This window comes from Thermus sp. LT1-2-5 (assembly GCF_040363165.1).
Taxonomy (GTDB): domain Bacteria; phylum Deinococcota; class Deinococci; order Deinococcales; family Thermaceae; genus Thermus.
In genome coordinates this window covers 1-51,310 of record NZ_BSRG01000013.1, presented here as the reverse complement: position 1 = coordinate 51,310, position 51,310 = coordinate 1, and the positions used below count along the sequence as shown (strand labels likewise).

The window sequence follows — 51,310 nt, the reverse complement described above, 5'->3', positions numbered from 1 at the left end:
CGTCTCCCGCACCGCTTCCCTCAGCAAGATTCGCAAGGTATCCTGGTCCACGGGGCACCTCCTCGTGCTAAGGTGTGCCCCCCTATTAAACACGGACCCTTACACATAAATCCTTACACGACCCCCTGACCCTGGTGCGGCTGATGAAGCGGCACTTCCGCTCGCTGTACATCATCACCAACTCGGTGCCCATCGCCAGCGAGCTGGTGGATACCCGTTTTGAGCTGTTGCTCACCGGCGGCCAGGTGCGCCACCACAGCATGGCCCTGATTGGCCCGGCGGCGGTGCGGACGCTCGAGGTCTACCACGCCGACAAAGCCTTCATGTGCGCCACCGGGGTCTCGCTGCGGAGGGGCTACACCACCCAACCCCTACGAGGCCGAGACCAAGCAGGCCATGCCGAGGGCCGCCGACACCGCCTTTGCCCTGGTGGACTCCAGCAAGCTGGGCCGGGCCACCTCGGCCAGCTTTGCCGGCCTAGGCCAGATCGGCCTGCTCATCACCGATACCGGGGCGCCGGAGGCCTTCCTGGCCGAGCTGGAACGCCAGGGGTACCCCTACCGGTTGGCCCGGCCGGAGGGGGCCCATGGGGTGGTGAGGGCGGGCTAAGTATATATCTGCTGACCTGGGGTATCTTGGGGTAGCCTTGAGCCCGGTAACAGAAAGAGCTTCCCACCGTTGTTCTCAAAGAGATCGTTTACTTGCTCACCATTTCTTGGTATCGGGAAACAAGGCTTCCAGGGCCTCGGCGTCGCTGGTAGGGGTGGCATGGCTGATAGGTGTAGCTTGGCCTGGTCAACTCAGTCTTCTTGGAATCAGGGGTCAGCCAAGTACTGCTCCTCGCTTACTGGCTCGAGCCACTCCGCCGTCTGGCCGTCCAAGGCTTCCTGGATGGCCAAGTGGACCATGGGGCTTTGGGCGGTGGCCCCGTGCCAGTGCTTGACCTCCGGGGGGATCCAGACCACGTCCCCTTCCCGGATGGTCTCCTTGGGTCGGCCCTCCTCCTGTACCCAGCCCACCCCCTCCAGGACGATGAGGGTTTGTCCCAGGGGGTGGGTGTGCCAGTGGGTGCGGGCCCCAGGGGCAAAACACACCCGGGCCACCCGGACCCTGGCTGGGGGCGGGGCTTCGTTGAGGGTCTCTACCTCCACCTGACCAGTAAAGTAGGCGGGGTTGCCCGGAACCTTGGGATGGGTGCTCCTTGGGTAGACCCGAATCATCCTTACCTCCTCCTTAGCGTACTCGCTCTACCCGCACGGGCCCCACCTCTAAGTCGGAAAGCAGCTCAAAGCCGCGCTCTACCCGGCCGATGAGGATGAGGCGGTCGTCAAAGCTTGGGTCCCGCCGGGCAACGTCGTAAAAGAAGCCGATGTTTCCCCAGGGGACGAAGTAGATAAGGTCCCCGTTCTTGGGAGTGTGGCTCGGGGAGCCTTGGGTGGGAAGCCTCCTGGGCAGATAAGCGATCTTCTCCATGCGGTTAAAGTCGCGAAATTCCAGGGTTAAGGGTAAGAGCGCGAGGAAGCCCTGGGCAGTGGGGTTTTGCGCCAATCGGACCACCACCTCTCCCCCTTTTGCGGTGAGGAAGCGGACCCTCACGGCATCTTCGCGGGGCGGGGTCTGGGCCAAGGCCAGGGCCAAGGCCAAGGCAAGAAGGGTCAGGCTCATAGGTATTCTCCGGCTCATGGGCTATTCCTCCTCCCGGGGCAAGATGCGTACGGTGGCTGCGCGGGCCCTGGGGCTAAGCATAGCCTCGAGGTAGGGGCTTCCCCGGTACTTCTCCCGGTAGGCGGCATCAATGGCCTCCTGCACAGGGTCTTCCTGGGGCACCGGTAAAAAAACCGCCTCGCGCACCATCCCGGCTACCCGCACCCGCCCGGCCCTTTGCTTGAGGGCGGCCTGGTACCAGCTCGAGCCTTCGCCGTGGTACGCTCGGGCGTAAAGAGCCTCCCCCACCACCACGCACCAGACCCAGGTGGGGGTGCCGTAGGTAAGGCCATCTTCCCGGAAAGGGGAGACGTGCAGGTCATCGGCTTGAGCGATGCGGGTAAGTTCTTCCTTTGTCCAATGGCCAGCTTCTGCGACGTTGGCTTTCCCGCCTTTCATGCATACCTCCTCCAGGTAAGTTCAGCGCTGTGGTGGGGCCTCTACGTAGCTCATGCGCTCCAACTCCTCGGGGTACCGCTCGCCCACGACTTGGGCGGAGGCCTCCAAACCTTGCAAATCCTCAGGGAAGAGCTCCAGGCCCACTGCTCCAAGGTTTTCTTGAAGACGGTGAAGTTTGGTTGTCCCCGGAATGGGCACAATCCAGGGCTTCTGCGCCAGCAACCACGCGAGGGCAATTCGTGCCGGGGTGGCCCCCTTCCGCTTAGAACGATCGAGCAGCAGGTTCACCAGCGCCTTATTGACGCGGCGGGCCTCTGGGCTAAAGCGAGGAATTCGCCCCCTGAGGTCAGAGGGGGCAAAAGAGGTGTTGTCGTCAATCGCTCCGGTCAGAAAGCCTTTGCCCAAGGGGCTGTAGGGGACGAAACCGATGCCCAGTTCCTCGCAGATGGGGAGGATTTCCTGCTCCGGCTTGCGCCACCAAAGGGAGTACTCGTACTGCACCGCGGTCACCGGACAAACCGCATGGGCTCGACGAAGCGTTTCTGGTCCCGCTTCGGATAGGCCCCAGTGTCGCACGTGGGCTACCGCTCGCTCGCAGGCCTCCAGGTCTGTTATTTGGAAGGTCCCGAAGCCTAGGAGGGGCATCGCCACGCCGTTGTTCAGGACTACTCCTTGCACCTCGCCTCCTTCTCCTTCTAGGGTTCTAGGAGAACCTTGATGGCCCGGCGCTCATCCATGGCCCGGTAACCCTCGGCTACCTGATCTAAGGGCAGCCTCAGGTCAAACACCCGGCCTGGCTCCATCCGGCCCTCCAGCACGTCGGGCAAAAGTTCCGGCATGTAGGCCCGGGTGGGTGCTGGTCCGCCAGCTACCAAGAGGTTTTTGAAAAAGGTGGCGCTGGCGGGAACGCCCGCATGGTGCGGCACGCCCACGCGTCCGATGGCCCCACCCGGCCGGGCGATCCGCACGGCCAGTTCCACCGCTTCCTCGGTGCCCACGCACTCCAGCACGGAATGGACCCCGTGGCCACCCGTGAGGGCCAAGACCCGTTCTATGGCTGCCTCCCCTCGCTCCGTCACCAAATCGGTAGCGCCAAACTCCCTACCCAGCTCCAGGCGGTCTGGGTGGTGCCCAAGCAGGATGATCCGCTCTGCACCCAAGCGCCGCGCCGCCAGCACACCACAAAGCCCTACCGCGCCGTCGCCGATCACCGCCACCACCTTGCCGGGGCCAACCCGAGCGGTCACCGCGGCGTGATGACCGGTGCCCATCACATCCGTGAGGGTGAGGAGGTGGGGGAGGAGGGCCCGGTCCTTCTCCTTCACCGGGACCTTGTAGAGGGTCCCCTCGGCGAAGGGCACGCGCAGCGCTTCCGCTTGGGCCCCGCCTATTTCCGGTGCACCGAAGAAGTGCACATGCGCACAAGCGGTGGTCAACCCTTCTCGGCAAAATTCGCACGTCCCGTCGGAAATGGCAAAGGGCACGAGCACCACATCCCCAGGCTTGAGGGTATGCACTTCGGAGCCAACCTCCTCCACCACACCCACGGCCTCGTGTCCCATGGGTCGCCCGCCCTCGGGGATGGGGTCAAACCCTCGGTAGGGCCAAAGGTCCGAGCCGCAAATGCAGGAGACCAAAACTCGGACAATGGCATCCGTAGGCTCCGCGATTACCGGGTCGGGTACTCGCTCCAGCCGCACCTTCTGGGGTCCGTACATTATTGTGGCCCGCATGCCTAACCCTCCTGTTTCAGGATGGCGCTTCTCCGCTCAGGGATGTTGCCTAATCCTCCGGGGTGCATGCCTAATTTTCCAGGCGTGACCAGGACGTTTAAGATGGGGTTATGGCGCATCGCCAAGGCGCTGAGTTCAACGGCTTATTAGGTGGCTTAGCGGAACGGCTCCTCCGCTATGCGCCGGAGGATGGCAGTTTTCCCCTGCCCGTTCCTGGGGCCTACGTGTACCGGAATTCCAAGCGCGAGTCCGAGGTCCGGCCAGCGCTGTACGAGCCCGCGGTCTGTCTGGTGGCTCAAGGAGCCAAGGCGGTCTTTTATGGGCGGGAGGTGGTGCGCTACGATCCCGCTCGCGTGCTCATCACCACGTTGGACCTGCCTCTCAGGGCCCAGGTCCTCGAGGCGTCCCCCGAGCGCCCCTTCCTGTGTCTAAAGCTCGTTTTGGACCCGGTGGAGCTGGCGGAGCTTGCGGCCAAGGTCTACCCCGAGGGGCTCCTACCTGGAGAGGCCCGCCCGGTTTTTGCCGGGACCACCTCTTCTGAGTTGTTGGAGGCTGCCTCACGCTTCTTGAAAGCGCTGGGAGACCCCAAGGACCAAAAGCTCCTTGCCCCCCTCTATCGGCAGGAGATGCTCCTCCGCCTCCTCCAGGCAAACCCCATTCTGGCCCAGCTCAGCCTATTGGACCCCCACCTACGCCGCATTGCCCGGGCTATAGATCACATTCGAGCCCACTTCCGCGAGCCCTTGGATGTGGGAGTTTTAGTCCGGCTCACCCACTTGGGCAAGAGCGCTTTTTATCACCACTTCAAACGCCTGACCTCCCTTACCCCGCTGCAGTACCAGAAAGCCTTGCGTCTCCAGGAAGCCAGAAAGCTTCTCCTGGAAGGCCTAGCCGTGGCCCAGGTGGCCCGTGAGGTGGGTTACGCCAGTCCCTCCCAGTTTGTGCGGGAGTACCGCCACTTCTTTGGCACTGCGCCCTCTAGGGACGTTGCCCGTCTGCGTACTCAGCGCGGGCTAGCGCTTTCAGAAGCCGGGTAGAGGCACCTCAGACTCGAGCCCGAGGTCCGAGGAAGTCCTCACGAGCGGAGCACTTCCACACGCACGCCTAGGTCGAGCTCCGCCCATGAGCGGTCCGCGGTGAGGGCACAAAGCCCTAGCCGCCTTGCCAAGGCCAAGCAGGCCCGGTCGCCAAAGGAAAGCCCCGCGAAACGGGTCAAGGGCCTCAAACGGGCCACTTCCAGGGCGTCCTCCTCCCCAAAGGGGACCACCTCCACCAAAGCCCCCAAAAGCCCTTCCCGCTCCATCTCCGCCCGGGCGGAAACGGGATCCACCCCGCGCTCGGCCAGCTTGGAGAGGACCTCGGCCAAGTTCACGGCGCTCAGGTACGCCCCTTCCTCCAGGGCCTCCTCCACCCGCTCGGCCCCGGGCTCGTCCCCGAGTAGGGCCAGGAGGGCGGAGGCGTCCAGCACCACCCTCATCCTTCCTCCCGTCGGGCCTCTTCCCGGCGCTCCGCCAGAAGCTCCTCCACGAGGCTCTGACCCTGGAGGAGGTGGGCGAACCTGCCCCGGGCCCTCCGGGCCACCTGGCGAGCGGGTAGGAGCTCCAGGGTTCCGTCCTCGCGCACCCGGAGGAGGATCCGGTCCCCTTCCTTCAGGCCCAGGGCCTTACGCACCTCTTTGGGCAGGACGAGGCGCCCCTTAGCCCCCAGGTGGGTGGTATACGCCCCAGGAGTCGGGTGGTCCATGCCTTTAGCGTACCACAATGTGAGTTTGTTCCACTAGTAGAGTTCGTAACACCAGAATGAGCTTGCCTGGTAAATCACCTTGCGCCCCGGCGGGGGAGGGGGAAGGAAAATCTGCAAGTAGAGCCCGTATCTTGGGGGCATAGGCCCCAAGCTCCAGAACGCGCGCACCTTCGCTGTTTTCGTCTTCCCTTCGCCTAATATCCATCTTCCATCCCCGTCTTCATCCCTTTCAACACCCAGACTTGGCCGTTATACCCCCTTTGGAGTAGACATCGCCCCATGACCCTAGGCGAGGCGTTGGCCCAAGTTCCGCACCCCCATCCTCACCCTTCTTCTCCACCGCCTAGACCCCTACAGGACCCAGGAGGCTCCCCTGGTGGTCTTCCCCAAGGCAGGGATAGGGGAGGTCCTGGGGGTGGACGGGAAGGGGCTAAGGGGAAGCGCAAGGGGAGGGGCCCCCAGGTCAGGCTTGTGGAGGTCCTGGCCCTGCACCTGCGGACCGCCCTGGCCCAGGCCCAGGCGGAGGGGAGGGTGGAACGGGACGGGGAGGTGTGGACCTATTGGGTCTGGGCTTCTCCCTATCTGCCCGAGGCGCTTCTGGCCTTTCCCGGGTACCGACAGGCGGTGTGGCTGGAGCGGGAGGTGTGCCCAAGGCGAGGAGGGAGTTGCTGGTTGGGGGGTGGGGATAGAGAACGGTTCCTTCTGGGTGCGGGATGCGCTTTTCCGGGAGGACGGGTGTCAGGTGCCGAGGGTAGGGGCTTGGGCGGTGGCGGTGCTGCGGGGTTACGTGGTTTCGTTACCTACGGGGTCCGCAAAACATCGTCCGCAAAGACCCCCAAGGCTGGGGGGTCGGCCCAAGGACAGGCTTCAGGCGCTCTTAGCCCGGAGAAGGGCGGGGCCCTTAAGGGGAGCCACCTCCTCCTCGGAAAGGTCCAGGAGGGCTAGGGTATTCCCCTCGTGGTCCACGAACTCCACCAAGTACCCGCCTTCCGGGTAGACCAGGACGATGGTCCCTACGTCCCCCGCCTCGAGGCCCCACGCCTCCTTGTCCCGCTTTAAGACCACCAAGTCGTGCTCCCGCATCCCTTCCCCTTCCAAGGGTACGCCGTCACCAGTCGCGCCGCTTCCCTTTCCTCCTCAAGATACCAGACGCTCTGCACGCACGCCTCCCGCTTGGGGCCCCGTAGAAGCCCTCTCAGGACCACCAGCACCCCTTGGCCCTGGAAACCGGGCCGGCGCTCCACCTCCTCGTGGCGCAGGAGGGCCGCCTCTAGGGCCTCGGGACGCTCGGGGGTAAAGCCCAGGCTGGCGAAGAAGCGGGCCTTGCTTCCTCCCGCCGGGTGCTTGGGGTTGAGGAGGTACTCGGTGAGCTTGGCTCGGGGCACCTGAAAGTGCACGGGGCCAGTATATGGGCTTGCCTTGCAAACTCCACTCCGAGTCATTCATCCTAGAGCCCTGGGCAAGCGCGGCTTTCCCCGACGAGAGCCAAGCCCCAAGGAGGTCCTCACCCACTGCCTTCGCCTGGCCCAGGAGGTCGCCCCTCCCACCCCCAAGGGCCGAAGGGGCAGACCCTGGCGCTACGCCCACGCCCTCTACCTCGCCCTCCTCCATGACTTGATATGGAGGAACCCTTCCCCTCCCCTCCATCCCTCGCCCGCTACGCCCTCCACCACCTAGACCCGAGCCTCCTGGAGGACCTCCTCCACCGCCTGGCCCAGGAGGTGGAGGCCCACCTCCCGCCCCAAGACCCTGACCTCCCTTTTGCCTCATGGACACCACCGGCCTGAGCTACCGGAGCAAGGACCAAACTAGGGTGTACCAGTTTCGTGGGGTGGTGGAGGGGGTGTTTGGGGGGGGAGGAAGACGCGGCTAGGGGGTGGGTATCTCCTTGAGCGCGAGCCCAAGACGGCGAGGGTGTGGGCGCTTTTGGAGCTTGCGGTCTATGCACTAAGAGTTCTCCTTTCCCTTCTCCCTCCCCCGCCGGGGTACAAGGCGATTTCGATTTACTAGGCAAGCCCAGGTGGCGGTTCTCCTGCCTTCCCCCGATTTCCCCCCAAACGCAACGGTCCCTGTGGGAGGAGGTCAAGCGCCGCCTTCCCCCTGACGTCTACCAGGACCTCCTGACCCTGGAACTCCTGCCCAAGCTGGTCTACGTAGCCCTGCTGTACGAGAACGACGACTACGAGGTGCTGGGCTTCCCCGTTCTGGCGGAGGACAAGCTGAACGCTTAGAGAAAAAGGGGTGGGGAGAAGCTATGTTACGGGGAAGGACGTGGTTTCGGCCACGACCTGAAGCGAGGTCAGGCGAAGCCTAGCTTGCAGCCCCGTTCTTCAGAACGGGGAGTATAGAAGCTCGTCCGGCACACCCTAATTGGCCGCCAGTTCCGCCCCGACCTAACCCCTGGGCGGTTCCTAGAGATTTTGCGCCGGGCAGCTCTTCACCCGGAGGCCGCCGTGGTGGTTCACGCTCCACCCCAGGGTCCGGTGGCGCTGGTCATAGCCCCAAGCGAGGTGGCGAGGGAGGACTTGGAGCCGGAAGCTGCTCCCTGGCTCGAGGTGGTCTACGACCTCACGCGCGGTACACTAGTGGCGGGATACCTCGCTTCCTCCTTGGAGGCGATTACCCTATGGCCCAATCGCGTCTGGCTCAGGAAGAACCCGCAGCTCGGCTCCTAGAGCGGGCCGAGAGCCGCTGGGCCCTCATCCGTGACGCCCTGCGCAACCCGGACGACTGGGACGACCTGGATTGGCAGGGCGAGGTGGCCGAGCTCGGGGCGCTGTACACCCTCCTCGGACGGGTTCGCCCCGCCACGCTCGAGGAGGAGGAGCGGATAGGGCGCCTTTTGCGGGAGATCCGCGAAGCGGCCCGCGAGTTCGGCTTTAGCCCGCCTCCGCTGTAGCTAGCGGCGCCGCGGCTAGATCTAACCGGGGGCGGCAGTGCGGGGTCAAGGACAAACCCCGTCTCAAGGGAAAAAGCCTGGGGGAGGTTCTTATCGCAACCCAGCGCTGGGCAGGGTAGACGCCCCCTTCGACGCTGGGAAGGGCCCTGTACCGGTCGACGCAGTCCACGGGTGTGGTTCTTTTTCGCAGCGGGGTGTAGCCCGCGGAAGGATCCCTTGACGGGCTCCAGTTGCTTTGCGGGGGAAAAGCGCACCGTGTAGGGTGAAGGGGCCAAAGGGTGGAAAGGGGTGTGCCGCGCGCTTGTGGGCTTGGGCGTTGGTGGCGTTGGGCCTGGCCTTGGGCCAGGGGGTGGTGAAGGGCCTCTTCGCCAGGGAAACACCTCCCCGCCTTGCGGGCCTTTGCTTCTGAGGGCTAGCGGAGGAGGGTGAGGAGGGCGAGGGCGGCGGCCAGGGTGGTGAAGTAGAGCATGAGGCGGTTGAGGGCGGTGTTGACCTCGGCCTATCCGGTCGGGGAGGGTGGCCATGACCCTTTCCAAGATCCCCTCCAGCTTGTAGAGCCGCTCCTCCGTGGTCATTGCCTTTAGGGTAGCGCGGGTAGGATGTCAGGGGAGGCCGGAGATCCATTGGCACAGCCGCGCCTGGATGCGGCGAAGGCGCTCGGGGCTTATGGCGCCCAGCTTGCCCAATAGCAGGCTCTTGTCCACCACGGCCAGCCGGCTTAGGCGCACCACGCTGGCCCGCTTCAGGCTGGTTTCTGGGAAGTCTGGGTCGGTTTCTAGGAGGGTTTCGTCCAGCCCGGGGACCGCCTGGTCCAGTTGGCTGGACACCATGGCCACCAGCCAATCGGGGTAAGGGCCAGGGGTAGGGGTAAGGAGCAGGACGGGCCTGGGTTTGCCGAGGGAAAGGTCGGTGTGGGGGAAGCGGAGCAGGGCGAGGGCTCCGGGGCTCACCAGCGCTCCTTAAGGTCGGCCTCGGTGTAGTCTTCCTCCGGCAGGTCCCTTACCGCTTGGATGAGGCTAAGGGTTTCCCACGAGCGTTCTTCCCCGAGCTTTTTCTCTAAGAGGAAGCGGGCGAAGTCCGCCACCTCTTTCTGGAGCGCCTCGGGCATCCTTTCCAGGAGGAGCAAAACCTCTTCCTTCACCGCCATGGCTCCTCCAGTTCACCGCTAGCACAGAAGTTTTCACCTCATCCCTCGTTTCCTTTCTTCAATCTCATTCGCTTTCTGTGGGGGTGAGGTGTTTCTTAGCTCGGTCAGTATCGCATTCCCCGCCAACCGATGCACCTTCCGCCGAGGCGTCCCTGGACGCGCCGCCGGTGCCGCAGGGCTTCATACCTGGTCCTTTCCCCGTTCCACCCAGGAGGGAACGCCTGGCGCCGAAATCATGCCGACCGGCCTCCTCACGAGGGTGCTGGTCACGGTATCCGTTGGGCGGGGAGTGTATAGGGGGGGTGAAAACCCCTTTCCCCTTTCTGGCGGAGCAGTTCACCTGACGGGCCCCTGACACCGGCCAACTACTATTTTCACCGGAGGTAGGAATGCACGTTGGTGTGCGGGGTCTCTGGGTGCGGTTTGGCGACCAGATGGTTCTCAAGGGGCTGGATCTGGATCTCTTCGGGGACAACGCTCGGGTGGTGGCCCTGATAGGTCCCTCGGGTTCAGGGAAGAGCACCTTCATCCGGACGTTGAAAGGCTTGGTCACGCCCGCTAAGGGTGAGGTAGTTTTGGACGGTAAGCCGCTTAGCTATAAAAGCGGCGAGGCGTTAAGGAAGGCCCAGAGGGCCATTGGGATGGTCTTCCAGCAATTCCAACTGGTGGGCCGCCTCAATGCCTTAGAGAACGTCCTGCTTGGGCGGATACCCCACTTGAGCCCCTTGCGGGCTCTCCTTCGCAGCTTCGGCAAGCGGGATCTGGAGCTGGCATGGGAGCTCTTAGCCCGGGTAAACCTCACCGAGCACGCCTGGAAACGGGCAGACGCCCTCTCAGGGGGTCAGCAGCAGAGGGTGGGGATTGCCCGAGCCCTGGCCCAGGAGCCCTACCTCCTCCTGGCGGATGAACCTATCTCTGCCCTGGATCCTAAGAACGCCAAGGACGTGTTGGCCCTTCTCTTGGAATTGGTGCGAGAACGCGATATCCCCCTCCTGCTCACCCTCCACCACCTCGATGTGGTTAGGGCATATGCCGATCGGGTGGTGGCTTTCAAGAACGGACAGGTCTACTTTGATGGCCCTCCCGCCCTCCTTACCCCCGAGCGGGAGGCCGAGCTCTACTTTGACGAGGGCCTCGAGGTGGAGGAGTCCTCCTCCAACCTGAGCGCATAAGGAGGTAGTCATGGATCGCGGTATCAAGTGGCAAGGAGTGTTGTTGGTCTTTGGGCTTTTGCTTCTGGGCACGGCCTGGGGGCAGCGTCCCGGCTGGCCAAAGGAGCTGGTGATCGCCGAGGTGCCGGTGGAGAGCGCTGCCGATTACGCCTCCCGTTACCAACCCTTCTTGGATTACCTCAAGGGGCGCCTCGGCATTCCAGTAAGGCTCTTCTTGGCCAACGACTACACAGCGGTCCAGGTGGCCCAGGCCCAGGGGCAAGTGCACGTGGCCTTCTACGGGCCGGCATCCTACGTGGATGCCATCAAGAAGCTCAAGGCGCCCATCGAAGCCTTCGCCAAGGAGGACAGCCTCCGCTCCGGTACGGTGTACCACTCCCTCATCATCGCCAGGAAGGGGAGCGGGATCCGCACCCTAGAGGATGCCCGTGGGAAGGACTTCGCCTTCGTGGACCCTAAGAGCACTTCTGGCTACAAGGTGCCCATGGCTTACTTCTGTTTGGAAGCGCGCATCAAACCCCGCGAGTTCTTCCGCCGGGTTACCTTTGCCGGGTCCCATGAGGCGGTGATCCTCGGGGTAGCCCAGGGCACCATCCCCGTTGGGGTCACCTGGGATACGGGGATCTCCATCGCCGAGCAGAAGGGCCAGATCCGGGGGCTCCAAGACTTTGAGGTTCTCTGGAAGTCCGATCCCATCCCGGGCTCCCCTTGGGCTTACCGCAAGGATCTGCCGGCGGATCTCAAGATCCTCCTACAACGCGCTTTTCTCGAGTTCCACGAGACCCCAATGGGCAAGGCCTGGCTAGAGGCTCGGGGCCTCCGCCGTTTCGCCCCGGCAACCGACCGGGACTACGACGCTTTCCGCAAGGTGGACGATGCCCTTGAACGTCCGGAGTGCCAGCTCTAAGCACTTCCCCCCCCCGCCGGAGGAGCTTTGGCGTAGGCGGCGCACCGCCCTCCTCCTTTACGGGGGGGTTCTCCTTGCCCTGGCCGTCACGGCGGGATGGGCGGAGATTAGCCCGGGCAAGCTCCTCGGCAGTCTCGGCCAAAGTGTCGCCTTTTCCCTCCGCTTCTTCCCCCCGAGTGTTGACCACCTCCCCCGATTCCTGACAGCCCTCTTCGAAACCGTGGTCATGGCCCTGTGGGGAAGCTTTCTCGCTACCTTCCTGGCCGTGCCCTTGGCCCTACTGGGGGCCAGGAACGTGGCGGGTGGGGCTATTTACCTCTTCGCCCGAGGAGTGATGGACGTGCTTCGGGGCCTGCCGGAGCTGGTTTTGGCCCTCGTCTTCGTGGCTGCTATTGGCCTTGGTCCCCTGCCGGGGATCCTGGCCCTCGCCCTGCACACCTCCGGGGTGGTGGGCAAGCTTCTTTCCGAATCTATAGAAACCGTGGATCCTGCCCAGGTAGAGGCGGTGCGGGCCACAGGGGCCCACCCCCTTCTGGTGGTGGCCTACGGGATCTGGCCCCAGGTGGCCCCCATATTTTCCTCTGTGACCCTCTACCACTTCGAGGTGAACGTCCGTTCGGCCACGGTGCTGGGCTTGGTGGGGGCGGGGGGCATCGGCTTTGAGCTGGTGCAGACCGTGCGGGCTTTCCGCTTTGGGGACGCCGCCACAGTGATTCTCCTCATTCTGGCGGCTGTCTTCGTCATCGATAAGATCTCGGCCCGGCTGCGTCGGGCCTTGGTGTGAGGAGGTGCTGTTGAAAGCGCTGGATGCGTTAAGCGAGCTTGTCTATGCGGAAGAGAAAGTCTTAACAAACCTCGTTGGAAGGGTGGCGCAAGGCCTAGGGCCCGCCCAGCCCCTGCGCGAGGGGCCTGGTCTCATCCTTATCCCCTTTGAGGACGGGAGGGAAGGAGGGGCCTTCTACCTGGGAGAAGCTCTGGTCTACGAAGCCTGGATCCGCTTTCCCATGGCTGGTGTGGAGGGGTATGGGGCGGCGCTAGGCTTTGAAGCCAAACGGGCCCGTGCCCTGGCCTATCTGGACGCCGCCCTCCAGGCGGGGTTGGAGGTAGAGGCCATCATGGCGCTGGCGGAAATGGCACGGTCAGAAAGAGAACGTCGGGAGGAGGAGTTTTGGCGAAAGGTGGAGCGAACCCGGCTGGAGGTGGAAACCCTATGATGGTGCCATTCCGCGGCAGGGAAAGGCGTACGCAGGAAGCCTTTCGGAGCCTTCTCCTGGCCCTGAGCTACCCCGGCAGGGCCTTTCCCTTTCCAGCCTCTGGGCCCCGGGAAGCCCTGCGCCTCATCGGGGAAACCCTTTTGGACGAAGAGGCGACGGTGTTGGGCCCCGACTGGCTCCTGGACGCCCTAGCGGAGGCCCCGCCCCGGCGGGCCCTAGGGCCCGAGGAGGTCGACTTTGCCTTTGTGGAAGGGTTTGGCCTCGAACTCCTCTCTCTCCTCCCCCGCCTCCCTCGGGGCACCCCTCTGGAGCCCGAAGGGGGGGCCACCCTGGTTCTGGCGCTTCCCCTGGAGGGCGGCCAAAGGGTGCGGCTTCGGGGCCCAGGCATACCGGGGGAGGCTGAGCTCAGGCTTCCCCTGCCAGCGAGATTTTGGGAGGTTCGGGCTGCCAGCCTGGACTATCCCTTGGGCGTGGACATGTTCTTCACAGACGGGAGGCGTGTGGTGGGTTTGCCCCGAACCACGGAGGTGCAGCCATGGGCTACGTGACCGTGCGGGGTGGGGAAGAGGCCATCCAGGCTGCGGAAGCCCTCTTTCGCGAGCTGGTGCCCAGCCCCCCTGACCGGTTCCTCAAGGCTTTGGAAAGGCATCTGCCTTTCCTCTTGGATCGGGTCATGGCTGAAGGAGGCCTTTGGGCCCCTGCATTGGCCGCAGAGGCCCTGGCCCAGGCGGGCGGGGATTTATACGAGGCCGTTCTCCTTCTCCGGGCCTACCGCACCACCCTGCCTCGCTTGGGGGAGGCAGTTCGGGCCGGGCGGGAGGATCTCCTTCTGCTGCGGCGGATATCTGCCGCCTTCAAGGGGATCCCCGGGGGGCAAGTTCTAGGGCCAACCTTGGATTACAGCCTCCGCCTGTTGGGCCTGCGGGCTTCGGCAACCTTAACCCCAGCGGAAGCGCCGGCTCCCAAGACCTACCCCTCTGTGGCGGGCTGGCTTCGGGGCCGCGGGCTCCTGGAGGAGGCCCTGGGAGAGGGGAAAGGTTCCATCCCCGACCTTACCCGGCAACCTCTCCGCTTCCCTGCCCCCCGGGCCCACCGCCTCCAAGCTTTGGCCCGGGGGGATACGGGAGGGCTCCTGGCTCTGGCCTACAGCGGGATGCGGGCGTACAACGCTCATCGCCACCCTACAGTGGCAGAGCTGGGGGTGGGTTATCTTCCCGTCCGCCTCCACCACCCTGTGCGAGGGGGATCGGTGGAGGTGGGCCGGGTGCGCTTGGCCTTCGCCGAGATTGTGGATCGGGGGGAAAGGGGCTACCGCCTGGGCTTCGGAGCGAGCCTGGGATGGAACGAGGTGCGGCCCATTGCGGCGGCCATGCTGGACCTGGAGATGGATCGTTCCTCCCACCCTGCCCGCCAGGAGGAGTTTGTTCTACTCCACACCGACCCGGTGGAGGCTTCGGGCTTCGCCCTCCACTATAAGCTTCCCCACTACGTCACCTTTCTGAGCAACCTTAAGGCGGCAGAGGAGGTAGAGGATGCCCCGGTGGAAGTATAGCTATGCCTTCTTGGATCCGTGGGCCAAGCGGGAGATCCGCCGCCGCCTCCTGAAGGCCGTGGCCATACCCGGTCACCAGGTGCCCTTCGCCAGCCGGGAGATGCCTGTGGCCCGGGGTTGGGGCACGGGGGCCCTCCAGATCACCCTTTCCTTGGTGGGGCCGCTGGATGTGGTGAAGGTGATAGACCAGGGGGCGGACGACTCAATGAACGCCGCCAACTTGAGACGGTTCATCCATGCGGTGAGCGGGGCAAGGACCACCCAGGACGCCCTCGAGGCCACCCTCATCCAAAGCCGGCACCGCATCCCTGAGGAGCGTCTTCGGGAGGGGCAGATCCTCGTCCTCCAGGTCCCTATTCCCGAGCCCCTCCGCTACGTGGAACCCTCGGATCAAAGGGCGCGGGAGCTTCACGCTTTTGGGGACTACAGCGCCCTTTGGGTGGACATCTTTGAGGAACACGCTTTCCTGGGCCGAACCCAAAAGGGGGCGGCCTACCCGGTTCTGGTCCATGGACGCTACGTCATGGATCCCAGCCCCATTCCCCGGTGGGACATCCCTAAGCTTCACCAAGCTCGCCACATCACCCTTTTGGGGGCGGGCCGGGAGAAGCGGCTTTATGCTGTCCCCCCCTTTACTCAGGTGGAACCCCTCGCCTTCTTCGACAAGCCCTTCCAGCCTGAGGTCATCCGGGGGCATTGCCGGCGTTCAGGGGTGAATCACGTTTTCCTAAACGCACTGCCCCAGGAAGACGGCACCTTGGTCTACGAGGTATCCGACCAGGGCTACTTGGAGAAGCTTCTTGCCGGCAGGGAGACTGGGGAGCTTTTCGTGGAGACTCGGCATGGTGACTGAGAAGCCGCTTTTGGAGATCCGCAACCTGAGGAAGCGCTACGGGAGCCGGGAGGTGCTCAAGGGGGTCCATCTCCGCCTTTATCCAGGGGAGGTACTGGGGGTGGTAGGGGCTTCGGGCTCGGGGAAGTCCACCCTCCTGCGGGTGCTCTACCTTGAAGAGGAGGCGGAAGGCGAGTACTTTTTGCACATCCCGGGCTTGGAGGGAAGGAATCTCCTAACCCTCTCCCCTTACGAACGCGCCCGGATCCGCCCCTACTTGGCCATGGTTTACCAGGAGGCTGCCCTGGGCCTACGCATGGCTTTTTCCGCCCTTGCCAACGCCGCCGAGCCCCTCCTCGTTAAGGGTGAGCGGGTCTTTGCCCAAGCGGCGGCGGGAGCCCTCGAGGCCCTGAAGATGGCGGAGTTTCCCCTGGGACGGGTTCAGGATCCACCCAAGAGCCTTTCCGGGGGGCAGAGGCAGCGGGTACAGGTGGCCCGCGCTCTGGCCAAGGAGCCGCTCGTAGTTCTCCTGGATGAGCCCACCACCGGGTTGGATCTTCTGGTTCAGGCGGGCCTGCTGGACACCCTGAGGCGGCTCAAGGGGGAGTTGGGCACGGCCATGGTTCTGGTGAGCCACGACTTGGGGGTGGTGAGGGCGGTGGCGGACCGGATCCAGGTGCTCTTGGAGGGGGAGGTGGTGGAGGAGGGCTTGGCGGATCAGGTGCTAGAGGATCCGCAGCATCCCTACACTCAGGACCTGGTTCAGGCCCGCCTTTAGTAGGGGAGAGCATGCTGCTGGAAGTCGTGGATCTGGAAAAGCGGTTCTTTCTGCACCGACTAGGGCGGGAGGTGTTGGCCTTCCAAGGAGTTTCCTTCACCCTGGCGGCGGGGGAGTTCCTGCTTTTGCAAGGCCCCAATGGGGTGGGGAAGTCGTCCCTCCTCAAGGTTCTTTACCGCACCTACCGCCCCACCGCCGGGGCTATCCATCTGCGCACGCCGCAGGCCCTCGTGGATCTGGCTAGGGCTGAGGAGCGGGAGGTGCTTTGGGCGCGGAGGGAGTGGGTGGGGTATGTGAGCCAGTTCCTTTACCCTAGGCCCCGCACCCCAGCGTTGGAAGTGGCCGCTGAACCCCTTCTCTGGGCCGGGGTACCCAGGGACGAGGCCTTGGAGCGGGCACGCGAGCTCCTCCTAGATCTCGGTCTGAGGCGGGAACTCCTGGAAGCTTTTCCCACCGCCTTCTCCGGGGGGGAGAGGCAGAAGGTGAACCTAGCCCGGGCCTTCCTCCGGCCCCTGCCCCTCCTTCTTCTGGACGAGCCCAATGCCAGCCTGGACCCCGCCGCCCGCAAGGCGGTTTCGGCGAGGCTTCGGGATCTGAAGGAAAGGGGGGTGACCATGGTGGGGGTCTTCCACCACCTCGAGGACGTGGCTGGCCTAGTGGACCAGACCCTCCTGTTAGAGGTGCCGGATGTGGCTTAGTGGGGCAAAGGTTGTGCTCCCCGAGGGCGTTTTGTCGCAGGCCTCCCTACGCTTGGAGGAAGGTAGGGTGGCGGAAGTGCGCATGGGTAGGGTCGCCGGGGGGCTCCCCTTGGAGGGGTTTACGGTGGTGCCCGGGGTGGTAGATCTCCACGGGGACACCCTGGAGCGGGAGTTGGAGCCCCGCCCAGGGGTTTACCTGCCCTTGGAGATGGCCCTGGAGGCTTGGGAGGCAAGGTTGCTGGGCGCCGGGATCACCACCGCTTATGTAGCAATGTCCTTCTGGGAGGGAGCTGCCGGGGTACGGGCTGTGGAGAAGAGTTTGGAGATCGTTCGTGGGCTGAGGTTCCTTCGGGGGGCCCTCTCCTTAGACCTGCGGATCCACGTCCGGTACGAAGTTTCCCGGCCTCAAGGGGAGTGGGCTGTGAGGGCAGCGCTGGAAGAGGGCCTCGTCCACCTCCTCTCCCTAATGGATCACACCCCTGGCCAGGGGCAATTCCGTGACTTTGAAACGTATGTGGCCTACATGAGCCGTTGGTTGGGGCGGTCTCCGGAGGAGGTGGCCCAGGATCTGGTCCCCACCCGGGTGGCCTGGGCGGCCCTAGAGGAACTTGTCCGCGAGGCCCGGGCTCGAGGGGTGGTTCTCGCCTCTCACGACGACGACACCCCGGAGCGCGTGGCCCTGATGGCTAGGCTGGGCGTGGAGATAAGCGAGTTCCCCCTCACCCTCGCTGCCGCTCGGGCTGCCTGGAGTAGTGGACTATGGTTGGTGATGGGAGCCCCCAACGCCCTGAGGGGTGGCTCCCACAACGGCAACCTTTCCGCCCTGGAGGCCCTGCAACACGGCTTCCTTCACGCCCTGGCCACTGACTACCACCCTGGCTCGGCTCTCCGGGCGGCCTTCGCCCTGGCCGAGAGGGGCCTGCTACCTTTGGAAAAAGGGGTGGCCCTGGTCAGCCTCTTTCCGGCCCGGGCAGTGGGCCTGAAAGATCGGGGGGCCCTCCTCCCCGGTTTACGGGGGGATCTGGTGGTGCTAGAGGAGAAGCCCTTCGCCGTGGTGGGGGTGTTTGTGGGCGGAAAACCAGTCCTGCTTCGGGGCAGGTTTGCGGAGGTTTGGGGTGGTTGAGATCCGTCCCCTATCCCAGGAAGACCTACCCCAAGTGGCCGAACTTCTGACGCTCCTCGACCCCCTAGGGGGAAGCGTGGAGGCTTTGCTCCAGGCTTGGCGAGACCTGGCGGCTTGTCCCTGGGGGCAAGCCTACGTGGCGGTGCAGGAGGGAAGGGTGGTGGGCACTTACACCTTTTACATCCTGCCCAACCTGGGCCATGGAGGCAGGTCCTTCGCCGTGATGGAGTCCGTGGCCGTGGCCCAAGAAGTTCAGGGACAGGGGATCGGCACCCAAATGGTACGCCACGCTATGGAGGAAGCCCGGCGTGCGGGAGCGTACAAGTTGGTCTTGTCCAGTGCCCTTCATCGGGAGCGAGCGCATTGGTTCTACCAGAAGCTAGGCTTCCGGGTGTACGGGCTGGCCCTGAGTACGGGCCTCTAGCCCAAGCCACTATTCCGGCCTTCGGAGGACACCCTGGAGAGGTTTCGTCAAGGCCGCATTTGGCTCCGGTGCTGGCTTGAGAGCTCTTTCTTGCCTCCCTATACGACCCTGGAGGTAGGGGACCGCCTGCTTTAGCCGGTAGCGGAATGGGTCTTATATGGATGTGACGACTCTTCGGACTGAAGTCCGAGGCTACAAGATAGGCTTCGCCTGACCTCGGTTCAGGTCACGGTTGAAACCGTGTCCATCCCCGAAGGCCCAGCCCAGGCCCTGGCCAGGATGTTCCGTGCGGCGGCCACGTCCCGGTGGAGAGGTGTCCCACACCCGGAACAGGTGAACTCCCTGACCCACAGGGGTCTCTTCTCCCTGGGTCCGCACACCGGACAATCCTGGCTCGTGTGTTTGGGGTCTACCCCGATGACCCGCCTACCAGCTTCCGCCGCTTTGTAGGCGAGGATCCGCAGAAACTGAGCCCAGCCTGCATCCAGTACTCCCTTCGCCGTGTAGCTACGGGCTAGACCCTGAACGTTCAGGTCCTCGTGAACAACGGGCTCCCACCGCTCAGGACCCCCAAAACGTTCAATCCGTCGGCGCAGGACTTCCTTGCCGTTGAACACCATGCGGTAGGCTCGGTGTCGCTTGTACTGCCGCACCTGGATTTGGACGATCGTTTCTTCGTCCATGCTCCTCCTTCCCTTGAAGGCTTAGCGGGCATCTTGTATGTCGCTCCCTTTTTTCAAGCTTGCGCCCCCTCCTCCCTACACTTCACCCAGGATGGACCCCATTTACCTCCCCCTATCTAACGAACGGAAGGGTTTGTGCATGATCCTCGCCGCCCTGGACGAGTGGGTGCCCCTGAGCATCCTTGTCAAACCGGAAATGGTGCTGTGGGGCTTATCCCACCCCTTCGCTAGCTTCCTCCACGCCGTCATCGTGACCCACGAGCGGGACACCCTCGAGGTGGACGAGCCCATCATGGACCACGAGGCGGTCTACCTCATGCGGGAGGTGGAGGAAGAGTGGAAGAGGAGGGGTGAGAAGATCTTGCCCACCCGCAAGAAGACCATCGTCCTCCTGGCCGACGTGGGTTACCTGAGCATCTACTTCCGCTTCTCCGACGCGTTTGGGGGCGAGGGGAAACCCTTCGGGATCCTCGACGACCTGTTTGGAGACCCGGACATCGAGGGTCACCTGAGCAGGTGGGCGGTGGGGCTGGAGGAGATCCCGGGCTGGCCCCTCATGCCCCCGGGGCTCATCCGCATCCACTTCCTCCTGGGACCCATACTCCGGCATTGGTCTAGGCGAAACATCCTCTACTTCGGCCGGGACTTCACCTACTTTCAGGTGTCCCCCGAGCCCGATATAGACCTGATGAGCCTCTGTAGCACCCTCATCCGCAAGGAGGAAGTCCCCCATGCGCACAAGAAGGCGCTCATGGACATCGCCATGACGGCGGCTTCGGGGAACAAGGCGAGGCTATCAAAACAGGTGGGAAAGACCCACTTCTACCTCCTTTCCAGCTACATGCGGGGGGTGTGGAACGACGATCTGAAAGCCCGGTGGGGGGCGTGGTGGGCGAGGCCCGACGCTCCCAACAACCGCAAGCAAATGGCGGAATATGCGGAAAGGCTACGCAAGGAAACCCTGGAGTACTACGGGTGCAAAGACCTCTTCCCGGAGTTGTGGGAGTGGAAAAGGATCCTGGAGGAGGAGTGGAGAAAAAGCGCTAGCCGCCAGGTGTGAACACTACACTTGGGGCGTGAGAGGTGGGATGCGCCACCAGGGGAGGGTCCGGGATTGCCACCCGGGGACCACGCTCTTCCATGAGGGCTTGGTGAGAAAACCCACCCTCACTTCTCACGACAAAACCCCCCAGATTCAAAATCGCACCTACCCAATCCGCCCTGAGAGCTTGGTGAGAAAACCCACCCTCGCTTCTCACGACAAAACCCCCGGGATTCAAAATCACACCCGCCTAATCCATTGTGAGGGCTTGGTGAGAAAAACCACCCCTTCTCTCATCTATCCCCCTCTTCTCTTCTATGGAACCTTTGCAATCAAACTCCACCGCGCCCCTCCCTCGTTTTTTGGGCGAAGGACGCCCCCACCCCCCTCGTAGGGAAGCATTTTTGCTCTTTCCCCCCTCGAGGCCACGCACATTTGCCCCCGGGAAGAGTCCCGGGGGATCGCTTTTTGGGAGAGGGATAAACGGACACTTAGCCTGACGGGGACAAGTAAGAACCTCCTTGTCCTGCCCAAGGAGGCGCTCCTTGTACCAGGGCCCCCCGTCCTAGCTAACGGGGGAGGGTAGGAGCGGGCTCGCCTCGAGGCCGGGAAGGAGAGGTGGGGAGAAGGAGGGCGACGCTTCCCTCCTGAACCTGGTGGGGAGGACTCCATACCTCCTCGCCCCTTTGGGCTAACGGGGAAGCGTAGGCGTCCGGGCTTCCAGCGGGGGTCATCCTCGAGGCCCCCCTAACGGGGGGTGAGGTGTGGAGGAAGGGGAGGAAGGGAGAGAGCCATGCCTCTCGCTCCTGCTGACGAGCAGGGAGGCGTACTGCTCCTGACAGGGGAGGACTAGCTTACCCCCTCACGCCTGACGGGGGAGGACTAGCTCACCCTCTTCCTCCTGACGGGGGAGGGATGACAAGCCCGCCCGCTCACGCCTGACGGGGGAAGGCTAGATGGACTCAGCCTCTTACTCCTAACGGGGAAGGGCTACGACGGACCCACCCTCTTCCTCCTGACGGGGGAAGGCGACATAGGCTCACCCTCTTCCTCCTGACGGAGGAGGGCTAACAAGCTCAGCCTTCCCCCTTTCTGTTCCGCTCCTCTTCCGTACCGGGACTCCTATGGCCCCAAACCTGAAGCTCCCGTTTTGGAGGGTGAGGGTGGCCTCGAGGGCACCCAAAACAGGGGGTTGGAGGGCGGAACACGCGCAAATCCGTGGGGTGGTGGGGGTTGGGGGGTGAGCTTCGCCCAAAAAACGGTGGGTGCGGTGGGGGAAGAGAGGTGGCAGAGCGGTTGGGGCACTAGATAGAGTAATTCCAGAAAATAGGGAGCATGAGCATAGGTTTCCCGCACGAGCACGCATCCCGTGGAAGGTGGAAAGCCCCATTCCCGCTTGGTGTGTGGGGAATGGGCTTTGGGGGGATGGGGGAGATAGGGCTCCACGTGGTAGCCCTCCCGGGTGAGGCTTGGGGCCCTCGAGGGTGGTTTTGCGGCGAGGGCAAGGCTCACTCCTGTGCGTGGGGCTGAGCCGTACACTCCCGCCTACTGGGGACCCCCCTCAAGGAACGCTCCTGCGTGTAGGGATGAGCGTGTAGAGATGAGAAGGATGGACCTGAGGGCCTCCCCTCAAGGCGGGGAAGCCTCCAGACGTAGGGGGCTACCTACGACTTTCCGCTACCATGAGGAGCGCCCTTCGGAGGTCCGAGGCCTCGAGGGAAGCGTGGGGGTGAACGGCATCGACGGGGGTCGCCGAGGGTGCGGTTGCGCGCCGAGGTGCGGGTGGCCTCGTAAAAACCCGCAAACGAATAAAGGTCAAGCGGCCTCTCGCTCTCGCGGCCTAGTTGCCACGACCTCGCCCGGAAGCCCCGCCGGGGGCTCGCCGGAAGCGGGGACGCAAAACCCGGCTAGCCGAGGGCGAGGCTCCGTAGCCCGAGGCGAAGCTTAACGGGGCTCGCTCCTGGCCGCCCGCCCGTGGGCCAAGGCGGGAGGACACCCCAAACACGGACTGCGCGCGTGGACGCCCGCCTCCCCCCACCTCCACCAACAGGGCCGGGGAAACCCGGCCCCCTTTTCTCGCCTCGAGGCGGGCTGGGGACGGGGAGCGGGGGAGGGGAGAGGGTGCCTTGGATACGTAGTCAGGGTAGCTATGAACTTGTAGCTAAGAAGGACGCCCAGCCCCCCCACCTCTCCCCCTCGCCCGGCCTCGAGGCGGGCCCTTCCTGGAACTGAAGCCCCCGGGGCTTAGACCAGGGGAGGTGGCGTAGGTCCGAGCGTAGCGTAGCTTCTCACGGCAAGACCTGGACCTTCCCCTCCCGCGCCACCACGTGAAAGTGGTGGTCTAGGCTCAACACCCTGCCACCTGAGCGCTCGGCCAAGGCCAGGACCGCCGCGTCCGCAAAGCCCAAAGGCAAGTCCGCGTACCGCGCCACCAGTTGGCGGATCCGGGGGAGGTCCCCGTCTCCGCAATCTAGGCTCAGGGCGCCCGTCTCGAGATCCGTCAACAAGGCCTCCAGCGCCCCAAGCCCAAGACGCTCCTCGGTTAAATAGGCGATCTCGGCAAGGGCGCCCGCGGCAACCAAATAGGGGCCTGGATCGGCCAAAAGGACGCTCTTGACCCGTTCGTGATCCGGATCCTTGCGGTTTAAAAGGGCGAAGAGGGCGGAGGTATCCAGAACGATCATCCCTCACCCCAAGCTTTACGAAGCCATGCCTCCGATTCCCGCCCCGTGAGGGCTTCGTCTTCTCCCACGCCTAAGGAGCGTAGGGCAGGTCTCTTCCGGTGCGCCAGGTAGAGGGTCAAGGCTTCGCGGACGATCTCGGCCTGGCTCTTGCCCTCTTGCTTCGAAGCCTCCTTCAGGGCTTGGTGCAGGTCGCGAGGAAGGTAGAGGGTGGTCTTCTCCATGGGTCTATACTACCACATATGGTAGCCACTCCTGCCGAGCGCCTTCGCTCTACTCCGCCTAAGCCCTAGGTCCGGAGCCCAGCCAGGGCGGGCCCGAATTCACGGGGGGGCAGGGGCCGTAGGTGAGCCGGAAGGCCCGCCCCCAAGCGGTGCTCTAGGCACCGCCTCCCGGGCGCCCCAAGGGGCTGCACGCCTCGGCCGCAGGAGCACGGTGCACGGCTTCCCCGGGGGCTTGAACAGGATCTCCTATACACTTTCCTGCCCAACGGATGTCGTGACCGACACCCTCGCGAGGAGGCTGGTCCGTACTCTATCCGTGCCAGGCGTCACGTCCAGCGCTCCCCAGCCTAACCCGCCCCCAAACCCCAAGCCACCGACTCGCTCAGGCTTACCTCGCCAGCCTTCTCCTCTCACCCAAAAAGACCGTCCAGGCCATGTGGGTCAAGCTTCGCTCACTTCTCCGGGCCTGCATCACCTTCGTGGACAAGATGCGGCGCCGGGTGAAGGTGAGGCTTCGGGAGGGGGAGAGTGGGGAGGGGACGGGGGAGCAGAGGTCGGTGGGGGGACTCTTGGAGCGCTGCCCTCCGGGGAGGGCCCGGTACCACCGGCGCTTTGGGGTGTACGCCAAGCGGGCGCGGGTGCGTTTGCCTTGGGTGGGGGAGGTGGGGGTGGTTTTGGTCTGGGTAGGGCAGGGAACGGGGTGGCGGAGCTATGCCTTGGTCTCCACCTTGGTTGGGGAAGTGCAGGATGTGTTGGAGGCGTGGTTTTGCCACCCTTCTGCGGAGGGGGTGCACCGAATGGTGAAGCAGAACCTGGGGCAGGGGAAGAGCCGGGCGCGGAGCTATGCGGCGCAGCTTATGCACAACGACCTGGTGGTGGGGGTGTTTCTTCTGGTGCGGGCGGTGTGGGTGGCGCATCCGGGGATGCCTTGGCGGAAGGAAGAGCGGGTGGCGGGGAAAGCCTTACTGACCGAGCTAAAGGCCACCTCACCCCCAGAGAAGAGGCTGAGGAAAGGGGGTGAGAGATGGGGTGAAAACTTCTGTTTATTGGGGCCTTCGGGTGGTGCGCGTTTTTGAGTTTTGAGTTAAGCTAAAACCTCTGAGCATGGAGTCTGCAAAGCAAACGAAGAAGGAACCTACCCCACGCGCGGACAGGCCCACCCGCTTTCGCCACCCTTCCTCTTTGGAGGAGGCCCATCACGTTTTAGAGGGCTTGCGCAAGCGGCGTAAGCAAGAGGAAAAGGCACCCCCGGTACTCCAGCGGAAAAGGGCCGGGGCCCAAGGGATTCTGCTAGCGGGGGAGGTGGCCCTGCTTTACGGCGAGGCTAAGGCGGGGAAAAGCCGGGCCGCCGTGGCCCTTCTGGCCTGGGAGCGCCTTTCGGGGGAACACGCGCGTCGGAGCGAGGCGTGGGAGTTGCTTCCACCTCCGGAGCTACGCTTTTACCTGTACCATCAGACGGAGACCCGCTATAGCCACCTAGCGCGCTACGCGGAGCAGATGGGCGCCATGGACATCGCCCAGCGCAACTTTCTGCCCTTTGCTCAAAGGGAAGAGCTCCAGTCGGCCTTACGGGCGATCCACATCCTGGCCAAGGAAGCGGGGAAGCCCGCCTTGGTGGTGGTGGACTCCCTCATTAAACTGGTCCCCCCGGAGCAGAGCGAGAACGAGGCCAAGGCCATGGATACGGTCATGGCCTGGCTCAAGGAGGCCATCCTGCCTCCCGCGGCCGGGGAGCCTGCGGTGGGCTTGGTGGTGATCCACCACGCCACCAAGGGAAACTATGGTCCTCGGGGTTCTGGGGCCATCGCCGCCAACGCCGACCACCTATTGGTCGTGAGGCCTAAAGCGCACGGGGAATCCGAGGGGGAGTGGAACGCCCTCATTTACGAAAAGGGAAGGGGAGACGTGGAAAGGGAAGCGGAGGAGATCCTAGCGGTTCGGGTGCGCTCTGGCGGCCGTGCCCTGCGCTCCCAGCCGCCCTCCGGTAAAGCCCGGGGGTCTTCCCCCACATCAACGGCAAAGCCTCAGCGCTCCTTGGTGGACCAGGCCCGGGTACACTTCCAGGGGAAAGCCTTCACCCAAGAAGAGCTCGTCGCCTTTTTGGTGCACCTGGGCCAAGCTAGGGAGAGGGCGGAGAACAACTTCCGGGTCTGGCGGGCCCGGAAGAAGATCCTGGCCTTGGAGGGCGGGCGCTACCAGTTTCGGTAGCCATTGCGAAACATCCTGAAAGCCCCCTTTAGCTCACGAATTGTTGCCGTTTCCCCCCTTCACCCCCTAAAACACTTACCCCTCGTAACGCCGGCTCCCTTGAAACGTTAGCTCCCTTTCCCGCTGACACCCAACCGCCCGGACCTCCGCATCTGCTCCGGTCCGGGCGGGGTTAGCGAGCGCCAGCCTTCGGCTGGCGCAGGAAAAAGGTCAGGCCGCGAGGAAAGAAAGGCCGAGAAAGAAAGGAGGTTGGAATGATGGAAAACCCTTGGGAGGGCCACGGGAACGAGGGTTGGGAGATGGAAGACCTTGGGCAGGAGTTGGCCTACTGGCTGGACTGGGCGGACGGGGTTATCTGCGACCTGCCGGAGCCTGGGGAGGATGAGGAGGCGGAGGCCCGGGAGGGGCAGGCGTTCCTCTACGGGTGGGAGGAGCTCGATGAGCCCCAGGACCTGCCCGCTTCGGCGGGGGTGGGGTTGCTCTGGGTTCTGCTGGAGCTGGAGGGCCACGCTGGGGTCTACGAGGAGGTGCTGGCTCGGACCAAGCTCTACGCCTTCCGCCACCTTCTTGGGGAGAGGGCACCTGACCTTCCCCTTCTCCGCCGGGAGGATGGCAGCGTTCTCCTCACCAAGGAAGACCTCTTGGGCCACCTGGACCGGGTCCTGGAGCTCTACCACCTGGACTTCCCCCTCCAGGCGTACCGGGAGCTTAGGGCCTGGCGCGAGGCCCGTCCCCACCTGGTCCAGGGGGACTCCCCCGAGCTCCTTGGCCTCCTGGCGGTGTTGGAGGTGGCCTGGGACTGTCTGGAGCGCCACTTGGAGCACGACCCGGACCGCTCTCTCCAACCCTATGCTCCACCGGAGCACCTGGCCGAGCGGCTACGGCTGCGCAAGTCGGGGCTCCTGGTCCGGCTGGGGCGGAAGGGGGTGGTGGCGCCGGGGCTGGTTCGGGCCGTGCATCTCTCGCGGGACCTCTACGAGGTGATGGCCCTGGAGGCTTTGGTGGCCTGCGCGCTGGGGCTTTAGGGACGAGGGCAAGGGGCGAGGGTGGGGGCCAGCGCCCCACCCTCCTTGCTGTTGGCGGAGGTGCGCATGCGCAAGGAACAGGGTGCGGCTGCGGCGGTGATCTACGTGGACGCTTCCGTGGACACGGAGGCCGGGTTGGCGGGCGTGGCGGTGCTGGGGCTCCTGCAGCGGAAGGGGGGTGGCCGGGTCATCGCCACCGCCGCCTTCCCTGCGGGGGACGCCAACCAGGCGGAGGCCATGGCGGTGGAGCTGGGGCTGAGGCTGGCCAGGCAGGTCCTGGGCCCTGGGGCTAAGGTGACCCTGGTGTGCGACAACCGCTCCGTGGTGGAGCACCTCCAGAAGGGGACGCGCAACGGCCGTTCGGAGGTCAGCGTTGCCCTGGACGGGGCCAGGTCCGCCGCCAAGGGCCTGAAGGTGTCCTTCCGGCACCGGGAGCGGCGGAGCACGCCCGAGATGGTATGGGTGGACGAGGAAGCGCGCCGGGTCCTCAACCTGGCCCGGGAGGCGGCGGCTCGCAAAGCGAGCCGCCCCAAGGCGAGGCCAGTTCCCAAGGGCTTCCTACCCCGTCTGCTTGGGGCTTTGCGCCGCCTCCTGCGAGGGCTGGGGGACTAGGCTGGGAGGGGCCCCGTCCCCTGACGGGGTCCCATCCCCCTCCTAAGAGGAGGGTTCAGGTCCGTGGGCAAGATCGCCCCGGCCCACCAGCTCCCGCGCCGCCTTCAGGGCCACCTCCAGCTCCTCATCCCCCGGCCTCTCCACCGTGAACCGCTGGAGAAAGAGGCCCAGGGCCATAAGGGCTGGCACCCTGGGCATGAGGCGAAAGAGCTCGTAGGAAACCCCCACCAGGAGGGGCAGGAGGCCGAGCTTGAGGCCGAGGAAGAGAAGGGGGTTCCCCTCCGGGAGGGGAAGGAAGAGCCCGTAGAAGAGCACCGCCAGCAGGAAGGACATTCCCAAGAACGCCGTGCCGCACCGGGGGTGGTAGGGGCTTTGGCGGCGGGCCTCCTCCAGGGTGAGGGGAAGCCCCCGTTCCAGAAGGTGGACCACCATGTGCTCGGCCCCGTGGTAGCGGAGAAGGGACCGGAAGGGAGGCAACAGAACAAGGAGGCGGAAGTACGCCAAGAGCCCCGCCAGGGAAAGCGCCTCAAAAAGGGCGTAGTAGAGAAAGGGCTGGGTCTGGCGGTCCAGGAGGGCGTCAGCCACCCTCATAGGGAGAACGAGGCCCAAGGCGAGGGGCACGGGGAGGAGGAGGAGGGTGAGGAGGGCGGCCAAAAGGGCCTCCAAAGGGGTGATGCCCCGGGTTTCCGGAAGGAGGCCCATGGCCTTCCAGGAGTCCCGCAGGGTGGCCCACAGGGCGGCTAGGCCCCGGAGGAGGGGAAGGTCCGTCCCCACCCTCGAGGCCTTCCACACCTCCACCCCCTGACCGTGGGCCAAGACGGCTCGCTCCCCGTCGGTGAGGAAGACGGCACCTGGCAGGGAAAACCCTGACACGACACGCAGCATATGTTGGCTATAATAGCGTCGTCCCGCCACGACCGAAGGGGTGCAGGCGCTAGCACGCAAAACGAATCGGCCACCCTGTCTGTACGGGCGTCCTCGTCAACAAGACCGAGATTACCCGCCCCTAGCCGAGGGCTAGAAGGGCCACCCGCAGGAGATGAGGTGGTCCAGGTACTTCTTGAGGTTTGGGTGGGGTGGGTCGGCGAAGTCCAGTTGAACCCTGGCAAAGCGGGTCACCGAACTAAGGCCAGGCGGTGAGAAGGCTTTGGCTCCAGACCAAGACTGCTCCAGAGGGGGCTGGCACAGGAAGGAGAGATCGATGGACCTCAAGGAAACCTTGAAGCGCATGGCTTGGGAATACCTGGAACGGGAGGGATTGCCCCTCGAGGTTTATCCCAACCTGGTCAGGCTCTATGCCCACGCCGCCGTGGGCTGGAAAGACGCCCGGAAGCCCAAGGCCATTCGGGAGCTGGAGGACGAGGTCGCTCCCTTTCTTGCGCCAACAGAGCGGGTCAAGGGGTGGTTCCTGCGGGACGTGAAGAACCTCCCCGACCTCCTGGTGGAGGTGCCCCTGCGGCTTTTGGGCAAGGAGCGGAAGGATTTCTCCGAGGAAGCGTGGCAAAGGGCCAGGAGGCTCCTCTTTCGGGGCTTCTCCGGCTTTGAGGCGGCCATCTGGCTCCTCTGGAGGGAGGAGGCCCGCCAGGGGGGAGGTTGGTGGAACGTGGTCCTGAACGCCGAAAGGCGCTTGGGGGGCGAAACCGCATGGGCCCTCCTCCTATCCCGGGCCTATGTGATGCTTCGGAGAAGGGGTTTGGAGCCCAACCCCTTGCGACCGGAGGCTTGAGGGGGTCTCAGGGCTTTCTACCCAAAAGGGAGTACACGCTCTTTTTGGAGCTTCTCTCAAGGTTATGTCCTGCTCACCTGATGAGGCCCGAATGAGGAGGGACGTTGGGGTCGCCTTTATCGTGCCTTGTAGGTTCCCATGTGAACTGGTAATCCGACTCAAGGCTAAGGTTGTACCTACGGTGGGTTTCCCAAATGACTCCAGACCAGTTAGCTCGCGAGTGAGGGTGTCTAAGGCTTGGGGGGCCAGCTGGCGAAGCGAGAGCAAAGCGAGGAGAAGGCGCTACAGCTTTTACCCTCTGCCTACGCCATGAGGCTCACGGGGGAAGGGCTGCTGAAGAGGGGGCAGGTGGTCCCAAGCCCTTTTCCGTGCATTGAAGGCAGACCCTTGAGGGGAGTAAATGGGTGCAACTGGCCTTCCCCCCTAAGTTCCGACGAAGCCGGGGGGATAGAGGCGCTGCTGCCAGGAGGCGAGGGCTTCTTTGAGCGCCTCCCGCCACCAGGTCCGGGGGAAGCGATGCGGAGCCCTCAGGAGAAGGAAGAGCCCGGAGTAGTCCCGCCACTTCCGCCAACCGGCCCCCCCCTTTCCCGCTGCCACCTCCCCCGCAGCGTTTCCCCAAGGAGCAACCCCAAAGCGTAGGCAAAGGCTAAAAGCCATAGCGTCTTCTCCGCATTCTCCCGCCGCTTGTTCATCAGGTTCCCCATCCCCAAGTAGCTCTTCAGGTCCCGAAAGGACTCCTCTATCTTCATCCGTTCCCGGTACACCCCCAAAAGCTCCTCCACCGGCAGGTTCCCCATCACCCAAAGCGGCTCCTCCCACGAAGCCTCCCACACCCCCACCCCGTTCACCCTCCATCCCCCCTCAGAACCCCCCGTCCACGCCCTCCGCTCCCCACGCTCAAGCCGCAAGGGAATCCGCCGCCCCTCCTCGTCCTCCACCTGCGCCTTCCCCCTGGCGTTCCACCGGATGGCTCGTCCCCTCCGCCGCCAAGGCGGTCTGGGAAAAGAGGCCCACGCGCGCGGGTATCGCCCTCCCCTTGTAGGGCTGGGCCAGGGGGAACACCCAAAAGCCTCGCCCTCCGTCCCGCAACCTTCCCCCATAGGGGGTGCGCTCGGCCTGGGGACGGAGGCGTTCCATGGCCTTGTGGTTAGCTTCCTCGTCGCTTTTGCGGGGGGAGCCCGAAGCCAGGATGGCGTAGCCCAAGCGGGCCACCTTCTCCGTGTCCTTGGGCCTAGGGGCCACTAGGCTCCACAAACGGCGTCAGGTCCTTGTAGGAGATGGGCCATCCCCTCATCGCCTACGCATTCTGACTTTTCGGAACCCAGAGGGGAAGGTCAGCGTTCCCCGTTGACCCCACTTGCCCCAGGTGGTAAGCTTCCCGGAAACGGGAGGTGGAGGATGAAGCGGATCTGGATTGGGTTATTGGCCTTGGTACTGCTTGGCGTTTGGCCTGCCTGGGCGCAGCAGTCCCGGCTTGACGTGGTGAAGAGCCGGGGGCGTCTGGTGTGCGGGGTGAACGCCGTTCTCCCCGGCTTTGGCTTTTTGGACCAGAAGACGGGCAAGTACACGGGCTTTGACGTGGAATTTTGCCGGGCGGTGTCCGCCGCCCTCTTCGGCGACCCCGACAAGGTGGACTACGTGCCCCTAGACGCCCGGGTCCGCTTCCAGGCGGTGCAAAACGGCGAGGTGGACGTAGCTTTCCGCAACACCACGGTGACCGCCAACCGCGATGGGGCCCTGGGGGTGGACTTCCTGCCCGTCAACTTTTACGACGGCCAAGGGGTGATGATCAAGAAGGGCCGGGCCAACGCCTTGCGGGAACTGGAGGGGGCCACCTTCTGCACCACCCAGGGCACCACCAACGAGAAGAACATCTCCGACTACATCCGGGCGCAGAAGTGGCGGAACACCCGGCTTCTCACCTTTGAGGACGGGGCCAAGGTGATGGCGGCCTTCCTGCAGGGGCGGTGCGACGCCTTCACGGCGGACAAGTCCCAGTTGGTGGGCTTCCGCGCCACCGCCCCCAACCCCGAGGAGCTGGTCATCCTTAAGGAAACCATATCCAAGGAGCCCCTGGCGGGCTTCGTGCGGGAGAACGACTCCCGCTGGCGGGATGCCTTGTCCTGGGTCGTGTGGGCCACCATCCAGGCGGAGGAGTTCGGGATCACTAGCAAGAACCTGGACCAATACCTGAAAAGCGAGGTGCCGGAGATCCGCCGCTTCCTAGGCCTCGAGGGCACCCTGGGCCAGGATCTAGGCCTGCCCAAGGACTTCGTGGTCCGGGTGATCCGGGCCGTGGGCAACTACGGGGAGATTTACGACCGCTTCTTCGGGCCTAAGAGCCCCTTCCACATCCCCCGCACCGGCACCCTGAACGCCTTGCAACGGTACGGGGGCCTCATGTACAGCCCGCCCTTCCGCTAGCCCCATGCCCCGACTGCGGGACCTCCTCATGCAGGCTGTGGTCCTAGGCCTGGTGGCCTGGGGCCTGGCTACCCTTTGGGCCACGGCCAAGGCGCGGATGGCGGCCCAGGGCATCCCCTTTAGCTACGCCTTCCTCTGGCAGGAGGCGGGCTTCTCCTTGAGCGAGGGCACTACCTTCGCCCCCGGGGAGGGGTTTCGCCCCTACCTGCCCTCTGACACCTACCTCCAGGCCCTCTTGGCGGGGTTTTTGAACACGCTCAAGGTGACCCTCCTGGGCTTGGTGGGGGCCACCTTGCTGGGGATCTTGTTGGCTTTGGGGAGGCTTTCCGTCAACCCCTTGGCCCGGGGCTTGGCCTTCGCTTACGTGGAGGCCCTTCGCAACACGCCCTTGCTCTTGCAACTGTTCGTGTGGTACTTCGCCATCCTCCTCAAGCTCCCCCCCTGGGAGCGTGGCCTCTCCTTCGCCGGGGCCTTCTTGTCCCAGCGGGGCCTCCTCCTCCCCGAGTTGGCCCTAGGCCCGGGGGGTTGGGGCCTGGTCCTGGCGGGGCTTTGGGCCTTGGCCTTCCGGCGGAGGGCCTTCCTGGCCCTTGGCGGGGCATTGGCTCTCCTTCTCGCCTCCTGGGCCTTCCTAGGGCCCCCCCTCCTGGCCCGGCCCGCCGTCCCGGGGCCCTTCGGGCCGGTGGGGGGCTTCTTCCTCTCCCCGGAGTACGCCGCCCTGCTCTTCGGGGTGACCCTCTACACCTCCGCCTTCGTGGCCGAGGTGGTGCGGGGGGCGATCCTGGCGGTGCCCCGGGGCCAGTGGGAGGCGGCCTACGCCTTAGGGCTTTCCTATCTGGACACCTTCCGCCGGGTGATCCTCCCCCAGGCGGTGCGTATCGCCGTGCCACCCCTGGCCAACCAGTACCTCAACCTGGCCAAAAACACCTCCTTGGGGGTGGCGGTGGGCTACCCCGACCTCTTCTCCGTCTACAGCACCGTGGCCAACCAGTCGGGGCGTAGCCTCGAGGCCATCCTCCTGGTCATGGCCGTCTACCTCAGCCTTAGCCTTGGCATCAGCGCCCTCGTGAACGCGTACAACCGCCGCGTGGCCCTGAGGTGGAAGCTATGAGCCTCTTCCGCGCCCTCTTTGGCAGCCTGGGGAACACCCTGGTAAGCCTCGTTTTGCTTCTCCTTCTGTTCTTCGTGGGTCGGTCGCTTTTCCTCTGGGCCCTGGAGGCGGAGTGGCGGGTGGTGACGGACAACCTCCGCTACTTCTTCCTGGGGCAGCTACCCCGGGAGATGACCTGGAGGGTCTATGGCCTCCTGGGGGCGGGGTTTCTCGTCCTGTGGGGCTGGCTTGGCCTTTTGCGAGCCGTCCGCCTTCGCCGGCCCGGGCTGGTGCTGGGGGTAGGCCTGGCCCTTGGCCTCTTCTTCCTTCCCCTTCCGGTGACCCTGTGGGGCGGGCTTCTCCTCTCCCTCCTCCTTTCCCTAAGCGCCATGGCCCTAGCCTTCCCCTTGGGGGTGGCCCTGGCCCTGGGGCGGCAGAGTCGGCTTCCCGTGGTGCGGCTCCTGAGCATCGCCTACATCGAGGCGGTGCGGGGCGTGCCCTTGGTTTCCCTCCTCTTTTTGGCCTTCGTCACCCTGCCCCTCTTCCTGCCCGAGGGCGTGCGGCTGCCCCAGGTGGTGCGGGCCCTTTTGGCGTTTACCCTGTTTGCCGCCGCCTACCTGGCAGAAAACGTGCGGGGGGGCTTGCAGGCCATCCCCAAGGGGCAGTGGGAGGCGGCGCTTAGCCTCGGGCTCACCCCCTTCCAGGCCCTGCGCTTCGTGGTCCTGCCCCAGGCCCTTCGGGCCGTGGTGCCGGCCCTGGTAGGCCAGTACATCGCCCTTTTCAAGGACACCTCCTTGGTGGCCCTCATCGGGATCCTGGACCTCATGGGCGTGGCCCGTGCGGTCCTGGCTAACCCGCAGAACGTGGGCCTGGAGCGGGAGGTCTACCTGTTCTTGGCCCTGGTGTACCTTGGGGTTTCGGGCGCTTTCTCGTACCTAGGCCGCCGCGTGGAGGCGGCCCAGGGGCTAGGCCGGAGGTGAGGCGTGGAACCCATCATCCGCATCCACAACCTGCACAAGTGGTTTGGCTCCCTGCACGTTTTGCGGGGCATCAACCTGGAGGTGGCCCCCGGGGAGAAGCTTGTCATCATCGGCCCCTCGGGCTCGGGGAAGAGCACGCTCATCCGGTGCATCAACCGCCTGGAGGACTTCCAGGAGGGGGAGGTGGTGGTGGACGGGCACAACGTGAAGGAGGAGCGGGCCTTGAGGGAGGTGCGGCGGGAGGTGGGGATGGTCTTCCAGCAGTTCAACCTCTTCCCGCACATGACGGTGCTGGAGAACATCACCTTGGCGCCCATGCGGGTGCGGGGTTGGACGAGGGAGAAGGCGGAGGGGAAGGCCTTGGAGCTGTTGGAGCGGGTGGGGATCCTGGACCAGGCGCGGAAGTACCCGGCGGAGCTGTCTGGGGGGCAACAGCAGCGGGTGGCCATTGCCCGGGCGTTGGCCATGGAGCCCAAGGTGATGCTGTTTGACGAGCCCACGAGCGCCCTGGACCCGGAGATGGTGGGGGAGGTGCTGGACGTGATGCGGGACTTAGCGCGGGGGGGCATGACGATGCTGGTGGTGACGCACGAGATGGGGTTTGCGCGGGAGGTGGCGGACCGGGTGATTTTCATGGACCGGGGGCAGGTGGTGGAGGAGGGGAGGCCGGAGGAGATCTTCACCCGGCCCAAGGAGGAGCGGACCAAGGCCTTCCTGGAGCGGGTTCTGCACCATTAGGGAGCGCAGGGGACGGGGCTTCATGGATACATGAGCAGGCGCCCGTCCGTTTTGCGCCGAAGGCGGGCTACCAGCGGCCCCCTGGCCTGCCCCAAGGGGGCTCCCGCTGGGAGCCTTCCCGTAAGATGGCAAGGTGATGTCCGGCGCCAACCGCTTTTTCCTCGGCCTCTTTCTCTTCCTCCTCGCCCTCTGGGCCCTGGCGAAGCTCTACACCCTCCTCCTTTGGGTCTTCCTCGCCTTCACCCTGGCAGCGGCCCTGGACCCCTTGGTGCGGGCGCTACGGCGCTTCCTCCCCCAGCCCTCCGCCGTTCTCTTCGCCTATTTAGGGGTCCTCGGGGTTCTGGCCCTTGGGGTCTACTTGGCTAGACCGCTTTTGCTGGCGCAGTTCCACAGCCTCGCCGAGGTGTTGCCCCAGGTCCTGGCCTTCGTGGACCAGAACTTTGGCCTCTCCCTTCCCGGCCTGGCCTCCTCCTTGGCCCCTTCCTTCCGCTTCGCCGGCGATCTTGCCTTGAGGGTGGGGGAAACGGTTTCCGAGCTGGTCCTGGCCCTGGTGCTGGCGGTGATGATCAGCCTCGAGCCCCACCTGGTAGCCCGAGCCGCCCCTTACTTGCCCGGGGACGGCTGGCGGGAGGTTCTGGAAGAAACCTGGCGGCGGATGGGCTACTGGGCCCGGGCCCAGTTCCTCATCGCCCTCTCCTTCGCCCTCCTGTTTGGCGGCTGGCTCTTCCTCCTCAAGGTGCCGAGCCCCTTCGCCCTGGGGGTGTTGGGGGGGATCCTGGAGGTGGTGCCCTTCGTGGGGGGCATCTCGGCGGCGCTTCTCGCCGCCTTGGTAGCCCTTTCCGCCCTGGGCCCCGTTTCCGCCCTCCTGGTGCTCGCCGGGTACGGGGGCATCGCCCTCTTGGAGGGCAAGGTCCTCATCCCCTTCATCTACGGGCGCACCCTGGGCTTCCACCCCGCTGTGGTTCTCCTCGCCATCTTCGCCTTCGGGAAGCTCTTCGGCGTTTTGGGCATCTTCCTCGCCGTGCCCATGACCATCCTGGCCTCTGGGCTCCTTTCCCACTGGCGTCGGTGACGGCTCCTCGGACGGGAAGTCCGAAGCTACAAGCTGGGTTTCGCCGGACCTCGGTTCTCACAGAAGGGCCCCTACGGGATCCATCCCCGAAGGTTCCTTTCGAGCCCTGGCCAGGACATTCCGTGCGGCGGCCACGACCCTCTAACCCCCCACGTGAACCACGGGCCGTCTGCTCCGGTCCGGCTCGTGGCGGCGCAGGACCTCATGGGTGAGGGTGGGCACATCGCCCTCGCCGAAAAGGAGAAAGTCCAAGGCGGCCTGCAAGGGACCCTCGTCCCCCCACTCGAAGTAGATGTGGGGCCGCTTGCCCGTGCGCTCCCGCAGGTAGAGGAGGAAAGCGGCTAGGGTGTTGGGGGCGGCGGTGCCCAGGATGCGGAAGACCTTGACCTCAGGGTGGTCCACCCCCCAGACCCAGGCCACCCTGGTGAACTCCGAGGGGTCCTGGACGTAGACCTCCACAAAGTAGATGGGGTCGTGGGCGGGGATGTGGGTGGCCTCCCGGATGCGGCGCTCCTTTTCCCAGTAGGCGGCAAGCCCACCCCGTTCCGGGCGGTGGGCCACCAGGCGGAGGGGCGCTTCCTGCTCTTTCAGAAGGGCCACGAAGCGTTCCGCCATCTCGTCCAGGGCAAAGCCCTCCACCCTGAGCTCGAAGGAGCGCAGGGCGCGGGAGAGGAGGGACACGAAAAGGGTGGCGGCGATGAAAAAGGAGGCGATGCGCACCCCGTCCGGCCGCTCCACCACGTTGGCCACGAGGACGTAGCCGAACACGGGAAGGAGGGCCCGGAAGTAGGCGGCTTCCCGCCGCCTTTCCCGCTTCGCCAGGAGGTAGACGCCCAAAGCGGCGGAGGTCATGACCACCAGGACCCCCGTGGCGTAGGCGGCGGCCTGGGCCTCTACCCGGGCGCGGAAGAGGAGGGTGAGGGCGAAGCCCACCCCGGTGAAAAAGAGGACGAGGAGCCGCCGTTGCTTGGCCCACTCCGGGGCCATGCCGAAGCGGGGTAGGTAGCGGGGCACGATGGTGAGGAGACCGGCCATGGCGCTGGCCCCAGCGAACCAGAGGATGACGATGGAAAAGAGGTCGTAAAGGCTTCCAAACCCCTCCCCTAGGTAGCGGTGCGCCAGGAAGCTGATGGCCCTTCCCGCAACCTCTTCGCTACGCCAAAGGTGCTCCGGGATCAGGAGGGCCGTGGCGAAGCCCGCCGCCACCAGGAAGGCGCCCATGACCAAGGCGGCGGCGAGGAGAAGGCGGTGCCCTCCCCGGATCCGGCCCAAGGGCCGCTCGGGGGTATCGGCGGGCCCGCCCCGGATCAGGGGCATGAGGGCCACGCCGGTTTCGTACCCGGATAGGCCCAAGGCCAGCTTGGGGAAGGCGATGAGGGTGACGAGGAGAAGCCCAGCCGGGTCGGGCTCGGCGGCCAGGAGTTTCCGCCACCAGCCCTCCAGGTGCTCGGGGCGAAGGTGGGCAAGGGCCACGGCCAGGGTGAGGGCGTTCAGGGCCAGGTAACCCAGGGTGATGGGGACCGCCAGGCCGATGGCTTCCCGGAAACCCAGGTAGAAAACGAAGCCCAAAAGGCCCACGAGAAAGAGGGTGAGCCCCACCTGGTGCCCCTGCAGCCAAGCGGGGGTCAAGGGGTTTCCTAGGAGATGGACAGCGGCGTCGGCGGCGGAGAGGGTGATGGTGATCATGAAGTCGGTGGCCATGAAGCCCAGGACCACCAGGACCACCATCTTCCCCCGCCAGCCCGGGAGGAGCCGGGTGAGAAGGCCCACCGAGCCCTGGCCGTCGGGGCTCACCTCCGCCAGACGGCGGTACACGGGGTAGACGGCGAAGAGGGCGAAGGCCACCAGGCTAAGGTTGGCCAAGGGGGAAAGAAGCCCCGCCGCCAGCAGGGCGATGCCCGGCTGGTACCCCAAGGAGGAGAAGAGGTCTACCCCGGTCAGGCAGAGGACCTGCCACCAGGCGTAGCGGCCCTCCTCAGCGGAAGCGGTGGTATCCGGAGAGGGCTTCATGGCTTGCTGAGCGCCGCTTCTACCCCAGGGGGAACCCAGCCGTACGTTTGGTAAAGCGCCGCCGCGCGGCGGAGGGCCTCCTTGGCCTCACCCGCCTTCCCCTCCTTGCCCAGGGCGAGGCCAAGGAGGTAGAGGGCCAAGGGGTTTTCGGGCGCTAGGGCCACCGCCTTGCGGAGCATGGCCTCGGAGCGGGCCAAGCCTTGTGGGCTCCTCGGGCCCCGGAGCACCCCGCCTTTGGCCTGCTCCCCCCGGTAGTAGTAGAACTGGCTCCGGACGTAGGCGAAGGGGAGGGGTTCCACCTGCGTGGGGGTGAGGGTGCCCTCCCGGGTCCGGTAGGCGAGGATGGCCCCGTCCCCGCCGTACTGGGGCTCGGCGAAGCGCAGGCCCTGGGCGGTGGCCACAAGGAGGCCCCGGTGCCGGGGGAAAGGGGTGGGCTCCGAGGGGTCCACCAGGTAATCGCGGTTTCCCAGGCGCAGGACCGCCACGGCGTGCCCCAGGTTGCTCCGCTTGCCCTCGGGGTTCTCGTAGACCATGTACACGCCTGCCCGGAAACCCGCCTCCTCCAGGAGGCCTTGCACCAGCACCGCCTGGAGGAGGCACTGCCGTTCCCCTTTGCGGGCGGCGTAGGCGAACTCGTAGCCCTCCTCGAGGCTGAAGCGGGGGAGAAGGCGCTTGATCGCCTGGAAGGCCCAGGTGGCCGCCTGTAGGGGAGGCGCCTTGGCTTGGCGGCGCAGGGCTTCCTGGAGGGTCTGGCCGAAGGCGTGGCGGTACGCCTCTTCCCACCAGGCCCTGAAGGGGGGGGCCCCGGGGACCTCCCGGTAGGAGTCCTGGACCAGGGTGGCGAAGGCAGGGCTATCCAAGGGGAAGGCCCGGGCGAATAGGCTCAGGCAAAGGGCGAGAAGGGTAAAAAGCCGTTTCACGGGCATTGACTATACACCCAAAGGCGGCGGCGAAGCGGAACCTTTACCCGGGGTTGGGCCGGGCGGCTTCCCCTTCCGGCAGGAACAGGACCCGGGCGCGGTCGTCGTAGCCCAAAAGCCCGGCAAATCGGCCCCACTCGCGGATCACCCCCAGGACCCGCCTGGCCTCGGGCTCGGGCAGGTGTTCCCGAAGCCACTCCAAAACCCGTTCCTCGGGGATTTCCTTGCGCTCCTGGAGCGCCCGGTGGAGCCGGGCCATGAGGGGCACGCGCCGCAGGAGGTGCTCGGCGAACATCACCTGGCGCTCCTTGGGCGTGGCTTCGGCCCAGGCCCTTCCCGCCGGGTCGAGTTCCACATCGCCCCGCTCTATTCGGGCGAAACCCAGAAGCTCTAAGGCTTCCACCAGGGGAAAAAGCTCATCCACCTCCAAGCCTTCCTCCTCCGCCAAAAGGGGCAGGTCCACCCGGCCCCCGTGGGCCGCCATCGCCTCGGCCAGGCTCGAGAGGCGCTCCACCGGGGCCTCGGGGAGGCGGAGGAGCTCTTCCTCCAGGTGCCGCTCCACCACCTCCCGTTCCGTAAGGACCTGGTAGATCTCCTCCACCAAGGCGCGGAAGGGGGGGTCGCCGGGGTCCCGGGGGTAAGGGAGGCGGATGGGGATTGCCCGGCCCACTCGGGCGGGGCTTCCCTGGAGGACCAGGGCCCGGTCGGCCAGGGCCACCGCCTCCTCGATGTTGTGGGTTACCAGGACCACTGCCCGGGTGGAAAGCCGCCCCGCAAGCCAAAGGTCCAAGAGGTCCCCCCGCAGGCCCTCGGCGGTCAAGGGGTCCAAAGCGGAAAAGGCCTCGTCCAGGAGGAGGACCAGGGGCTCCACCACCAAGGCCCGGGCGAAGCCCACCCGCTGCTTCATCCCCCCGGAAAGCTCCTTGGGCAGGGCCTCCTCAAACCCCTTAAGCCCGATGAGGGCGATGGCCTCCCGCGCCCTTTGGAGCCGCTCCTCCCGGGGTACCCCCCTGGCCTCGAGGCCCAAGGCCACGTTTTCCAGCACGGAAAGCCAGGGGAAGAGGGCGAAGGTCTGGAACACCATGGCCACCCCCTCCACCGGGCCCCGGACGGGCCGCCCCAGGAAGCGCACCTCCCCGGCGTCCGGGGGGATGAGCCCCGCCAGGATGCGGAGGAGGGTACTCTTGCCCCCGCCCGAGCGGCCCAAAAGGGCCACGATCTCCCCCTCCCGCACCTCCAGGTCCACCCCCTCCAGGACCTTGAAGGGCTTCTCCCCGGTCTGGTACGCCTTGGCGATCCCCTTGGCCACGAGCAGCATCGATCCCCCCTTAAAGCCGGAAGCGCTCCTCCGCCAGGCGGTACAGCCGCCGCCAGAGGAGGCGGTTTAGGGCCACCACGTAAAGGCTCATCACGGCGATCCCCAGGAGGAGGTGGGGCCCTTGGCCCTCCTCCAGGGTCCAGCGGGCGATGTAGCTCCCCAGGCCCGTGGCCTCCAGGGTATGGCCGCGCCACGCCACCACCTCGGCCACGATGGAGGCGTTCCAGGTGCCACCGCTTGCGGTGATGAGGCCGGTGACCAGATAGGGGAAGCTGGCGGGGAGGAGGAGGCGCCGCCAAAGGGCCCAGCCCCGTAGCCCAAAGCTCTTGGCCGCTTCCTTTAGGTCCTCCGGCACCGCCATGCTCCCGGCCAGGGCGTTGAAGAGGATGTACCACTGGGTGCCCAGGGCCATGAGGAAAGCGGAGAACACCTCCAGGGAGAGGTGGAAGCGAAGGAGCAGATAGGCGAAAAAAGGGTAGAGGAGGTTGGCGGGAAAGGCGGCGAGGAACTGCAAGAAGGCCTGCACCCGCGCGGCGAGCCGGGGCCTTTGGCCGAGGAGGATCCCCACGGGAACCCAGACCAGGGTGGCCAGGAGCATGATCCCGAGCACCCTAAGGAGGGTAAGGAACCCCAGGTAGAGGACATGCCCCACCTCCGCCAGGCCCAAGGGCCGCAGGGCGGCGAGGAGGGCCATGAGGCCCCAGGCGGCGAAAAGGCTTAAGAGGAGGTAAAGGGGCCAAAGGGGAAGGGATACGGGCCGGGAGGCCCGGAAGCGGCGCTCGAAGTGAAGGAGGCCCTCCAAGACCCAGGTGGCCCCGGCCTCCGCCAGGCGGCGCGCCGCCCGGGTGCGCCGCAGGAGGTCCAGAACCCAGCTTCGCGCCGGTTCGTGGGCGGGGCGGTCCTCGTACTTGAAGCGCTGGCTCCAGGCCACCAGGGGCCGGAACAGGAGCTGGTCGTAAAGGAGGATGACCCCCAGCATGGCCAAGGCGGCGAGGCCCAGGGCGGCCAGGTTTCCCTGGGCCAGGGCTACCGCCATGTACGAGCCGATGCCCGGCAGGTCTACCTCGGTCTTCCCCACGGCGATGGCCTCCGAGGCTACCACGAAGAACCAGCCCCCCGACATGGACATCATGGCGTTGTAGACCAGGCCGGGCAGGGCGAAGGGCACCTCCAGCCGCAGGAAGCGTTGCCAAGGCGTGAGGCGGAAAAGCCTCGCCGCCTCGTCCAGCTCCCGGGGCACGGTTTTGAGGGACTGGTAGAAGCTGAAGGCCATGTTCCAGGCTTGGGAGGTGAAGACGGCGAAGACCGCCGCCAGCTCAAAGCCCAAGGCCCTCCCAGGAAATAGGGCGGCGAAGGCCCCCACCGTGGCCGCCAGGAAGCCGAGGACGGGAACGGATTGGAGAATGTCCAAAAGGGCCACCAGGAGGGCCTCGAGGCGGGTCTTGGCCGCCAAAGGGGCGTAGAGCAGGGTGAAGAGGGTGGAAAGGGCCAAGGCGAGCCCCATGCGAAAGGCGGTGCGCAGGGCGTATTCCGGCAGGTGGGCAGGGTTCAAGGAGACGGCCTGGGGGGCGAGGGGGCCAGCCGCCTCCTGGGAGGCGCGGAGGAGGAGGGCCAAAAGGGCCAGGGTGACGCCCAAGGCCAGGAGGTCGTAGCGGTTGGGCCGCTGGCGGAGGAGGGGTACCATGGGGTTCCTCTAGGTGGGGACGTGATGCGCCGGCTTCCTTGCGGCATTCTACGCCCTGGGTCAACCGGGGCTCGGCTCATAGGAGCCCGAAGAGGGTTAGGAGGAGGACCGTTAGCACGAAAAGGGTGATGGCCACGAAGGTCCAGTCCCCCTCCTCGGCGAAGAGGAGGGCGGAAAGGGCGACCCGGGTCACGGGGGTGAGGACGAGGACGTAAAGGCCCGCCCAGGCCAAGGTTTCCGCAAAGCGGGGGCCGAGCGGGAGCCATCCCAGGTGTCCAAGCCCCCCCAGGGCCAAAAGCGCCGCGGCCAGGAGCACTCCCAAGCGGAGCGTCCACGCAAGGAGGATCTCCCGTCCCCTCACCCCCTCACCCCCTGGAGGACCATTTCTACTCCCAAGGCGGCGATGGTCAGGGCGAAGACCAGCCGGAGCCTGGGTGTGGGGGTACCGGGCAGGAGGCGGGCTCCCCAAAAGGCGCCCATTAGGACCCCAAGCACCACGGGGAAGGCCACCCAGGGGTCCACGTAGCCCCGGCGGAAGTAAAGCCCGGCGCTGGCCGCCGCCGTCACCCCGATCATGAAGTTGGAGGTGGTGGTGGAAACCTTATAGGGCAGGCCCATGACCCGGTCCATGGCCAACACCTTAAGGGCCCCGGAGCCGATGCCCAGTAGCCCCGAAAGGGCGCCGGCCACTCCCATGAGGAGGAAGCCCTGGGGCAGGGCGCGCACCCCGTAGGCCACCTCGCCGCCAGCGCCGGGGTAGCGGCCGGGAAGCCGGAGCCTCGAGGCCAGGGGATGGGAGGCGTGGGGTGGGACCGGGTGGTCCTGGTGCCGGGAGCGGTAGGAGAGGTACGCAGCGTGGAGAAGGACGAGCCCGAAGAGGACGGAAACCCAGGCCTTGGGCAACACCCCTAGCAGGCTCGCCCCCAAGAGGGCCCCCAAGGTGGTGGCCATCTCTAGGAACATGCCTAACCGCAGGTTGATGTACCCTTCCCGAACGTAGGCTGCGGCGGCCCCGCTGCTGGTGGCGATGACGGAAACCAACGAGGCTCCCAGGGCGTGGTGCAGGTCCACCCCAAAGACCAGCACCAAAAGGGGGACCAGCACCACCCCGCCCCCCAGGCCGGTGAGGCTTCCCAAAAGCCCCGCCAAAAAGCTTCCCCCGAATACGCCAAGGGTGAAAGGGAGGGGGTCCATGCCCCTAGGTTACCCCGCCTGCACGCCCACCGGGCCGCTGAAGGTCCCCGTCACCACGATCTTCCCGCCCTTCACCGCCACGGAAAGCAAGGGAACGGGGCGCGGCGGGGGACCTGCCACCACCTGGTCGGTAAAGGGGTTGTACTCCCCGCCGTGGCAGGGGCACTGCATGACTTCCTGGCCCGGGTGCCAAAGGCTAATGATGCAGCCCAGATGGGTGCACACCGCCGAGTACACCAGGAGGTCCCCGGCGGCGTGGGCTTTGACCTCAGGGGCCATGCGGTTGGGGTCCAGGCGCAGGGCGAGGAGGGTGTTCTTGGGGTCGCCGCTCCGCACCGTTCCCGTCTTGGGGTCCATGGGGTAGGCCAGGACGAAGGGGCCGCCCAGGGGGAGGCTTTGCGGGTCTATGGGCGTGCCCTGGTTGTGCCCGGTGGCGTAGACGAGGACGTCCCCCACCTGGGGGGGCAACTTGTCCGGGGACCGGGACGCTGGGGGTACCAGGTCCTTGGCCACCAGAAGGGCGGAAAGGGTGGCGAAACCCACGCTTGTGCCGATGAGCCCTAGGATCAGCCGTCGTTGGCTCTGAAGCTTTGGGTCTTCCCGTTCCATACTCACCTCCGTTGCACGCGGTAATCCTTGCCCTCCCAACGCCCTTCCTCGGGGTAGTACAGGGTGAAGTTGAGCTCGGCGTGGTCCTCGAGGTCCACCAAGACCCCGTGGAGGCCGAAGGGCAGGGGTACGGAGTCCAGGTCCTGCACCTCCTTCCACCCGTCTACCCCTAGGTGGAGCCGGAAGGGTTGGCGCGCCTCCACTAAAAGCCGCTCCCCTTCGTTCAAGAAGGTCAAGGGGACCTCGGAACGGAAGTGGCGTACCCGGGGCTTCGCCCCCCGGAGGTAGCGCTCGGCCACCCGCCCCAGCCGCTCCACCGGCCCCTCCCCCTGCGCCCAGGCCAGGTAGAGCTTTAGGTACTCGGCGTGGGCCCAGACCAAGGGCATGGCGCTGCCCGAGGGTTTGCCCGGAAAGAGGTTCCGCTCGGGAATGCCCGGGGCGTCCCAAACCTGTTCCGGGATGAGACCTCCGGGGCCGGTTCCCCGGGCCATGCTCCTCAAGTAGGGCTCGGGGTCTTCCCCCATGAGCCACGCCTGCAGGCCCCGTTCCCCCGTGAGGAGGGGCCAGGCCCGGCCCCGGCCGGTGCCGTCAAAGGGTCGTCCATCCTCGTGCTCTCCGTAGCCGTCCTCCGGGTAGCGGTGGTAGAAGACCCCGGTGGGGAGTTCCACGCGCAAAAGGGCGTCCACCAGCTTGAGGGTGTCCAGGACCCGTGGGTCGTGGGGTTCCCTTAGGCCCAAGCGCACCAGCCAGAGGAACTCCAGGCCAAGGAGCGCCCCCACCTCGAGGCTCTCCCCCCCTCGGTTGGCCAGGAACACCCGGCCCCTAGGCCCCAGGGGACCGGGCGGCGCCAGGCGCACGTAGTGGCCCTGGGTCCCGTGGGCCTGGTCCAGGGCCGTACCCTCCACGTAGCACCACTCCTCCACCCTGGCGTTCCAACAGTCGGCCAAGGAGAGGGCATACTCCGCCTCTTCTCCCTCCAGGAACCCGTAAAGGGCGGCCCCCGCCAAGGCGGCGATGGTCAGGGCCAGGGTGAAGGGGGAAAGCCCGGGGTTTTCCTCCCAGCGGTCCTGGGGGCTCACGGGGCCCTCCCGGGCCAGGTAGGCGGCGGCTTGCCTGGCCATACGGCGGGCCACCCCGTTCAGGGTTCCCAGGTGGCCTCCCTCCTTCATCCGCAGGGCCAGGAGGAGGGGAAGCGCGGCTTCGTCCAGCTGCACCCCCTGCCAGTAGGGCCTCCCGTCAGGGAAAAAGTTCTGGGGCCAGTGGCCGTCCCGGGCCTGGGTGGCGGCCAGGTAGGCCAGGATCCCTTGGGCCTCCTCTGCCCGGTCCAGGGCCAGGAGGGCGAAGGCCGCCTCCACCGCATCCCGGGTCCAGACCAGGTGGTACCCCCCGAGGTCGTCCCGGGTGTTGCCCCAGGGTACCGAGAGGCTCGCCACCAGGGCTCCCTTGAAGGTCCGGTCTGCGTGCACTTGTAGGACATGGTAGGAAACGAGAGCCTCCCGCTTGAGCTCCCCATCTGCCCCGGGGAGGGAAACGCTTTGGGCCGCTTCCCAGGCCCGCTCGGCTCGGGTCTGGATGGCCTCGAGCCCTTCCGCCAGGGCGGCTTTGGCCAGGGTCAGGGCGCCCTCGGGGCTTGGGGCGAAGGCCAGGGCCAGCACGCCCTTGGCCTCCGCCAGCTCTCCCATCAGGGCCACGTTGCCGTCCTCCGCCTTGGGGAAGGCCCAGGTCATCCGGCCGTGGCGGGCGAAGTCCTGCCAGCCGTCCGAGAAGCCCACGTACCCAGCGCTCCCCCGGGCGAAGGGGCCTACCAAGGCCAGGGCGTGTCCCGTCTTGGCTGCCAGGAGCGCCCCTTCCTCCACCCAAGCGGCGTTCCCGTGTCCCGTTCCGCCCAGATGGGGGGCCAAAAGCGGGTAGAGCCTGAGCCCAACGCCTTCCAGGTCATAGGCGATGAGGAGGGCGTCCCGCTCGGGGTCGGGCAGGAAGGTAAGCGCAAGGCGATACCCCTCCCCCTCGTGGACCACCTTGACTTCGGGCCGGAGGGGCTCGGCCAGGAGCCGGTAGCGGTTCGCCCGCTTCACCTCCACCCAGAAACCATCCCCAGCCACGATAAACCCGAGGTCCCGCATCTGGGGCATGCCCGTGGCGGGCCAGTACACCTCGTTGAGGATGCCCCTTCCCAGGGTGTACCATACCCGGCTTCGCCCCAAGGCGGTTCCTACCCAGTCCTTGGCGCTGCTGGACCACGTGGGGGGAATGCCGGGTTTCCCAAAGGCTTCCATTAGACCACCTCCTGATCGGTGAACAGCCGGGCCTCCTCCGCAACTTGAGCCACCCGCAAGGGAGGCAGGTCCTCTCCCTGGGCGAGGCGAAGAAGGGCCTGGCGCTTGCCCGCCCCCAGGGCTAGGAAGAGGACCTCCCGGGTACCCCGGAAGGCCTGGGGGGTGAGGGTGAGGCGGAGGGGAGGGGGCTTGGAGCCCTGGACCACCTCCACCAAGCGGGAGGAAACCAGGGCCCGGCTTCCCGGGAAAAGGCTCGCCGTGTGCCCATCCTCGCCGATGCCCAAGAGGGCAAAGTCCAAAGGCAGGTGGGGGGCCAGGCGCTGTTCCATCCAATCCCGGGCCTCCTCCGGGGGCATGCCCAAAGGGAAGGGGAGGAGCCGGGAGGCCAAGGGGCCCAAGGCTTGCGCCACCTTTTGGAGGTTCGTTCCCGGGTCCGAGGGGGGGAGCCAGCGCTCGTCTGAGAGGAGGAGGACGCCCGTGTAGTGGGGAGCCAGGCGGGCGAGGGCGCGGTACAGGGGAAGGGGGGTTTCGCCCCCTGCCAGCACCCCATTTTGGCCACGGGTGAGCTGGGAAAGGAGCCAAGCCAGGGCCGCTTCCAGGGCCGATTGGGGGGAGGAGAAGACCTCAATCCGCATCCTGCCTCCGCACCGGATGCCCCCCAAAGGCCCGCCGCACCAAGGCCAGGAGGCGGTAGCGCAACGAGGCTTTACCTTGGCTTTCCCAGCGGGCGAAGAGGGCCTGGGCCAAGGCGGGCACGGGAAGGCCACGGCGCAAGGCCTCCTCCACGGCCCAGCGGCCCTCCCCGGAGTCCGCCACCAAGGGCTCCACCGCCAAATCGCCCGCCAGGACCTCGGCAAAACGGTCCAGAAGGAAGGAGCGCACGATGGTACCCCGGCGCCACGCACCCACCACCGCCTGGGGATCCAAGTCCAGCTCCTCCTGGGCCGCGGCCAAAAGCTCGATTCCCTCGGCGTAAGCCTCCATGAGGGCGTACTCGATCCCGTTGTGGACCATCTTGGCGTAGTGGCCTGCCCCCAGCGTTCCCGCGTGCACGAAGCCTCCCTCGGGCGCCAGGGCTTGGAGGTAGGGCAGGATGCGCTCCACCAGCGCCCTTTCCCCTCCCACCATCAGGCCGTAGCCCTCCTCCTCCCCGAACAGGCCCCCCGAAACCCCCACGTCCAAAAACCCCACGCCCAAAGCGGCGAGCTCGTGGCCCCGGCGCTGGCTCTGCCAGTAGGGGGAATTCCCCCCATCCACCACCAGATCCCCGGGGGCAAGCTGGGGTTTGAGGGCCTCTAGGGCCTCCTCCACCCCGTTTGCGGGCACCATGAGCCAGAGGTTGCGGGGTGGAGGAAGCCGGGAGAGGAGTTCGGCCAGGCTATCCGCCACAGGAACGCCCCCGTTTGCGGCTCTAGCCCGGGCTGCCGGATCGGGGTCGTACCCCAGGACGGGAAGGCCTGCCCCGCTCCAGCGGCGGGCCATGCCCAACCCCATGCGGCCGAGACCGAGGAGCCCCATCATGAGCCACCCCCTATGGGGAGGAGGCTGTGGCCAGGGAGGAGGAATCCCTCGAGGCTAGGCCCCTCGCTTCCTTGGGGGTAGACCTGGGGTGTTCCCCTACGCCAGGCCCGAAGCACCGGGTCCACCACCCGCCACGCCTCTTCCACCTCCGCCTCCGAAGGGAAGAAGGTGAGGTCCCCCGCTAAGGCGGCCAGGAGAAGCTCCTCGTAGGCGCTAAACTCCGGCTCAGGGCCTAGGCGGAACTCCAGGGTTTCCTCCCGGTTCCCAGGGCCCAGGAGGGTGAGCTCCAGGGCTACGGTGGGTTTGAGCCGGAACAGGAGCCTTCCCCGCCGCCCCTCTGGTGAGGGGTGCAGGAAGAGGGTGATGTGGCCAAGCCCTTGGGCAAGCCGCTTGCCGCTTCGCAGGTAGAAGGGCACTCCGAGCCAACGGGGGGCCTGGGAGGTAAGGCGCAAGGCGGCGTAGGTTTCTGTCCGGGAGGCGGGGGCCACGCCATCCTCCTCCTGATAACCCTGGTACTGTCCTCGCACCGCATTCTGGGGGTCGGCGGGGAGCAAGGCCCTTAGGGCCTCGGCTCGGGCCGCCCGTAGGGAGCTTCCTTCCAGCCGAGCCGGGGGGTCCATGGCCACCAGGGCCAGGAGTTGCATCAGGTGGTTTTGGAGCATATCCCGCAGGGCCCCCGTCCCCTCGTAGTAACGGGCCCTTCCCTCTAGCCCCAGGCTTTCGGCGTAGGTGATCTCCACGTAAGCGGCACCTTGGCGGCTGAAGAGCGCCTCGAGGCTAGGGTTTTCCCTCCGCAGGTGAAGGAGGTTTTGCACGGCGTACTTGCCCACAAAATGGTCCATGCGGAGCACCTGCTCCTCCCGGAAGTAGCGGTGGAGGAGGCGGTTGAGCGCTTGGGCGGAGGCGAGGTCCGTGCCAAAGGGCTTTTCCACCACCACCCGGCGCCAGCCCGTACGCTCCCGGCCCAAGCCTAAGACCCCCAGGGCCCGCGCCGCCTTGGGGAAGAGGGCAGGGGGGAGGGCCAGGTAGAAGAGGGCGGGGCCTGGAAGGCCCCGGAGAAATCCCAGGCCCTGGGTGGAGATCTCGGCTTGGCGGTAGGCGATCCAGCCCTTGAGCTCTTCCCACGCCCTGAGATCCACCCCGTTCCGGCGGCGCAGAAAGCTTTCCAGATGCTCCTGCACCGCATCGAGGCTCCAGGGTTCGGCCCCCACCCCAAGGATCTGGAGCCGCGGGAGCCGCCCCGCCTGGTGCAGCGCCACCAGGGAGGGGAAGAGTAGCCTCCGGGAAAGGTCGCCTGTGATGCCCAGGACCACCAGGTGGATGGGCTCTCCGTTCCTCATGGCTTCACCGGTCCTGCCTTTTTGGTTTCGTCCAACACCTTGGAGGTGTACACCCCTAGCCCGGTGGGGGGTGGTAGGTGGTCCTTCAGGACGAAGTCCGGGCGGGGCTGGCTGTCCACGAAGGCGGCGATGTCCCGGGCCTCCTCCGGGGTCAGGTTGGGGTTGCCCAGGGGCATGGCCCCGTGGATGAAGGCGGCCAGGTTCTGCCAGTTGGCCATGCCCGCCCCGGCGTTGAACGAGCGCGGGCCCCACAGGGGCGGCCCCACCTGCCCCTCCCCGTTTGGCCCGTGGCAGACAGCGCACTTTTGCTGGTAAAGCGCCTGGCCGCGGTTGGGGTCAGCCGCCTTCCAGTCCACCTGGAGGGGCTTGAGGGCGTTGGGCCCTGTGGGACTTTTGGGGTTCATTTTCATGGGCATGCCCTGGGACAAGGAGGTGATGTAGGCGTCGAGGGCCACCATGACGGCGCTGCCCAAGGGGGGCAGGGTGCCGTTCATGCTCCGCATGAAGCAGTCCCCGATCCGGTTTTGCAGGGTAATCACCGCTTTTTCCCGGGACGAGTAGGCGGGAAAAGCGGTGGCGGTGCCCACCAAGGTCAGCCCTTTCGGATCGGTGCCCCCGTTAAGGTGGCAGGAGGTGCAGTTGAGGTTGTTGCCCACGTAGGGCTGGGATAGGGGATGGTCCTTGGTGTTCAGGAAGATCTCCTTGCCCAGGGCCACCACCTGGTCCAAGGACTCGGGGAAGTCGGCGGGTAGGGAAGGATAAGCGTTGCTTGAAGCGCCCGCAGCCACGGGACCTTGGCCCTGGGGGGTGCCGATGCGATGCCGCAGGTCGTCTATGGCGAAGTAGAGGCTGGTAAAGCCAAGCCCCACCAGAACCAGGGTCATTATGGTGAGGAGCGTGTCCAATTTCGGGGGCTTCATGGGTTCCTCCTGCTATAGGGCATAGGTACGTACTGCACGCTGGGGCGGCGCATCTGGGTTTGGGGGTAGAGCTCCATCAGGGAGTACACCTCCTTGGGCATGGCGGTGGCAACGGGCAGGCCCAGGCCGCGGGCCTCCTCCACGGTGATGGGGTAGTCGTGGGTCCAAGTGCCCTGGGAGAGGAGGCGGGCGGTGGTGCGGGCCTTGTCAGGGTCCATATGCTTGGCGAGGAGCTTCTCCGCCACCTCCGCCACCTGCCGCATGGCCTTGGCGGCGATGTCCGCCTTGATGAGGGTGGCGTCTTCGATCTTGTCCAGGGGCTTGGTCTGCAGCAAGGCTAGGAGGCTTGCCGCCGGGTAGTCCCCAATCTGGGGGTCGATGGGCCCCAAAACGGCGTTTTCGTCCATGACGATCTCGTCCGCCGCCAAGGCGATCAGGGTACCCCCGGACATGGCGTAGTGGGGCACGAAGACCGTGACCTTGGAAGGGTGGCGCAGGAGGGCCAGGGCGATTTGCTCCGCCGCCAGCACCAGGCCTCCTGGCGTGTGCAGGATGAGGTCTATGGGCACGCCTGGGTCGGTCAGCCGGATGGCCCGCAAAACCTCCTCCGAGTCGTCCACGTCGATGTAGCGCACTAGGGGTACCCCGAGGAGGCTGATGGCCTCCTGGCGGTGGATGAGGGTGATAACCCGGCTACCCCGCTTCCTTTCCAAGGCGAGGATTTGCCGGGTGCGGGCGGCCTCGAGGGCCTGCCTTTGCAGGTAGGGGCTCAAGAAGGTGAAGATGAGAAAGAGCCAAAAGAGGGCGTTGAGGAGGTCTGAGGCGTTCACTGCCCACCCCCGGCGGGCCGCACCTGTACCTCAAAGGTCCGCCCCTGCCGCCATACCTTGAGGTTCACGGCCTGACCCGGCTTGAGGTTGGCGAGGAGGTTTTGCAGGTCCGTGGGTTGCGTGAGGGGGTTGCCGTTCGCCTCCAGCAGCACATCGCCGTCGACGCCCACCTGCACGGTCTGGCCGGTGACGGGGTCTTGCAGGCTTACGAAGCGGCTAGCCCCCTTGAGCCCGGCCTTTTGGGCGGGCAGGCCTGGGGTGACCCGTTGCACCAAAAGGCCCTGCTCCGGCAGGCCGTACTGGGCCCGGAGGCTTGGCGGAAGGGCGCCTAGGGGCAGGACCTCCACGCCGATGCGGGGACGCTTCGCTAGGATCTCCGCCTCCGTCACCTGCTTGCCCGCCTTCATGGCGGGAAGCCACTCTTTTACCAGGTTGATGGGGATGGCGAACCCGATGCCCGAGTACTGGGGCGCCCCCACTTGCCCCGTGGGGGAGAGGATGGCCGTGTTTACCCCGATCACCTCACCCCGGGAATCCAAGAGGGGTCCCCCGGAGTTCCCTGGGTTGATGGGGGCGTCCGTCTGGATGAGCTTGGGCACCAAAGGGTCCACCGCCCCGGGGTTCTGACGGATGGCGGAGATCACCCCCGTGGTCACGGTGAACTCCAGCCCGAAGGGATTGCCGATGGCGATGGCCTTCTGGCCCACAAGAAGCCGGTCCGAGTCGCCCAGGGGAAGGACCGCTGGGGGCTTCGCCTCCACCTTGAGGAGGGCGAGGTCCAAGGCGGGCACCGAGCCCACCAGCTTGGCGGGCAAGGCCTTGGGGTTCCCCTGGAGCTGGACCTCTATCCGCTCCGCCCCTTGGACCACGTGGTAATTGGTCAGGATGTAGCCCTCAGGGTCCACGAAGAAGCCGGAACCCGTTCCCACCTGCGGGGGTTGCAGGAAGGGGGCGAAGAAGGGGGCGAACTGGGGCGGGATGTTGCGGGGAAGGGCTTGGCCGGGTACGTAGCTTTGCACCAGGACCACCCCGGGCCCATACTTGGCGGCGATCTCCACCGTGTTGGCCTCGTCTGGGAGCAAACCGCTGGGTCCCGCCACCGGGGAGGGGGTTTGCGCCGGGAAGCCCTGCCCATCCCCCCGCTCCCAGGCCCACCAGAATACGGCGCCCGCCAGGCTTAGCGCCAAAAGGACCAGAACCGCACGCACCTTAGCCATACGCACCTCCCATAGCCCACCCTAGGGGACGGATCTAAAGCGGAGCTGAAGCGTTGCCCGCCCCCCTCACGGCCTAGGGACGGTTTGGCCCCCTTGGGGATCCCCAGGATGCGCCCGGGCCCGCCAGCGGGGTAGAGCAGAAGGGCCCTTGCCGCAAGGGAGGATGGATGAACTCATTACGACCTTGCCATACTGGATGTGATGCTTCCCGGAATGGACGGCTTCTCCCTCTTGCGAAGGCTAAGAGAGGCGCATCGGCCTCCCGTGTTGATGCTCACCGCCCGGGGCGAGGTGGAGGATCGAGTGGAGGGCCTGGAGGCGGGGGCGGACGACTACCTCGCCAAGCCCTTCCACCTCAAGGAGCTTCGGGCTCGGGTGCGAGCCCTCCTGCGTCGGGCCCACGGCGAGGCCGCCAACGTGGTGGTTCGGGGCCGCCTTACCCTGGACCTGGAAGGCAGGCGTGCTTACAGAAAAGGGGGTGTGGGGGCCATAATGCCCCGGTTTTCAAACCAGGGATACATGGACCCCCACGCGCTCCGAAGGAGCGTGTAGCGGGATAAGCGAAAAGCGCGCTATCCTACGTGGAGGACGGGGACGCGCAAAGCCTTCAAGTACCGCCTCTACCCCACCCAGCCCCAGGCCAA

At 65.9% G+C, this 51,310-nt stretch carries 57 protein-coding genes, 1 other RNA gene and 3 pseudogenes; 30 read left to right on the top strand and 31 right to left on the bottom strand.

Features of this window, described 5'->3' with window-relative positions; all coding sequences use genetic code 11:
- The first annotated feature begins 143 nt into the window (after positions 1–143).
- Positions 144–609, top strand: a pseudogene (locus tag ABXG85_RS10490) (DeoR/GlpR family DNA-binding transcription regulator).
- A gap of 206 nt (positions 610–815) precedes the next feature.
- On the opposite strand, the gene ABXG85_RS10485 reads toward ABXG85_RS10490, so the two are convergent.
- The 5 genes from ABXG85_RS10485 to ABXG85_RS10465 are packed head-to-tail and all read right to left on the bottom strand — an operon-like array spanning position 816 to position 3,821.
- Positions 816–1,220 (bottom strand): (R)-mandelonitrile lyase, encoded by a 405-nt coding sequence (locus ABXG85_RS10485; RefSeq protein ID WP_353513578.1) that lies wholly within the window; start codon positions 1,218–1,220, stop codon positions 816–818.
- A 13-nt stretch (positions 1,221–1,233) separates the two neighbouring features.
- Entirely contained in the window at positions 1,234–1,665 is a 432-nt protein-coding gene (locus ABXG85_RS10480; RefSeq protein ID WP_353513577.1) for a cyclophilin-like fold protein, read from the bottom strand.
- Positions 1,666–1,686: 21 nt separating this feature from the next.
- On the bottom strand, positions 1,687–2,103 hold the full coding sequence (locus tag ABXG85_RS10475; RefSeq protein ID WP_353513576.1) for a DUF2255 family protein: 417 nt from the start codon (positions 2,101–2,103) through the stop codon (positions 1,687–1,689).
- Between the two features lie 21 nt (positions 2,104–2,124).
- On the bottom strand, positions 2,125–2,781 hold the full coding sequence (locus ABXG85_RS10470) for an aldo/keto reductase (protein WP_353513575.1): 657 nt from the start codon (positions 2,779–2,781) through the stop codon (positions 2,125–2,127).
- 17 nt (positions 2,782–2,798) lie between these two features.
- Positions 2,799–3,821 (bottom strand): zinc-dependent alcohol dehydrogenase family protein, encoded by a 1,023-nt coding sequence (locus ABXG85_RS10465; RefSeq protein ID WP_353513579.1) that lies wholly within the window; start codon positions 3,819–3,821, stop codon positions 2,799–2,801.
- Between the two features lie 125 nt (positions 3,822–3,946).
- On the opposite strand from ABXG85_RS10465, the gene ABXG85_RS10460 reads away from it, so the two are divergent.
- Positions 3,947–4,873 carry an AraC family transcriptional regulator gene (locus tag ABXG85_RS10460; protein WP_353513574.1) on the top strand — a complete coding sequence of 309 codons (927 nt, stop codon included), beginning with the start codon at positions 3,947–3,949 and terminating at the stop codon, positions 4,871–4,873.
- Between the two features lie 38 nt (positions 4,874–4,911).
- Here the strand turns inward: ABXG85_RS10460 and ABXG85_RS10455 are convergent, their stop codons facing one another.
- From ABXG85_RS10455 to ABXG85_RS10440, 4 genes are all read right to left on the bottom strand, one after another.
- Positions 4,912–5,313 (bottom strand): type II toxin-antitoxin system VapC family toxin, encoded by a 402-nt coding sequence (locus tag ABXG85_RS10455; RefSeq protein WP_353513573.1) that lies wholly within the window; start codon positions 5,311–5,313, stop codon positions 4,912–4,914.
- Positions 5,310–5,579 carry an AbrB/MazE/SpoVT family DNA-binding domain-containing protein gene (locus tag ABXG85_RS10450; RefSeq protein ID WP_353513572.1) on the bottom strand — a complete coding sequence of 90 codons (270 nt, stop codon included), beginning with the start codon at positions 5,577–5,579 and terminating at the stop codon, positions 5,310–5,312. Before ABXG85_RS10450 ends, ABXG85_RS10455 begins: the two co-directional genes overlap by 4 nt.
- Positions 5,580–6,446: 867 nt before the next feature.
- Entirely contained in the window at positions 6,447–6,662 is a 216-nt protein-coding gene (locus ABXG85_RS10445) for a DUF4926 domain-containing protein (protein ID WP_353513571.1), read from the bottom strand.
- Positions 6,635–6,976: a DUF6883 domain-containing protein gene (locus ABXG85_RS10440; protein WP_353513570.1), complete on the bottom strand. Its 342-nt coding sequence runs from the start codon at positions 6,974–6,976 to the stop codon at positions 6,635–6,637. Before ABXG85_RS10440 ends, ABXG85_RS10445 begins: the two co-directional genes overlap by 28 nt.
- 222 nt (positions 6,977–7,198) lie before the next feature.
- On the opposite strand from ABXG85_RS10440, the gene ABXG85_RS10435 reads away from it, so the two are divergent.
- The 4 genes and pseudogenes from ABXG85_RS10435 to ABXG85_RS10420 all read left to right on the top strand — a co-directional run bounded on the left by ABXG85_RS10435 (position 7,199) and on the right by ABXG85_RS10420 (position 8,478).
- Positions 7,199–7,366, top strand: coding sequence for a hypothetical protein (locus tag ABXG85_RS10435; RefSeq protein ID WP_353513569.1), 168 nt, complete (start codon positions 7,199–7,201; stop codon positions 7,364–7,366).
- Between the two features lie 26 nt (positions 7,367–7,392).
- Positions 7,393–7,589, top strand: a pseudogene (locus tag ABXG85_RS10430) (hypothetical protein); the annotation flags it as partial.
- Positions 7,496–7,810, top strand: coding sequence for a hypothetical protein (locus ABXG85_RS10425; protein ID WP_353513580.1), 315 nt, complete (start codon positions 7,496–7,498; stop codon positions 7,808–7,810). The pseudogene ABXG85_RS10430 and the gene ABXG85_RS10425, both read left to right, overlap by 94 nt.
- 395 nt (positions 7,811–8,205) lie before the next feature.
- On the top strand, positions 8,206–8,478 hold the full coding sequence (locus tag ABXG85_RS10420) for a hypothetical protein (RefSeq protein ID WP_353513568.1): 273 nt from the start codon (positions 8,206–8,208) through the stop codon (positions 8,476–8,478).
- Positions 8,479–9,080: 602 nt separating this feature from the next.
- Here ABXG85_RS10420 and ABXG85_RS10415 read toward each other — a convergent pair.
- On the bottom strand, positions 9,081–9,428 hold the full coding sequence (locus tag ABXG85_RS10415; protein ID WP_353513567.1) for a type II toxin-antitoxin system PemK/MazF family toxin: 348 nt from the start codon (positions 9,426–9,428) through the stop codon (positions 9,081–9,083).
- Positions 9,425–9,625: a DUF2281 domain-containing protein gene (locus ABXG85_RS10410; protein WP_353513566.1), complete on the bottom strand. Its 201-nt coding sequence runs from the start codon at positions 9,623–9,625 to the stop codon at positions 9,425–9,427. Before ABXG85_RS10410 ends, ABXG85_RS10415 begins: the two co-directional genes overlap by 4 nt.
- Positions 9,626–10,026: 401 nt before the next feature.
- On the opposite strand from ABXG85_RS10410, the gene ABXG85_RS10405 reads away from it, so the two are divergent.
- The 11 genes from ABXG85_RS10405 to ABXG85_RS10355 are packed head-to-tail and all read left to right on the top strand — an operon-like array spanning position 10,027 to position 18,325.
- Positions 10,027–10,797: a phosphonate ABC transporter ATP-binding protein gene (locus ABXG85_RS10405; RefSeq protein ID WP_353513565.1), complete on the top strand. Its 771-nt coding sequence runs from the start codon at positions 10,027–10,029 to the stop codon at positions 10,795–10,797.
- 10 nt (positions 10,798–10,807) lie between these two features.
- Positions 10,808–11,704 carry a phosphonate ABC transporter substrate-binding protein gene (gene phnD / locus ABXG85_RS10400; protein ID WP_353513564.1) on the top strand — a complete coding sequence of 299 codons (897 nt, stop codon included), beginning with the start codon at positions 10,808–10,810 and terminating at the stop codon, positions 11,702–11,704.
- Positions 11,673–12,488, top strand: a complete 816-nt coding sequence (phnE, locus tag ABXG85_RS10395) for a phosphonate ABC transporter, permease protein PhnE (RefSeq protein WP_353513563.1) — start codon at positions 11,673–11,675, stop codon at positions 12,486–12,488. The genes phnD and phnE overlap by 32 nt, the downstream gene beginning before the upstream one ends.
- 4 nt (positions 12,489–12,492) lie before the next feature.
- On the top strand, positions 12,493–12,918 hold the full coding sequence (locus ABXG85_RS10390) for a phosphonate C-P lyase system protein PhnG (protein ID WP_353513562.1): 426 nt from the start codon (positions 12,493–12,495) through the stop codon (positions 12,916–12,918).
- The gene (gene phnH, locus ABXG85_RS10385) at positions 12,918–13,466 is read left to right on the top strand and encodes a phosphonate C-P lyase system protein PhnH (RefSeq protein WP_353513561.1); all 549 of its coding nucleotides are present in this window, start codon (positions 12,918–12,920) and stop codon (positions 13,464–13,466) included. Before ABXG85_RS10390 ends, phnH begins: the two co-directional genes overlap by 1 nt.
- Positions 13,454–14,470, top strand: a complete 1,017-nt coding sequence (locus tag ABXG85_RS10380; protein WP_353513560.1) for a carbon-phosphorus lyase complex subunit PhnI — start codon at positions 13,454–13,456, stop codon at positions 14,468–14,470. Before phnH ends, ABXG85_RS10380 begins: the two co-directional genes overlap by 13 nt.
- Positions 14,451–15,323 carry an alpha-D-ribose 1-methylphosphonate 5-phosphate C-P-lyase PhnJ gene (locus ABXG85_RS10375; RefSeq protein WP_353513559.1) on the top strand — a complete coding sequence of 291 codons (873 nt, stop codon included), beginning with the start codon at positions 14,451–14,453 and terminating at the stop codon, positions 15,321–15,323. Before ABXG85_RS10380 ends, ABXG85_RS10375 begins: the two co-directional genes overlap by 20 nt.
- A complete protein-coding gene (locus ABXG85_RS10370) occupies positions 15,313–16,080 on the top strand; it encodes an ATP-binding cassette domain-containing protein (protein ID WP_353513558.1) in 768 nt (255 codons plus the stop codon). Before ABXG85_RS10375 ends, ABXG85_RS10370 begins: the two co-directional genes overlap by 11 nt.
- 11 nt (positions 16,081–16,091) lie before the next feature.
- Complete coding sequence (locus tag ABXG85_RS10365) at positions 16,092–16,778, top strand: ATP-binding cassette domain-containing protein (protein ID WP_353513557.1); 687 nt, start codon at positions 16,092–16,094, stop codon at positions 16,776–16,778.
- Positions 16,768–17,901, top strand: coding sequence for an alpha-D-ribose 1-methylphosphonate 5-triphosphate diphosphatase (locus ABXG85_RS10360; RefSeq protein WP_353513556.1), 1,134 nt, complete (start codon positions 16,768–16,770; stop codon positions 17,899–17,901). The genes ABXG85_RS10365 and ABXG85_RS10360 overlap by 11 nt, the downstream gene beginning before the upstream one ends.
- A complete protein-coding gene (locus ABXG85_RS10355) occupies positions 17,894–18,325 on the top strand; it encodes a GNAT family N-acetyltransferase (RefSeq protein ID WP_353513555.1) in 432 nt (143 codons plus the stop codon). Before ABXG85_RS10360 ends, ABXG85_RS10355 begins: the two co-directional genes overlap by 8 nt.
- A gap of 221 nt (positions 18,326–18,546) precedes the next feature.
- On the opposite strand, the gene ABXG85_RS10350 is transcribed toward ABXG85_RS10355, so the two are convergent.
- Positions 18,547–19,008, bottom strand: a complete 462-nt coding sequence (locus tag ABXG85_RS10350; protein WP_353513554.1) for an RNA-guided endonuclease InsQ/TnpB family protein — start codon at positions 19,006–19,008, stop codon at positions 18,547–18,549.
- Between the two features lie 139 nt (positions 19,009–19,147).
- Here ABXG85_RS10350 and ABXG85_RS10345 point away from each other — a divergent pair, with 139 nt between their 5' ends.
- Together ABXG85_RS10345 and ssrA are read left to right on the top strand one after the other, a co-directional pair.
- Positions 19,148–20,068: a hypothetical protein gene (locus ABXG85_RS10345; protein WP_353513553.1), complete on the top strand. Its 921-nt coding sequence runs from the start codon at positions 19,148–19,150 to the stop codon at positions 20,066–20,068.
- Between the two features lie 1,707 nt (positions 20,069–21,775).
- Positions 21,776–22,096, top strand: a transfer-messenger RNA (tmRNA) gene (gene ssrA, locus ABXG85_RS10340).
- A gap of 242 nt (positions 22,097–22,338) precedes the next feature.
- On the opposite strand, the gene ABXG85_RS10335 is transcribed toward ssrA, so the two are convergent.
- Together ABXG85_RS10335 and ABXG85_RS10330 are read right to left on the bottom strand one after the other, a co-directional pair.
- Complete coding sequence (locus tag ABXG85_RS10335; protein ID WP_353513552.1) at positions 22,339–22,734, bottom strand: type II toxin-antitoxin system VapC family toxin; 396 nt, start codon at positions 22,732–22,734, stop codon at positions 22,339–22,341.
- Complete coding sequence (locus ABXG85_RS10330; RefSeq protein ID WP_353513551.1) at positions 22,731–22,955, bottom strand: ribbon-helix-helix domain-containing protein; 225 nt, start codon at positions 22,953–22,955, stop codon at positions 22,731–22,733. Before ABXG85_RS10330 ends, ABXG85_RS10335 begins: the two co-directional genes overlap by 4 nt.
- A 434-nt stretch (positions 22,956–23,389) precedes the next feature.
- Here ABXG85_RS10330 and ABXG85_RS10325 point away from each other — a divergent pair, with 434 nt between their 5' ends.
- The 4 genes from ABXG85_RS10325 to ABXG85_RS10310 all read left to right on the top strand — a co-directional run bounded on the left by ABXG85_RS10325 (position 23,390) and on the right by ABXG85_RS10310 (position 26,800).
- Positions 23,390–24,031 carry a hypothetical protein gene (locus ABXG85_RS10325; RefSeq protein WP_353513550.1) on the top strand — a complete coding sequence of 214 codons (642 nt, stop codon included), beginning with the start codon at positions 23,390–23,392 and terminating at the stop codon, positions 24,029–24,031.
- A 136-nt stretch (positions 24,032–24,167) separates the two neighbouring features.
- Positions 24,168–25,163, top strand: coding sequence for an AAA family ATPase (locus tag ABXG85_RS10320; protein ID WP_353513549.1), 996 nt, complete (start codon positions 24,168–24,170; stop codon positions 25,161–25,163).
- 257 nt (positions 25,164–25,420) lie between these two features.
- Complete coding sequence (locus tag ABXG85_RS10315; protein ID WP_353513548.1) at positions 25,421–26,188, top strand: hypothetical protein; 768 nt, start codon at positions 25,421–25,423, stop codon at positions 26,186–26,188.
- 66 nt (positions 26,189–26,254) lie between these two features.
- Positions 26,255–26,800, top strand: coding sequence for a ribonuclease H family protein (locus tag ABXG85_RS10310; protein ID WP_353513547.1), 546 nt, complete (start codon positions 26,255–26,257; stop codon positions 26,798–26,800).
- 42 nt (positions 26,801–26,842) lie between these two features.
- Here ABXG85_RS10310 and ABXG85_RS10305 read toward each other — a convergent pair whose 3' ends face one another.
- On the bottom strand, positions 26,843–27,685 hold the full coding sequence (locus ABXG85_RS10305; RefSeq protein ID WP_353513546.1) for a DUF1385 domain-containing protein: 843 nt from the start codon (positions 27,683–27,685) through the stop codon (positions 26,843–26,845).
- A gap of 316 nt (positions 27,686–28,001) precedes the next feature.
- Here ABXG85_RS10305 and ABXG85_RS10300 point away from each other — a divergent pair, with 316 nt between their 5' ends.
- Entirely contained in the window at positions 28,002–28,526 is a 525-nt protein-coding gene (locus ABXG85_RS10300) for a hypothetical protein (RefSeq protein ID WP_353513545.1), read from the top strand.
- A gap of 527 nt (positions 28,527–29,053) precedes the next feature.
- Here ABXG85_RS10300 and ABXG85_RS10295 read toward each other — a convergent pair.
- Together ABXG85_RS10295 and ABXG85_RS10290 are read right to left on the bottom strand one after the other, a co-directional pair.
- Positions 29,054–29,434 (bottom strand): transposase, encoded by a 381-nt coding sequence (locus tag ABXG85_RS10295; protein ID WP_353513544.1) that lies wholly within the window; start codon positions 29,432–29,434, stop codon positions 29,054–29,056.
- Positions 29,424–29,780 (bottom strand): hypothetical protein, encoded by a 357-nt coding sequence (locus ABXG85_RS10290; RefSeq protein WP_353513543.1) that lies wholly within the window; start codon positions 29,778–29,780, stop codon positions 29,424–29,426. The genes ABXG85_RS10295 and ABXG85_RS10290 overlap by 11 nt, the downstream gene beginning before the upstream one ends.
- 144 nt (positions 29,781–29,924) lie before the next feature.
- Here ABXG85_RS10290 and ABXG85_RS10285 point away from each other — a divergent pair, with 144 nt between their 5' ends.
- From ABXG85_RS10285 to ABXG85_RS10265, 5 genes are all read left to right on the top strand, one after another.
- Positions 29,925–30,950 (top strand): amino acid ABC transporter substrate-binding protein, encoded by a 1,026-nt coding sequence (locus ABXG85_RS10285; protein WP_353513542.1) that lies wholly within the window; start codon positions 29,925–29,927, stop codon positions 30,948–30,950.
- Between the two features lie 4 nt (positions 30,951–30,954).
- Positions 30,955–32,058, top strand: coding sequence for an amino acid ABC transporter permease (locus tag ABXG85_RS10280; RefSeq protein ID WP_353513541.1), 1,104 nt, complete (start codon positions 30,955–30,957; stop codon positions 32,056–32,058).
- Entirely contained in the window at positions 32,055–33,017 is a 963-nt protein-coding gene (locus ABXG85_RS10275) for an amino acid ABC transporter permease (protein ID WP_353513540.1), read from the top strand. The genes ABXG85_RS10280 and ABXG85_RS10275 overlap by 4 nt, the downstream gene beginning before the upstream one ends.
- Before the next feature lie 3 nt (positions 33,018–33,020).
- Positions 33,021–33,755, top strand: a complete 735-nt coding sequence (locus tag ABXG85_RS10270) for an amino acid ABC transporter ATP-binding protein (protein ID WP_353513539.1) — start codon at positions 33,021–33,023, stop codon at positions 33,753–33,755.
- Positions 33,756–33,891: 136 nt separating this feature from the next.
- A complete protein-coding gene (locus ABXG85_RS10265) occupies positions 33,892–34,827 on the top strand; it encodes an AI-2E family transporter (protein WP_353513538.1) in 936 nt (311 codons plus the stop codon).
- A gap of 141 nt (positions 34,828–34,968) precedes the next feature.
- Here the strand turns inward: ABXG85_RS10265 and ABXG85_RS10260 are convergent, their stop codons facing one another.
- The 14 genes from ABXG85_RS10260 to ABXG85_RS10195 form a co-directional block, all read right to left on the bottom strand.
- Positions 34,969–36,837 (bottom strand): APC family permease, encoded by a 1,869-nt coding sequence (locus ABXG85_RS10260; RefSeq protein ID WP_353513537.1) that lies wholly within the window; start codon positions 36,835–36,837, stop codon positions 34,969–34,971.
- Complete coding sequence (locus ABXG85_RS10255) at positions 36,834–37,757, bottom strand: hypothetical protein (protein WP_353513536.1); 924 nt, start codon at positions 37,755–37,757, stop codon at positions 36,834–36,836. The genes ABXG85_RS10260 and ABXG85_RS10255 overlap by 4 nt, the downstream gene beginning before the upstream one ends.
- A 43-nt stretch (positions 37,758–37,800) precedes the next feature.
- Positions 37,801–39,075, bottom strand: coding sequence for an ABC transporter ATP-binding protein (locus ABXG85_RS10250; protein ID WP_353513535.1), 1,275 nt, complete (start codon positions 39,073–39,075; stop codon positions 37,801–37,803).
- Between the two features lie 10 nt (positions 39,076–39,085).
- Positions 39,086–40,759, bottom strand: coding sequence for an ABC transporter permease (locus ABXG85_RS10245; protein WP_353513534.1), 1,674 nt, complete (start codon positions 40,757–40,759; stop codon positions 39,086–39,088).
- 76 nt (positions 40,760–40,835) lie between these two features.
- Positions 40,836–41,120, bottom strand: a complete 285-nt coding sequence (locus ABXG85_RS10240; RefSeq protein WP_353513533.1) for a DUF1634 domain-containing protein — start codon at positions 41,118–41,120, stop codon at positions 40,836–40,838.
- The gene (locus tag ABXG85_RS10235) at positions 41,117–41,953 is read right to left on the bottom strand and encodes a sulfite exporter TauE/SafE family protein (protein WP_353513532.1); all 837 of its coding nucleotides are present in this window, start codon (positions 41,951–41,953) and stop codon (positions 41,117–41,119) included. The genes ABXG85_RS10240 and ABXG85_RS10235 overlap by 4 nt, the downstream gene beginning before the upstream one ends.
- Positions 41,954–41,962: 9 nt before the next feature.
- Complete coding sequence (locus tag ABXG85_RS10230) at positions 41,963–42,562, bottom strand: QcrA and Rieske domain-containing protein (RefSeq protein ID WP_353513531.1); 600 nt, start codon at positions 42,560–42,562, stop codon at positions 41,963–41,965.
- Positions 42,563–42,564: 2 nt separating this feature from the next.
- The gene (locus ABXG85_RS10225; RefSeq protein WP_353513530.1) at positions 42,565–44,838 is read right to left on the bottom strand and encodes a glycoside hydrolase family 15 protein; all 2,274 of its coding nucleotides are present in this window, start codon (positions 44,836–44,838) and stop codon (positions 42,565–42,567) included.
- A complete protein-coding gene (locus tag ABXG85_RS10220; RefSeq protein ID WP_353513529.1) occupies positions 44,838–45,473 on the bottom strand; it encodes a 6-phosphogluconolactonase in 636 nt (211 codons plus the stop codon). The genes ABXG85_RS10225 and ABXG85_RS10220 overlap by 1 nt, the downstream gene beginning before the upstream one ends.
- Positions 45,463–46,359 (bottom strand): NADP-dependent phosphogluconate dehydrogenase, encoded by an 897-nt coding sequence (locus tag ABXG85_RS10215; protein ID WP_353513528.1) that lies wholly within the window; start codon positions 46,357–46,359, stop codon positions 45,463–45,465. Before ABXG85_RS10215 ends, ABXG85_RS10220 begins: the two co-directional genes overlap by 11 nt.
- Entirely contained in the window at positions 46,356–47,699 is a 1,344-nt protein-coding gene (locus tag ABXG85_RS10210; RefSeq protein ID WP_353513527.1) for a glucose-6-phosphate dehydrogenase, read from the bottom strand. Before ABXG85_RS10210 ends, ABXG85_RS10215 begins: the two co-directional genes overlap by 4 nt.
- Entirely contained in the window at positions 47,696–48,619 is a 924-nt protein-coding gene (locus ABXG85_RS10205; protein WP_353513526.1) for a c-type cytochrome, read from the bottom strand. Before ABXG85_RS10205 ends, ABXG85_RS10210 begins: the two co-directional genes overlap by 4 nt.
- Positions 48,616–49,449: an SDH family Clp fold serine proteinase gene (locus tag ABXG85_RS10200; RefSeq protein ID WP_353513525.1), complete on the bottom strand. Its 834-nt coding sequence runs from the start codon at positions 49,447–49,449 to the stop codon at positions 48,616–48,618. The genes ABXG85_RS10205 and ABXG85_RS10200 overlap by 4 nt, the downstream gene beginning before the upstream one ends.
- Positions 49,446–50,666, bottom strand: a complete 1,221-nt coding sequence (locus ABXG85_RS10195) for a S1C family serine protease (protein WP_353513524.1) — start codon at positions 50,664–50,666, stop codon at positions 49,446–49,448. Before ABXG85_RS10195 ends, ABXG85_RS10200 begins: the two co-directional genes overlap by 4 nt.
- Positions 50,667–50,852: 186 nt before the next feature.
- Here ABXG85_RS10195 and ABXG85_RS12920 point away from each other — a divergent pair.
- Positions 50,853–51,218, top strand: a pseudogene (locus ABXG85_RS12920) (response regulator); the annotation flags it as partial.
- Positions 51,219–51,310: the final 92 nt, after the last annotated feature.

Bases quoted from the DNA above. Each gene is read 5' to 3' on its own strand.
- ABXG85_RS10420 (WP_353513568.1), top strand. From the start codon at position 8,206: ATGGCCCAATCGCGTCTGGCTCAGGAAGAACCCGCAGCTCGGCTCCTA.
- ABXG85_RS10445 (WP_353513571.1), bottom strand. From the start codon at position 6,662: ATGCGGGAGCACGACTTGGTGGTCTTAAAGCGGGACAAGGAGGCGTGG.
- ABXG85_RS10475 (WP_353513576.1), bottom strand. From the start codon at position 2,103: ATGAAAGGCGGGAAAGCCAACGTCGCAGAAGCTGGCCATTGGACAAAG.
- ABXG85_RS10215 (WP_353513528.1), bottom strand. From the start codon at position 46,359: ATGATGGGGCTCCTCGGTCTCGGCCGCATGGGGTTGGGCATGGCCCGC.
- ABXG85_RS10220 (WP_353513529.1), bottom strand. From the start codon at position 45,473: ATGCGGATTGAGGTCTTCTCCTCCCCCCAATCGGCCCTGGAAGCGGCC.
- ABXG85_RS10195 (WP_353513524.1), bottom strand. From the start codon at position 50,666: ATGGCTAAGGTGCGTGCGGTTCTGGTCCTTTTGGCGCTAAGCCTGGCG.
- ABXG85_RS10465 (WP_353513579.1), bottom strand. From the start codon at position 3,821: ATGTACGGACCCCAGAAGGTGCGGCTGGAGCGAGTACCCGACCCGGTA.
- ABXG85_RS10315 (WP_353513548.1), top strand. From the start codon at position 25,421: ATGGAAAACCCTTGGGAGGGCCACGGGAACGAGGGTTGGGAGATGGAA.
- phnD (WP_353513564.1), top strand. From the start codon at position 10,808: ATGGATCGCGGTATCAAGTGGCAAGGAGTGTTGTTGGTCTTTGGGCTT.
- ABXG85_RS10460 (WP_353513574.1), top strand. From the start codon at position 3,947: ATGGCGCATCGCCAAGGCGCTGAGTTCAACGGCTTATTAGGTGGCTTA.
- ABXG85_RS10455 (WP_353513573.1), bottom strand. From the start codon at position 5,313: ATGAGGGTGGTGCTGGACGCCTCCGCCCTCCTGGCCCTACTCGGGGAC.
- ABXG85_RS10450 (WP_353513572.1), bottom strand. From the start codon at position 5,579: ATGGACCACCCGACTCCTGGGGCGTATACCACCCACCTGGGGGCTAAG.
- ABXG85_RS10360 (WP_353513556.1), top strand. From the start codon at position 16,768: ATGTGGCTTAGTGGGGCAAAGGTTGTGCTCCCCGAGGGCGTTTTGTCG.
- ABXG85_RS10410 (WP_353513566.1), bottom strand. From the start codon at position 9,625: ATGGCGGTGAAGGAAGAGGTTTTGCTCCTCCTGGAAAGGATGCCCGAG.
- ABXG85_RS10280 (WP_353513541.1), top strand. From the start codon at position 30,955: ATGCCCCGACTGCGGGACCTCCTCATGCAGGCTGTGGTCCTAGGCCTG.
- ABXG85_RS10260 (WP_353513537.1), bottom strand. From the start codon at position 36,837: ATGAAGCCCTCTCCGGATACCACCGCTTCCGCTGAGGAGGGCCGCTAC.
- ABXG85_RS10435 (WP_353513569.1), top strand. From the start codon at position 7,199: ATGGAGGAACCCTTCCCCTCCCCTCCATCCCTCGCCCGCTACGCCCTC.
- ABXG85_RS10265 (WP_353513538.1), top strand. From the start codon at position 33,892: ATGTCCGGCGCCAACCGCTTTTTCCTCGGCCTCTTTCTCTTCCTCCTC.
- ABXG85_RS10285 (WP_353513542.1), top strand. From the start codon at position 29,925: ATGAAGCGGATCTGGATTGGGTTATTGGCCTTGGTACTGCTTGGCGTT.
- ABXG85_RS10305 (WP_353513546.1), bottom strand. From the start codon at position 27,685: ATGCTGCGTGTCGTGTCAGGGTTTTCCCTGCCAGGTGCCGTCTTCCTC.
- ABXG85_RS10245 (WP_353513534.1), bottom strand. From the start codon at position 40,759: ATGGTACCCCTCCTCCGCCAGCGGCCCAACCGCTACGACCTCCTGGCC.
- ABXG85_RS10345 (WP_353513553.1), top strand. From the start codon at position 19,148: ATGATCCTCGCCGCCCTGGACGAGTGGGTGCCCCTGAGCATCCTTGTC.
- ABXG85_RS10480 (WP_353513577.1), bottom strand. From the start codon at position 1,665: ATGAGCCTGACCCTTCTTGCCTTGGCCTTGGCCCTGGCCTTGGCCCAG.
- ABXG85_RS10205 (WP_353513526.1), bottom strand. From the start codon at position 48,619: ATGAAGCCCCCGAAATTGGACACGCTCCTCACCATAATGACCCTGGTT.
- ABXG85_RS10485 (WP_353513578.1), bottom strand. From the start codon at position 1,220: ATGATTCGGGTCTACCCAAGGAGCACCCATCCCAAGGTTCCGGGCAAC.
- phnH (WP_353513561.1), top strand. From the start codon at position 12,918: ATGGTGCCATTCCGCGGCAGGGAAAGGCGTACGCAGGAAGCCTTTCGG.
- ABXG85_RS10380 (WP_353513560.1), top strand. From the start codon at position 13,454: ATGGGCTACGTGACCGTGCGGGGTGGGGAAGAGGCCATCCAGGCTGCG.
- ABXG85_RS10235 (WP_353513532.1), bottom strand. From the start codon at position 41,953: ATGGACCCCCTCCCTTTCACCCTTGGCGTATTCGGGGGAAGCTTTTTG.
- ABXG85_RS10375 (WP_353513559.1), top strand. From the start codon at position 14,451: ATGCCCCGGTGGAAGTATAGCTATGCCTTCTTGGATCCGTGGGCCAAG.
- ABXG85_RS10225 (WP_353513530.1), bottom strand. From the start codon at position 44,838: ATGGAAGCCTTTGGGAAACCCGGCATTCCCCCCACGTGGTCCAGCAGC.
- ABXG85_RS10230 (WP_353513531.1), bottom strand. From the start codon at position 42,562: ATGGAACGGGAAGACCCAAAGCTTCAGAGCCAACGACGGCTGATCCTA.
- ABXG85_RS10370 (WP_353513558.1), top strand. From the start codon at position 15,313: ATGGTGACTGAGAAGCCGCTTTTGGAGATCCGCAACCTGAGGAAGCGC.
- ABXG85_RS10335 (WP_353513552.1), bottom strand. From the start codon at position 22,734: ATGATCGTTCTGGATACCTCCGCCCTCTTCGCCCTTTTAAACCGCAAG.
- ABXG85_RS10310 (WP_353513547.1), top strand. From the start codon at position 26,255: ATGCGCAAGGAACAGGGTGCGGCTGCGGCGGTGATCTACGTGGACGCT.
- ABXG85_RS10250 (WP_353513535.1), bottom strand. From the start codon at position 39,075: ATGCTGCTCGTGGCCAAGGGGATCGCCAAGGCGTACCAGACCGGGGAG.
- ABXG85_RS10350 (WP_353513554.1), bottom strand. From the start codon at position 19,008: ATGGACGAAGAAACGATCGTCCAAATCCAGGTGCGGCAGTACAAGCGA.
- ABXG85_RS10365 (WP_353513557.1), top strand. From the start codon at position 16,092: ATGCTGCTGGAAGTCGTGGATCTGGAAAAGCGGTTCTTTCTGCACCGA.
- phnE (WP_353513563.1), top strand. From the start codon at position 11,673: ATGCCCTTGAACGTCCGGAGTGCCAGCTCTAAGCACTTCCCCCCCCCG.
- ABXG85_RS10300 (WP_353513545.1), top strand. From the start codon at position 28,002: ATGGACCTCAAGGAAACCTTGAAGCGCATGGCTTGGGAATACCTGGAA.
- ABXG85_RS10210 (WP_353513527.1), bottom strand. From the start codon at position 47,699: ATGAGGAACGGAGAGCCCATCCACCTGGTGGTCCTGGGCATCACAGGC.
- ABXG85_RS10325 (WP_353513550.1), top strand. From the start codon at position 23,390: ATGTGGGTCAAGCTTCGCTCACTTCTCCGGGCCTGCATCACCTTCGTG.
- ABXG85_RS10275 (WP_353513540.1), top strand. From the start codon at position 32,055: ATGAGCCTCTTCCGCGCCCTCTTTGGCAGCCTGGGGAACACCCTGGTA.
- ABXG85_RS10330 (WP_353513551.1), bottom strand. From the start codon at position 22,955: ATGGAGAAGACCACCCTCTACCTTCCTCGCGACCTGCACCAAGCCCTG.